Source organism: Streptomyces sp. DvalAA-43 (assembly GCF_900091725.1).
In the GTDB taxonomy this organism is placed as follows: Bacteria; Actinomycetota; Actinomycetes; order Streptomycetales; family Streptomycetaceae; genus Streptomyces; species Streptomyces pulveraceus.
The window spans coordinates 54262-111932 of sequence record NZ_FMBW01000001.1 but is presented as its reverse complement, the minus strand read 5'-3'; the positions used below and the strand labels follow the sequence as shown (position 1 = coordinate 111932).

The following is a 57671-nucleotide window of genomic DNA, read 5'->3' as shown; positions in this document are numbered from 1 at the left end:
AGGACGATCGCGGCACGCCGGTCCGCGTCCCAGACCTCCCGCTCCTGGGCCTCTTCGAGCCGTCGGCCGTATGTGTCGAGCAGCTCGGCGTAACCGGGGGAGTCCTGCGGGAAGTGGGCGAGCCGCTCGGTGAGGCGTTCGAGCTCGGCCAGGTCGTCGCGGGCCTCGCGCAGCGCCTCGTCCAGCACGTCGGCGATCGTCGACGCGCCGTCGAACGGCAGCTCCTGGTGCAGGAAGCCCAGATCGGCCGGGCGCGTGACGGTCCCGGCATCGGGTTGGTCCACTCCGGCGAGCAGCCGCAGCAGCGTCGACTTGCCGACGCCGTTCTCCCCGATCAGCCCGATGCGGTGGCCGGGGGAGGCGGTGAGGGAGACGCCGTCGAGGATCCGCTCGGTCCCCAGGGTGCGGACGACGTCGTGGGCGAGCAGGGCGGGTCGAGACATGGTGGTCCACCTGATGTGATCGGTGTGCGGCCCGCCGGGTGGTGACCACCTCGGGCGCGGGCCCGGTCGGCACATCGGCGGCTCACACCTCCGGCGCCCCCGTCTCCGTCAGCCCGCCGTCGGCCAGCCGCAGCCACCGGTCCACGCCGATCCGGGCGAGAAAACGCTCGTCGTGGCTGACCACCACGAATGCTCCCCGGTACGAGCCCAGCGCGCTCTCCAGCTGGCCCGTGCCGACCAGGTCGAGGTTGTTCGTCGGCTCGTCCAGGAGCAGCAGCTGCGGAGCCGGTTCGGCGCACAGCACACAGGCCAGGGTGGCGCGCAGCCGCTCGCCGCCGGACAGCACCCCGACGGGGAGATGGGCCCGGGGGCCCCGGAAGAGGAAGCGGGCGAGCAGGTTCATCCGCTCCGCCTCCGGCCGGTGCGGCGCGAACGCGGTGAGGTTCTCGGCGACGGTACGGTCCGTGTCCAGCAGGTCCAGCCGTTGCGAGAGGTAGGCGATCCGGCCGTCGGCCCGCTTGATCTGCCCGCCGTCCAGGCCGAGTCCGCCGTTGAGCAGCCGCAGGAGTGTGGTCTTGCCGGAACCGTTGGGGCCGGTCAGCGCGATGCGTTCGGGGCCCCGGACGGTGAGGTCGACGCCGGGTTCGGCGAACAGGGCCCGGCCGCCGTGGCGGACCTGTAGGCGTTCGCCGAGAACGAGTGTGCGCCCGGCGGGCACATCGGTGTCGGGCAGGTCCAGGGTGAGGCGCTGATCGTCGCGCAGGGCGCGCCCCGCCTCGTCCAGCCGGGCCCTGGCCTCGCCGACGCGGGAGGCGTGCAGCTGCCCCGACCGGCCCGCGGACTCCTGGGCGCCCCGCTTCATGTTCCCGGCGAAGATGCGCGGCAGGCCCGCGCTCTTGAGGTTGCGGGCGGCATTGCTCGCGCGGCGCTCGGCGCGTTCGCGGGCCTGCTGCATCTCCCGCTTCTCCCGCTTCAACTCCTGCTCGGCGTTGCGGATGTTCTTCTCGGCGACCTCTTGTTCGGCCTGCACGGCCTCTTCGTACGCGGTGAAGTTGCCTCCGTGGAAACGCAGTTCGCCGCGTTCGAGTTCGGCGATGCGCTCCATGCGGTCGAGCAGCGCCCGGTCGTGGCTGACCAGCAGGAGGCAGCCGCCGAAGTCCTCCAGTACGTCGTAGAGCTTGTGCCGGGCGTCGAGGTCGAGGTTGTTGGTGGGTTCGTCGAGGAGCAGTACGTCGGGCCGCTTCAGCAGCTGGGCCGCCAGGCCGAGCGAGACGATCTGGCCGCCGCTGAGCGTGCTCAGGCTCCGGTCGAGGGTGAGGTCGACGAGGCCGAGCCGGTCCAGCTGGGCCCGGGTGCGTTCCTCGATGTCCCAGTCGTCCCCGATGGCCGTGAAGTGCTCCTCGCTCACGTCGCCGGACTCCACGGCGTCCAGGGCCCGGACCACCGCGTCGATGCCCAGGACCTCGGCCACCGTGAGATCACCGGTCAGGGGGAGGTCCTGCGGGAGATGGCCGAGGGTGCCGCTCACGGACACGGACCCGGTGCCGGGCCGCAGCTCGCCGGCGATCAGCTTGAGCAGGGTGCTCTTGCCGGAGCCGTTGGGCGCGACCAGGCCCGTCCGGCCGCCGCCCAGGGCGAAGGACAGATTCTCGAAGACCGGGGTGTCGTCGGGCCAGGCGAAGGACAGCTGGGAACAGATGACGGAGGCGTCGGACATGGGGAGACCTCGAATGCGATACGGGCAGGCAGAGACTGGTGCCCGGGACATGGAAGAAGGGGACGACTGAACGGCCACGACGGCGATGCTCCTGGGCATCGGCCGGTGGCCTGACAGGTCGGGGTCTCACCCCGAGATGTCGTCGTCACCCACCATGTCTGGTCTCCTCGAACGCGGGATCGGCTCGCTGAACGCCGGATCGGCACGCTGCGCGATCGGTGTTCTCGCGAGCCTAACAGCCCCCGGGATCCTACAGACCGAGGTCGGCGGCCAGGCAGGAGTAGGACATCCACGAGCCCTCCGGGTCGTAGGTGTCCCTTGCGGGCTCCCGCGGCGAGGCGGGCTTCAGCTCGACCATGTCCCGGTAGGGGACGCGCTCGGGCAGCTTCCCGAACCGCTCGTGCCGGGCCGCCGCGGCGCTGTCCGTGGTGTTCTCGCTGCTCGCCGCGTTCGCGGTGCTCACGCTGTTCGCCGTGTGCTCGGCGCCCACTGCGTCTGCGGTGTTCCTGGTGCCCGTGGTGTTCACGGTCGACCTCCGCTCGATCGGTCATCGCTTGCGGATCGCGCCGGAGCGCTGGGCTGCTATGAGCGTCACACCCTTGGCATCACCTGTCAAGCCGGTGACGTTGCTTGTGCGGCGTCGGGCGGGACGCGTCGTGCGTTCCGTCAGAGGCGGTCGGCGTCGACGACGGCTCGGGCGAAGGCGGTGGGCGCCTCCTGCGGCAGGTTGTGGCCGATGTCCTTCAGGGTGCGGTGGACGTAGGCGCCCGCGAACCTGTCGCGGTACGACGATCCGTCGCCCGGCGCGGTGAAGGGGTCGCGCTCGGCGTCGAGGGTGATGGTGGGCACCTCGATGACCGGCCGTGCGGCGAGCAGCCGCTCGTAACGGTCGTAACGCCGCTCGCCGTCGGCGAGGCTCAGCCGCCAGCGGTAGTTGTGGATCACGATGTCGGCGTAGTCGGGGTTCGTGAAGGAGGCGGCCGTGCGCTCGAAGGTGGCGTCGTCGAAGTCCCAGGTCGGGGAGACGGTGTCCCAGACCAGCCTGTTCAGGTCGTGCCGCTTGGCCGGGTCCTCCATGGCCCGTCGGCCCCGCTCCGTGGTGAAGTAGTACTGGTACCACCAGGCGTGCTCGGCCGCGGGCGACAGCGGTTCCAGGTTGGCCGCGAGGTTCGTGACGAGGTAACCGCCCACCGACACCAGGGCCTTGCAGCGCTCCGGCCAGAGCGCCGCGATGATGTCGGCGGTTCGCGCGCCCCAGTCGAATCCGGCGAGTACCGCCCTTTCGATCTTGAGGGCATCCATCAGGGCGATGATGTCGAGGGCGACCGCCGACTGCTGGGCGTTGCGGAAGGTGCGGGCCGAGCGGAAGCGCGTCGTGCCGTGGCCGCGGAGGTGGGGGACGATCACGCGGTAGCCCTGGGCCGCCAGCAGCGGAGCGACGTCGACGAAGCTGTGGATGTCGTAGGGCCAGCCGTGCAGACAGATGACCACGGGGCCGTGGGCGGGGCCCGCCTCTGCGTAACCGACGTCCAACAGGCCGGCCCTGACCTGCTCCAGGGAGGCGACGGGCGTGTGTGCGGCCGGTGTCCCGGTCCTGCTTCGCGCGGGGGCGGCGGACGCGGTCGAGGGGGCCGCCAGGCCCGTCAGGGAGGCGGCGGCCGTGCCGGTGCCCAGGCCCAGTGCCTTGTTGAACGTACGCCTGTTGACCATGTGAAGCCCTCCGTGTGTGTCGATGTGCGCGGCGGTGCGCGGATCGATGTACGGGTCGGTGGACAGAGCGATGTATGGGTCGATGTACGGACTGATGGACGGGTCCGACTGCGCACGACTGTCCCATGCGATGCGTCACCGGTCAAACAGGTGACGTCAGTGATTCATGCATATAGTGTCCGGCTCGTGCCTTTGGCGAACTCGATGGAGGAGAACCGGACATGACGGCCCCGTACCCGCCGATCGACCCCTACGACCACGGCATGCTCGATACCGGCGACGGAAACCTCATCTACTGGGAGACCTGCGGAAACCCCGAAGGCAAGCCCGCTCTCGTCGTCCACGGCGGCCCCGGTTCGGGCTGCTCGACGGGCCCGCGCAAGTCCTTCGACCCGGAGCGCTACCGGATCATCCTCTTCGACCAGCGCGGCTGCGGCCGGAGCACACCCCACGCCGCCGACCCCACCACCGACATGGCGCTCAACACCACCGAGCATCTGATCGCCGACATGGAGCTGCTGCGCGAACACCTCGGCGTCGACCGGTGGTTGCTGTTCGGCGGCTCCTGGGGCTCCACACTCAGCCTCGCCTACGCCGAGCGGCACCCGGAGCGGGTGTCGGAGATCGTGCTCGCCTCGGTCACCAGCACCCGTCGCCACGAGATCGACTGGCTCTACCGGGGCTCGGGCCGGTTCTTCCCGGAGGCGTGGCAGCGGTTCCGGGACGGTGTTCCCGAGGCGGACCGGGACGGCGACCTCCTCGCGGCGTACGCGCGCCTCATGGAACACCCAGACCCGGATGTACGGTCCAAGGCCGCGACCGACTGGTGTGCCTGGGAGGACGCGGTCCTCTCAGCCGAGCCGAACGGCGTGCCCCACCCGTACGGCGGCAGGCCGCCCCGGGCCATGCTGGCGCTGGTACGGATCTGCTCGCACTACTTCTCCCACGCGGCCTGGCTGGAGGAGGGGCAGCTGATCCGTGACGCGGGACGCCTGGCGGGCATCCCCGGTGTCCTGATCCACGGCCGCCTCGACATCAGCGGACCGCTCGACACGGCCTGGGAACTCGCCCATGCCTGGCCCGGCGCGGAACTCGTGGTCATCGAGGACGCGGGACACAAGGGGAGCGCCGCCATGAGCGAGGCGGTGTACGCGGCGTTCGACCGCTTCGCGGAGCGGTAGGCCCCCGGGGCCCTGCCCGCAGCTCGACCGCCGCCGGGTACCCGCCGGTGATGACCTGCCCGTCGAGTGGGACGACGTACCGCCTCATGGGGGCCACCGGAACAGGGAACAGCCGGCCCCGGTCGGGGCCGGCTGCTATCGGCGGCGCGTCAGGAGCGGCAGGTCACCTTCATCTGGGCGGCGGCGTGGTGCGCCTTCTCCCACCCCTTGGACCAGTCGTCGCCCCGGTCGAGCAGCTTGACCCCGATCGTGGAGCCCTTCATGGGGAAGGTGCCCGCGTCGACCCACTGACCGCGGTGGGCGGTCTGGTTGAGCGTGAAGCTGCTGTACATGGACGAGGCGTCGTTGGCGTTCACCAGCACGTGGTACTTCGTGGGGTGGCCGCCCACGTACTGCACGGAGCCGTTGTTCGGGACGTATACGGAGATCTGGCAGGTACGGGCCCGGCTACCGGGCTTCCACCACCACTTGACGCGGTTCTGCATGTCGGTCGTGGTGCTGCCGGACATCGGGATGGAGGCGTAGCTCCCGTTGCAGCCGTTGCCCGTCCAGCCGCCGGACGACGGGGTGTACCAGCCGGCGCTGCCGTCGGTGAAGAAGTGGTCCTGCTGGTAGCCGCCGCCCGCCGGGGTGGGGCAGCCGCGACCGGCCACGCCCGTGTAGACCACGTTCGACTGCGGGGTGGTCTTCGCGGGGGTGCCGCCCCCGGTTCCGGTCGATGTGCTGCCGGTTCCGGTCTTGGTGGTGGTGTTCTTCCGGTTGGTGGTCGTGTTCCCGGTCGTGGTCTTCTTGCCGTCGGTGGACTTCTGATCCGGGTCGTCGTTGGTCCCGGTGTCGCCGCCTCCTCCGGTGCTGCCGCCCGCGGTGCCCCCGCCCTCGTTGAGTGGCTGGGACCCGTCGGGGCCGTCGGCCGAGGGGCCGCCGCCCTTGCCGTCCTCGCCGCGGGGCGGCTGCTTGCCGGAGCCCGTACGGGGCGAGGGGGCGGCGGACGCGAACACGCCGGGCATGTCGCCCTTGCCGGAGCCGAGCACCGTGCCGGGGGCCTCGCCGTTGCCGGCGTTGCGCCGGCCGTCGTCGCCGCCGCCGGTGTGGACCAGGAACGGGACGGTCACCAGCAGCACGCCCGCGATGGCCGCACCCGCGAGGAGCGCCTTGTTCGGGCGGCCCACCTTCTCGGGGGCGTCGGCCGTGGTGGTCGCCGTGCCCGTGGCTATGGAGGCGGCTTCCTCTTCGGCGGTGGCGGTGGCGGTGGTTGTTGCGGTGGCGCCCTCGCCTTCGGCGGTGGCGGGGGTGGTCGCGGCTTCGCCCTCGGCCTTGGCCTCGGCCGTCGCCGGGGAACTCGGTCCCTGGCCCTCTGCTTCTGCCGCCTGCTTCTCGTTCTTCTTCTCGGCGGACTCCTCCGAAGGCGTGGACGGCTTGGCCTCGCCCGTCGTGCCGCCGACCTTCGTGGAAGCGGTGGAAGCGGTGGAAGCGGCGGGGGTGGCGGGAGCGGTCCGGGTCGAGGTCCCGCCGGTGGCCTCCGCGGTGGCGTGGACCTCCGACTCGGAGGTGGCCTCTGTCTCTTCGTTCTTGGACGTGGTCATGGAGTCCTCTGGATGACGGAACTGGTGGGGACGGTGAGGCGTGAACCGGTGGAACTGGTCGCCAGGGTGGAACCGGTGGGACGGAGCACGTCGATCACCTGACGTGCGTTCAGCGAGATACGTGCGGGGCCTGCCGGATTGACCGACAGACGGTCTTCGTCGGGCGCGAGGCCCCGTACCAGGTCGGCGACGGAGACCCGGTCGTGCGCCAGCGCGCCCTCGAACGGCTGGTGGGGTACGGCGGTGAAGACCGGCACCGCGGGCGCGCCGTCCGCCCCGATGACGCTCAACGGGCCGCCGTCCGGCCCCCGGAGCACCATGACCTCTGCCCCGGCCAACGCCTCCACGGCATCGTCCAGGGATCCGTATCCGGTGACGGCCAACTGTACGGCGGCGTCGACGGGATCGGTGGGTTCGGGCCAGCCCAGTGCGAGTGGGGACGGCCTGTAGTCGTCGTTGGCCTGCCACTCCACGACATCGCCGTCGAGCCCGGAACGCCATTCCCCGGCCACGGCCCAGGGCGGAGGCGGGGCGGCGTCGGTCCACGCGGGGTCGACGACACCGATCCAGTGGTCCGGCGCCTCGCGCGCGGCCTCCCGAATGTGGTCGGGCACGGGGGGCAGCGTCCGGTCGCCCGCCTCGTCGGTGTTCTGCATCTCTGTCCCTGTGCCTCGGTTCGTGTCCGTCATGGCGTCGTGTCGGACGTCCACGTCGCGGGTTCCTAGTCCTCGTGTCTGAGGATTGCTGCGTACCGTTCGTTCCTGCGCAGGTACGTCACCGCATCCTGAGACGCGTACTGGTTGCGCGCCAGTACCCGCAGTATCTGATCGTCGGTCAGGCCCAATTCGCCCAGGGTCGCGGATCTCCCGAGCAGCGCCAGTTCTGCCATCGCGCCGTCGATCCCAGTGACCTGGCTCAGCTGTGCACTGTGCACTCGGAAGTTACGCACGCCGTGAGTATCGAGGACCCAGCCCAGGAACTCGGGTGAGGTGGGGAGGGGAACCGACGGGTTGTTGTGGCCCGCAGGCGGGGGAGGAGCCGGGGCCATGGGCTGGTCGGGCTCGTTCGGCTCGTCGGGCCCATCCGGCACCTCTGGCTGCTCCTGCTCCCGCTCCTGCTCCTGCTCCTGCTCCTGGTTTTCTTCCTGTTCCTGTTCCCGTGTCTGTTCTTGCTCTTCTTCCCACCTTTGTTCTCGTGCTTGGTTGCGTGCTTGTTTTTGTTTTTGTTTCCGTGCTTCTGCTCGTTTGTGTTTGCGTGCTTGTTTCTGTGCGTGCTCCTGGTTTTGTTCCTTTTCTCTTTCCTGTTCTTGTTTCCTTCTCCGCTTCTCCGCCTTCTTTTGCTTCTCGTTCTGCTTCCGTGCTTGCTCTCGCGCCTGTTCCCGCTTCTGCTTCTCCTGCTTCTGCGCCCGCTTGCGCTCGGTGTCGTTGTGCTGGCCGTCGCGCGTGGAGGAGCTCGACTCCGGCTCGTCTCTGTCGCTCCGGTCGTCTTCCTCCAGGATCGTTTCCTGGTCCTGGTCTTGTTCCCGGTCCTGTTCCCGGTCCTGGTTCAGGTCCTGTGTCTGCTCCGCTTCTGCTTCCTGCTCCTGGTTTTCTTCCTGCTCGTGTTCCCGTGTCTGTTCTTGCTCTTCTTCCCACCTTTGTTCTCGTGCTTGGTTGCGTGCTTGTTTTTGTTTTTGTTTCCGTGCTTCTGCTCGTTTGTGTTTGCGTGCTTGTTTCTGTGCGTGCTCCTGGTTTTGTTCCTTTTCTCTTTCCTGTTCTTGTTTCCTTCTCCGCTTCTCCGCCTTTTCTTGCTCTTCCTTCTGCTTCCGTGCTTGCTCTCGCGCCTGTTCCCGCTCCTGCTTTTCCTTCTGTGCCCGCTTGCGTTCCGCTTCCTGTTCGGCTTCGCGCTTGCGCCTTGCCTCTCGTTCGGCTTGGCGTTCGGCTTCGCGCTTGCGTATGGCTTCGCGTTCGGCTTGGCGTTCCGCTTCTCGTTCGGCTTGGCGTTCGGCTTCGCGCTTGCGTATGGCTTCGCGTTCGGCTTCGCGTTCCGCTTCGCGCCTGTGCCTCGCCTCTCGTTCCGCTTCGCGGTCCTGATCCTGGTTCTGGTTTTGGTCCTGCTCCTGGACCTGGACCTGGTCCTGCACCTGGGGCCTGGGCGCCAATGCCGCCTGGTAGTGGCGGTCCTTGAGGTACAGCACTACGTGGCCGGTGGACGGAGTGGTGGACGGCGGGGCGAATTCCTGGAACGTGCCGTCGTCCCGGACCACGGTCACCGTGACGTCGAAGGTCCTGGCGGCGAGCGCGGGCAGCAGGTCCGCGGCTCCGTGGTCCCAGCCGGTGTCGTTGGGCGAGTCGCCGGCGCGCCGTAGTTGGGTGAGCGCCAGGGCTCTGCGCTCGTTGGTCCTCAGCTCGCCGTACAAGGGCAAGGTGCGGGCGGCATCCGCGAACTCGCGGGCCTCGGGGGAGCCTTCGGCGTACGTGGGGCCGCCGTCGGCCAGTTCCTGAGGGGTGAACGTGTCGAGGAGATCCGGCGTCGTGAAGTCCAGCAGGTCGCCCGAGTCGTCCGTCAGGGTCCCCGTCATCCGGTCGAGCAGGGTGGTGAGGGGCGTATCGGTGTCGGCCGGGTCACCGGTCGGGCCCGGCAATGGGGTGCCCGTGTGCCGGAGGCCCGCCGTCAGCGCGTGGAAGAAGGCGTCGCCGTCCTCGGGCACGTCCCGCAGTGTGTAGGTGTCACCGGACGGGGAGACGATCGTCTTCGGGTCACCGGCGGTGTCCGTCCCCGTGGCCGGGGTGAACGCCGTGCCCGTGTACTTGGGAACAACCGCCTTCGCCTTGGCGGGGGCCGTGAAGGTCACCGGGGGCGGCGGGGGGCCGTCGGGGCGGGGGCTCTGGTGGTACCAGCGGGTGAGCCGGTCCGCCGCCGCACGTACCCGGCGGAACTCCCGCATCGCATCATGAGCACTGGTCCTCTTCGTTTCGAGCTCATCCAGCTGGCTGAGATCGGGCGCATTGGTTCCCACCGATTCGGTGAGGCTGCGCCTGAGCTTCCAGTACGCCTTGTCCGCGTCCACCCACGCCTTGCTCGCCGCCGCCACCGCGGTCCAGGCACCGGTCACCTCGGTCGGGAAGGTCGTGTCGTCGATCAGCCCCAGCTCGCGGGCCACGTCCTCCCGTACCCAGGTCAGGACATTGGTCTGGTACTCAACCGCTTGGGACGTGCTTCCGGGCCCGAACATGCCCGCGACCTTGCCCCGGGCGATCGTCGCCTCGCCGAGCCAGTCCGTGGGGATCGAGAACAGGATCGCCCGGCCGGTCTTGGGCTTGATGTTCTTCTGGGTTCCGTCGGCCGAGGTGGCCTTGAGGGTCTCCGTCTCGCCGGTGTTCCCCCCGCTGCCCGCCGGAGAGGGGGCGATGGAGCCCACCGACGGTGCGGCCGTGCCGATGGTGGCATTGATGGTCGTGCTCTGCGCGCCGGTCTCCGCGCTCGTGGTGTCCGCGCTCGTGGTCTGCCGCTCGGGGCTCTCCATCGTGGCCTCCGCGGCCACGCTCAGCAGTACCGCTTCCCCCAGCCGGGGCTTGGAGAACAACCGGTAGCTGCCCTGGGTGTCCATGACGAGGGCGTCATCGTGCAGCGCGGCGGCCAGATAGCCGCTGTCCGTCGCGGTGTTGGCGAAGAAGGCCGCCGTCTGTGTGCTCGACAGCCCGTCGGAGAGAGCCTGCCCCGAGGCCCCGCCCTGGGGTGCGGGACCACTCTTCCGGGCTGCTGCCACGACCTGCGTCAACGCCTGGCCGGTGAGGCGGGTGTTATTGGCGGAACGCGGCAGGTGCGGGAGCTTGGCGTTGTAGGCCTTGGCCATGGCGAGCTGGGCGGCGTTCAGCGCCGTATCGGCCTGGGTGATCCGACGCGGCATGAATCCGTTGGCCGGCATGGTGAACGCCTGGGGCACGCCCTGTTGCCGCCACGCGGTGATCTCCGCGTCCGTGAGCTGTCCGGGACGCCGGACCGTGACCGTGGGGGGCGGGCTCACACGCTGCGCCGGACTGACAACGGTATTCCGCTGGGGCCGTGTTTCCTGGATCTCCTGGATCTCGGAAATCTGCTGCGAGGCCGATGCGGAGGCCTGGTTCTCGGCCGGGGCGTCATCGATGTCCGGCACGGCCAGGCTCAGCGGCAGCTGCTCCCGCAGGGTGCCGACCGAGGAGTTCCCCGATGAGAGCTCCGTTCCGTCGGAGTTCACCAGGACCATGCGGAGCTCGTACTGGACGAGGAAGTCGGCGTGGGGCTCGTTGGGGTAGAACGTGTAGTTCTTCAGGCGGGCCGTCGACGTGGTGGCGGCTCTCTGCTGGGTGGCGGAGATGGACTCGGAGAGTGCCGGGCCCGCGTTGGGAACCTTCGGGTTCCCGGTCCGTAGCGCTTCGGTGATCGAGAAACCCGCCGCCCGCGAACGGGCCTTGCTGATGGCCACGTCGACGGTCTCGGTCATGCCGAGGGTCTCCTGGAACGTGACGCTGTGGTCGATCCCGTCGAATTCCGTTTCCGTCTGGATGAGTTCGATGCGCACCGTGGCCCGCTGCGAGCCGATGTGCACCTCGCCGAGGCTGCTCCAGGCGGTGCGGGTCACCGCGGTGACGCCACCCCCGGTGGCGGACATCTGCTGCCGCAGGGCGAGCAGCGCACGCGGCGTCACCATGTCGAGGATGTGGTCCCGTCCGGCGTCGTCCACCCCCCTCGACTTGAGGAGCTTGGCGAAGTCCTGCGCTGCCTTGGCGGAGTCCAGGGAGTTGACCGGGAACGAACCGAACGGCGTGTCCCTCAGCCAGGGCGCCGGGGACCAGGAGTCCTCCTGGTAGCGAGGCGCCGGGGGAAGCGTGGCGCCGACCAGGCCGATTCGGTGCGCGGTCTTCTCCGGCACATGGCCGAGCCAGCCGCCCGGCAGGGACAGCTGGAATCCCGCGAAGTGCGACTGCAGCGCCGGCAGCACGACGCGCAACGGACCGGCCAGCCCGTTGGCACGGGTCGAGAACCCGACCTCATGCTTGATATCGGCGCTGACCAGGTACTTCGGGCTCTCGTCGTCCCGGTCGTTGTCCACCGCCACCGTGTTCGTCACCGTCGCCGTCCGGCCGTCGCTCCACGTCCCGTTCAGGACCAGGCCGTACGTGCCGACGGGGGAGGGCCGGCCGTCGTGGCTGCGCGCGTAGGCGAACCCGAGGTTCAGCTTGGCCACCGTGACCGAGGTCGTCGCGTGGTTGACCTGGGTCTCGGCACCGAGCGTCTGCTCCGTCTCCACCGAGACGGGCTTCGACTGCACGAGCGCGTTCTGCAAGCTGACCCGGTGGGTGAGCCGGCCCATCCGGTTGACGTACGGGCCGGCGCCGAACAACTCGACCATGCGCATGCCGGAGTTGCTGATCGACTGGTCCAGGAACGAGGCGATGACCTGCGGCTGGAACTGGCGCATCACCGCGTCGTGCGGCGTGGACCCGTACAGAGTGAACTGCCAGGCGTCGCCGGAGCCCTGCTGGAGGGTCGTCTGGACCCGCTGGGTCAGTTCGGAGCTGCCGGCGACGCCGATGACCTGGTGCGGCAGGTTCCCGAACGGATGCTGCGACTTCGGAGGCGTCGTGAGCTCCATGCCGTCCGCGGGCCCGTCCGTGGCGCGGCCCTTGCCCTTGGTGTCCGAGGTCGTCGGCTCCGGTGAGCCGTCCAGCAGGGCCTGAACCTCCCGGGTGGTCAGTGGCGATACGGCGAGGGCGGTGGTCGACGGCTTCGGCGGGCTCGTCGGGATGTGCTCGTCGGGCACGTTGAGCAGGATCCGCCCGGTCATCGCCGGCCGGGTCGCCGCGCCGCCGATCAGATCGACCTCCGTGTTGCGCCCGACGGAATATCCCGTGCCGAGCACACCGAGGACCCGCAGCGGCTGGCGGAAGCGCCAGAACCCGCCGCTGGTGACGCTCACGTCCAGCTGGTAACTGAACACATGGGACGGCCCCGACGTGGCGTGCAGGGGCTCGTAGGCGACCGTGGCGCCGGAACCGGTCTTGCGGTTCTTCTGCCAGGCGTACCGGCCCGCAGGGGAGATCACGCCGCTGTTGAGCGGCTGCCCGAAGGCGTCGGCGGCGTTCTGACGTGCCGAGACTCCGACGTCGATGCCGAACTCCCTGGTGTGGGACACCGTGCCCGAACTGTCCAGCCGCTGATTCGCGTGCGTACTGCTCCGCAGGATCAGTTCGTTGCGGGTGCCCTCGTAGCGGCGTCCGGTCAGGGCGCCCTTGACCAGGATCGTCCGGTACTTCCGCTTGGTGCCCGTGGTGTCGACGAGCCGGATGCGTACGCCGTCGGAGACGAACGATTCCAGCTGTCCCGCCATGCTGTGATGGCTGAGGGCGTCCATGAGGGTGATCGTGTTCAGCAGAGCCGCGCTGAAGTGGTTGTTGCCCCGCCACCCCTTCGTCTTGTCCGTGGGCCCCGTGAAGTCCGCGAGGGGGGCGACGATGCCGGGGTGCCGCTCGGCGACGGCCGCGATCACGTTGTCCGTCAGTTCCGTGAGGAACGCATTGGCGGGCGGGGACGTGGGCGGCGGGGTGGTGGGCGGGGTCGTGGACGAACCGGCCGCATTGTCGGTGGTGTTCGGGGATGTACTCGGGGGCGCGCTGGGGCCGTCGCCGGGGAGGAATGCCTCCACCCGGGCCATGCCGAGCAGGGTCGGATGGTTCTCGGGCAGGTAGACCGGAGCCGTCGGTTCGCCCGGCTGCGTGGTCGCGGGCGCGGTGACGGCGTTGCTGGCGTTCGCGGCAGCGGTGACCTCGTTGCTCCCCCCGGCCGCGGGAGAACTCTCGGGAGCGGGGTGTGTGGTTCGGGAGGTTGGCGCGGTTCGGGTACGCAGCGTCGATCCGTCGTCCCAGCCGGCCAGGCGGCGTGCCTCCGCACGGGTCATCCGGTCGACCGCCCAGATGGTGTGCGGGGTGGCATGTTCTTGTCCGGTTTTGCGGACGTGGACCGTCTTCTGCACCAGATAGAGCTCGGTGCGGACCTTCTTGGCACGCCCCACCGTCTTGCGACTGCCCGCGCCGCCGAAGCCGGTGGTCCGGGTGGAGCGGTTGCCGCCCTGGGCGAAGAAGGCCGCCTGTACGCGTGGCTGTGCCGCGCTCGTCGCGTATTGGGCGAAGGAGAAGCTGGGACCCACGGTGATCTGGACGTCCTGGCTGTATGCCGTCGACGTACTCCGGTCGTTCTTGATGACCCGCTGAATGGCGTCCCGCATCTCCACCGCGCTCGTCCCCGAGATACGGGTGGCCCTTCCGGGCACGACCTTGTCCACGACCAGCAGACCGGCGGGTGTGCCGGATTCCGTGAACAGGGGCTGACTGGTGACCGGCCCGTGCGCCATCCGGTCCGCGAGCCGGATGAAGTTCTCCGAGCTGAGGAACCGGGTGATCTCGGCGTGCATCGTCGAGCCGACCACCGCTCCGGTCTCGCCGACCGCCCACGCGTGGATGTCCGACACCGGCCCGACTCCCTCGGTGTGCACCATGCGGTAGTCGCTGTGCTCGCCGAGCGCCATCACTTCCGGTGCGTGCTCCGCCGTGGGAATGACGGTCAGGTTGTCCGGGAGGCGGAGCAGCAGGCCGTCCTTCACACCGAACGTGAGCGGCGCGGGCTGCCCCGCCTCCTGGTGGGTGTCCGGCATGCCGAGCCGCCTGGCGATCCGGTTCACGGCGGTGGGCTTCTTGGGCGCCGGGTCCGTCAGCTCGACCGTGTACATCACATCGCCCAGGTAGAGATGTGATTCGTCGCCGTGACGACTCTCCACCTGGCTCAGGGTCTGGTCCTGGAGGTTGAAGTCGACGGACTTCGTGAAGCCCAGGGTGAGGCCCACGCGTCCGAACGGCTTGATGGGACCGCTGGGCGGCCCCAGAGGAACCGAGAGGCCGAACTGCCGTGCGGAGCTGACCGTCTGGGACTTTCCGGAGGTGATCTGGGAGCGATGGATCTGGTCCACCTTCACCGGGTCGAGCGTGATCGGATCGCCGGTCGCGTTGGTGAGCATCGACCAGGGAGCCTGCGGCCGTTGGGAGACCCGCAGTTGGCGGATGCGTCCCGAGGTGTCCTTGAACGGGGCCGAGACCCAGCCGTCCCCGTGGAACACATGGGGTGACGTCCTGAGTGCCTGTTCCAGTTCGGCGAGGGGGTTGTTCTCGGCACGGGCGGCGTTCCGGGCGGGAACGGGCAACGCCGACGAGTCGATGTGCGCCAGTATGTTCTCGACGCCGCGTTGGGTCACTTCGCTCTGACCGTAGGTGAAGGCCGAATCGCCGTTCTCGCCGTCTCCTGTGATGTACGCGGGCAGTCGCAGGTCGCCGGGGAACTGCTGGATCGCGCCCGCAGCCGGAGCCGGCGTCATGGCGGTGTCGACGGTGGCCGGGCGCTGGGTGTCGAGCTGCGCCGCCACGAGCTGGACCACCGCTTCGGTCTCCACGGCGTCCGTGGTGTTCGTGGCGTCTGTGGTGTTCGTAGTGTTCGTGGTGTTCGTAGTGTTCGCGGTGTTTGTAGTGTTCGCGGTGTTCGTGATGCCTGCGGTGGATGTCGATGGCTGTGCCTGGGACGACTCGCCCGCTTCCTGCGTGACGTCTCGGGAGGGGGACCGGGCGTCGTCCTGATGCGCACCGGCATCCGGCCCGACCCCGCTCCCGCCGGACGCTGTGCCTACCCGGCTGAACAGATCCGCGTACCGCTCCAGGCCGGGCCGGTCGGTCCCCGACAGCTCATCGGTGATCCGGCGCAGCAGATCGGGCGTCATCCGTCCGTCGCGGTACGGTGCCCAGACGGAGTCGTCCCCGCCGAAGCGCTCGTTGTCCAGTGAACCGAGTGCGGCCAGCAGATCGTGGTGGCCGGGGGACTGCTCGATCTGTGGGCCGAAGGTGCCGCGCAGAGTGCGGACGAGTTGGAGCGTACGTGTGGTGGCCCACGGCCCCGGGGTGTCCTCGGAGACCGGGGAGCCGGTGGCGGTCGAGGAGCCTGCGGTGTCCGGAGTGCCCTCGGTGTCCGCCGGGGGGTGCAGACCCGCCGCGCGTGCGAGCACGGTGAGCTCGGCCCCGGACGGCTCGGGGGCGTACGACACCCACTGGCCGGGATTCTCCGCACTGTCACGGAAGAGCACCGGGCGTATCTGCTGCGCGGAGTCGATCGCCGTACCCGCGGTCGTGGTGGGTGCGTACACCGTCCGGCCCGTCAGGTTGGCCACGTGCTGGGCGACGGAGAGTCCGCCGTGCGTGGGCGCGGCGCCGGTGGCGCAGGCGTACAGCACGATGGGGCGGTCCTTCGGACCGAGGTCGGCGGAGTGTTCCAGATAGCGGCCGAGCTCCCGGCCGCTGATCACGATCTCGGTGCCGTCGTTCTTCGTCAGCTTCACCCGGGTGGGGGTGCCGTGTGCCGCGAAGAAGGACACCTTCTGGTCGTGCCAGGGCAGTTGGCGAGGCTTGCGGTAGAGGGACTGTTCGCTGTGGTGGTGGTCCTGGTACGTCGGTGAGGTGACGACCGTGCTGAAACGCTGGCCCCGCTGCGACCAGTCGGACGGGCTGTACGAGGCGAGGAACGACGAGTCGGACGAGTTGTCCGTGATCGTGTGCCGGACGATGTCGTCCGAGTCGGTCGTGGGGTCGTCGGTCGAGCGGGCGGATCTGAGAACGAGCCGGGGAGGCGTCCCGGAGGAACCGGCGGCGACGGGCGGATGCGCGTTCGTGATCGGTGCGTCGTTCTGGGCCGTCTCGGTTTCGGCGTCGTTGACCGGTTCCGGCCTCGGTTCCGGCGTTCGCTCCTGCTCCTTCTTCTTCGGTTCCGGTTCCGTCTCCGGCTTGCGTACGGGGCCGGTGGCCGACGTGAACGCGGGTGCCGGCTCTACTTCGGGGGCGAGGTCCGATGCGGGTACGGGCGTGGGTTCCCGGCTCTCGGTCCTCGTTCGACCGTCGTCGGTGGGGAGCGTCGAACGGCTGGAGGTCGGCGGGCGGTTCGCCGGGTCGGGGCGGCTGGACACGGCAACGGGGGGTGTCGTCGGTCGGCGGTCGACCGGGGCGTGGGACTCGTAGGATTCCTCGACGGTCTCCAGATCGGTGACCTCGGTGACGGAATCGGCGTCCGGCCTGCTGTACCGGTAGCGACGTGAGGTGTCCCGGGCGGAGGGGCCGAGTACGACCGCCTGGTCGGCCCCCATGAAGTTCAGGAACCGGGTCGCCGCGTCACCGTCGTGGTCGAGCCGGTCGCCCGCCGCGACCAGGACGAGCCCTTGAGCCCCCGACTCGCCGGATGCCCGGCGGTCGGCCGTCGGGATGTCGGGGTCGAACGTCCGCGATTCCCAGGTGACACGCGCGCTGAGCTCGTCGCTCAGCAGTGGCTCAAGCTTCTTCCGGACGTCGGCGGGGACGATCGCGGTGATGGGTCCCTTGTAGCCCAGTCCATCGAGAGACCCCATCAGCAGCGTGGCGGCGGCCTGATGGTCGATGTCGGCCGCGCCGTCGACGAAGATCGTGACGCCGCCCTTGTTGTCGGTCAGCTGCTTCGACAGCTCTCGGCGGAGGGCGGTCTCCTGCGGCGGCGGGGTGGCTCCCGGGCGGTGGTTCGCCATGTCGGTGGGGGGAGTGGCCTGCGGTGTGGCGGGGGATTCCGGGGCGGACGGCAACTGCCCGGTGTCGGAGGAGCCGTCCTCCGTGAGCAATCCAGTGCTGGGTTCGGTGTCGTCGTCGGGGCTGCGCGAGTCGTTCGACCCGTTCGACCCGTTCGACCCGTTCGACTCGCCCGTTTCGTCGGCCTTCGTCTCCGCAGTCGTGTCCGTGTTCGTGTCCGCGCCCGTGTCTGTGTCCGTCTGCGGGGGCGTGGCCTCGGAATCCTGCTGCGTCTGCTGCGTCTGCGGTGTCCGCTCGTCCCGCGAGGGTGCGGCGTCGTCGTTCTGCTGCTGGTCACCGCGTGAGGTGTCGTGGGTGTCGCCGCTGGGAGCCGTGTGGACCTGGTCGTCCTTGCTGGAGGTGTTGACGGACTCCTTGGTGGGCGGCCCGTCGGAGTCCGACGGGTTCGTCGAACCCGAGGGCGGCGTCTTGGACGTCGGCCCCGTGTGCCCGTTCTCCCCCGGCTGGTCGGTCTGCTCGTTCTGCCCGGTCTCCTCCGTATGTCCCGGCTGGTCGGTCGATTCCGTCCGGCCCGGGGCATCGGTGTCGTTCGTCGGGTTGCTGCCCTTCCTGCTTCCCGAGCCTCCGCCGGCGCCCGTTCCCGACCCGCTTCCGGTGCCTGCTCCCGGACTCGTCGCGGTCGTGTTCCCGGTGCTCGTCCCCGTACCGGAGTCCGTCCCGCCCCCGGAGTCCGACCCCGTGCCGTTCCCGTCGTTCCGGCTCGACGTCGGTATGTTCTTGAAGTTGTTCTGCACCCAGTTTCCGGGCTTGGCCGCGCCGCTGCTGAGCACCGACTCGGCCTTGCCGCTGATTCCGGAACCGAGGAAGGTGTCCCAGCTCGTCGACCACTTCCCCGTCATGAGGCCACCGGCCACGATCTCCGCGACGGCTTCCGAACCACCCGAGACCAGGAAGTCCTTCGTGTCCTTCACCCCGGTCTTGACCAGGTTCTTCACGGAGAACTTCGGCGGAGGAACCTTGCCGGTCACGTCCTTGGTGAGGTTCTTGGTCGGATTCGGGCCCTTGAAGTTCTTCAGGAACTTGCCCATGCCGGACGAGAACACGCCGTGGAACAGGCCCGCGAACGCGCCGAAGACACCGTCCTGGGCGATGGCCTTCCAGTCGAACCCCTTCGGCCGGCGCCCGTCGGGCCCCGCCGCCATCATGGCGAGGCGGACCGCGAAGTTCATGAACGCCTCTTCGAACGCCTCGCTCAGGCTCGGCATCAGATGCGTACGCTTCAGCAGCGTGTCCAGGGCGGTGAGCACCACCACCCGGCTGCGGCCCTTCGCCACCGCGGCGTCGCTCGCCGTGGTCCCCGCGGTGAAGAACGACATGACGAAGATGACCAGCAGCTCGATCATCAGCCGGATCAGCTCGGCGATGATCTGCCACTTGGACTCGGTGATGTTCATCGACGTCTCGGTGCGCCCGTCACCGATGGTCTTCAGCTGGTCGGAGAACTCCCGGAGATGGTTGGTACCCCCGTTGTCGATGAAGAGCCTCATCGACTGCAGGTAGTTCGCGCCCACCTGCGGCGGCAGCGACCTGCTGATCCCGACGACCGACCCCTCGATCTCACTGGACAGGTCCGTGAGGCGACCGGAGAGCCGGTGGTACGGCCTGCGGCTGGCGTACGCCAGATCCTCGTCCGCCTGCAACAGTCGTTCACCGATGAGGACGAACAGCAGGTTGTTCAGCTCGGGCGTCGCCTTGATGGACATGGGGCCGTGCTCTCTGCCGTCAGCGCTTGCCGCTGTTGTTGGTTCTGATCCGGTGATCCTGGATGGAGTCCAGGATGTTGCTCTGGTTGGAGAGGATCGAGGTCAGGTTGACCGACGTTCCGTGGGAGATCCCGCTCACCGCTTCGGACAGCGCGATCGAGGTGTCGGTGCAGCTCTCCCGCTCCTTCTGCTCCTGGGGGATGACCTCCAGGGCGAAGCTGTCGTCCTGGCCCGGCCAGTCGCGCGTCGCACGGACGTCGGCGACGAAGTCGTCCACCATCGACCCGAACGACGAGCTGATCGAGAACATCTGGCGCAGTCCGGCCTGGATACGGGCCGGCTCGGCGAAATACTCGTCGCTCATGGGGTGTTCAGCGCTCCTCGTCCTCGTCTATCTCGTCACGCAGGCGGTGCCCCGAGCCCTGCCGGGCCAGGTCGTCCGGATCCTGGAGTACCTCCGGGCCGAAGATCTTCGCCCAGTCGACGTCCACGCCGGTGAGTTCGGGCACGGCGGTGCTCGGCCGGGTGAACGGCTCGAAGGTCTGCATCACATGCCGGGCCATCTCCATGCGCGCACGCCCGAACGCCTCCAGCACGGACCCGGACAGCTCACCGGGCGACATGGTCCGGTACTTCTCCGCCAGGAACCGCAGGGCGGTCAGCTCGCCCTGGGGACCCACGGTGACCTCCACCGACCGGTCGGCCGACCGGATGGTGCGGGTGGCCTGCCGCAGTTCGGCCTCGGCCTTCGCCACGCCCTTCTCGGTGGCCTCCAGCTCCGCCATCGCCGTGGCGAGCCGGGCCTCCACGGACCGGGCGTACGGCGATGTCTCGCCGCGCCCCGAATTCTCCGACGACTCGTTCACCGCGCCGCTCACCGTCCGACCACCGTGGGTGTGCCGCCCTCTTCCGCGCCCCACACGTCCTCGTCCTCGGCCACCCAGTGCACCCGGTCGCGCTCACCGCTGCTGCCGGTCGCCTGCCCGCCCTGGGTGGCGCCCGCGACGCCGCCGGCTGCGGCTGTGGAGCTGGTGGCAGTGCGGGTCCTGCGGGCGCTGCGCTCCTCCTCGGCACCGCGTCGGCCACTGGTACGGGACGATCCGCCCCGGGCGCCGGTGCCGTTCTCCGCCAGGACGTTGCGGACGCGTTCGCCCGACGAACCGCCGGCCTGCCCGCCACCCCCCATGCCGCCGCCCATCCCGCCCATGCCCATCCCGCCCATGCCCATCCCGCCCATGCCCATGCCACCCATGCCCATGCCGCCCATGCTGCCCGCGGGGTTGAGCGGGGTGGAGCCGTCCTGGTCGGATCCCGTGCCCGTGCCCGGCCCCGTGCCCAGCTCGGTGGTGGGAGGCGGGGCTGCCGCGGTGCCGGGCGGTGCCCCGAGCGTTCCGCCCGGGTGGAAGGTGTTGTCGTACTCCTCGTAGTCGCTTCCGCCGGACCGGTGCCGACCGCCACCGGAGGACGAGGAGTTGTTCAGCGAGTGGGAGTTCCCGCCGAGGGAATTGAGATCGTGATGGAGATCCCGGTTGAGGTCGCGCAGGCTCCTGTCGAGATCGCGATTCAGATCCCGGGTCAGATCATGATTCAGGTTGTGGTTGAGGTCCTGGTGGGTCGGCGGCGGGGTGAAGTGGGTCTTGGGGTTGGGGGGCCACTGGAATTCGTTCTTGGGGTTGAGATCGCTGACCGTCTCCTTGCCGTTCTTGTCGATGTTGGTGACCTTGCCGGTCTCCGGATCGACGATCTGCTTGCTGCCGTCCTTGTGCGTGGTGGTGAGCGTGCCGTCCTTGTTCAGCTTGGTGACACTGCCGTCCGGGTTGGTCACGCTCTGGCCCGGGTTGAGGTCGTGGACCGTGGGCTTGCCGTCCTTCGGAGTGACGGTGTACTTCCCGGTCTTCGGGTCGTACGTCGCCCTGTCACCGTTGGGGAACGTCATGACCGGGTTGCGGTCCTTGTTGAGCTGGACGGTGGTGCCGTCGGGCGCGGTGACCGAAGGGTTGGGGGTGTTGGGTCCGGGGAACAGCGGGTTCAACGGGCCCGTATGCGTCGTGTCGCCGTTGCCCGGAGTCTTGTCCCCGTTGCCGGGATTGAGGTCGTTGACCAGGTCCTTGCCGGTCTTGTCGTCGAGACCGGGGCCCCCACCGGGGTTGAGGTCCGTCGTCCGGGGATTGTTGAGCAGGTCCTTCAGTCCGTCCGGCCCGCCACCGAAGTCGTTGAGGGACTTGCTGACGTTGTTCCCCATGTCATTGATGCCCTTGTTGAGGTCATCCAGGGCCGAGTTGAGATCCCTGTTGTTCTTGTCCGTCTCCTCCTTGGCCTTGTCGGTCTTCTCCTTGGTGTAGAACTCCGTCAGCGACCCGGTGTTCTTGGTGGTGAGCGGCGTCTGGAACGGTGTGGTGGCGTCGATCCAGGCATTGTTGAGGTCGGACAGCACCTTCTGCGCCGTGCCGTTCAGGCCGAGCTGGAGCCCCTCGATGTCCGGGTGCGGCGTATCGATGAACTCGTTCCACTGCCGTACGGCCTCCTCGCCCACCTTGGCCCAGTTCTGGATGTCGGTGAGGTCGCCGTAGCCCGGGTGGGCTTCCTGGAAACCCTCCTTGGTGGAGTACGTCGTGGTGGAGTTGGGGTTGACGGCGTTGCCCTGGATGGTCGTCGACGTGATGAACGGGATGTTGTGCTCCGTCAACCAGGTCAGGATGTCGTTCAGGACCTTGATCAGGAAGTAGTGCGGGTCGTGCTCGTTGCGCCCCATCCACGCGTTCCACGCCGTCTGCAGGGACGTCCCCTGGGTCAGCAGCGTCTGCTGTGCGGCCATCAGCTGTTTGGAGTGATTGGACTTCGGAGTGAACGCGGGGTCCCCGACGGCGTCGAACGTGCCGCCCGCGCCCAGCTGCTGCTTGTAGTTGTCGTAGTTTCCATTGAGCTGATGGACCAGCTGCCAGAAGATTCCCGCCGCCTGGCCCTTCCAGGAGGACTGCTCGCTTCCCAGCGACTTCTCCCACCCCGCGAGGACCTCCGTCTGGTCCACGAAGAACTGGGCGGCCCGGTCGAAGGCCTGGGCGGTGTGCTGGAAGGAATTGAGATCCACCACATTGGCGTCCGGGACCGAGGCGCCGTTGAAGGAGGCCCCCTGCGTGGTCTTCGCGCCTATCAGAGCAGCCAGGGCCGCCCCCGGCCCTCCCATGTACTGGCCCAGGGGGCCGATGTCGAAGTCGTCGCCGTACGCACCCTTGTACTTGCCGCCGGACAGGGACTCATTGGCCTCCAGCCCCCGGCTGCGCCCGTTCTCCGACATGAAGGAGCCGATGAAGACCAGCCGGGCGTGGTACATCGACACCCGGCCGTCCTTGTTGCTGTAGAAGTACAGGTCGTAGTCCTGGCCCGAACTCTTCAGCGACCCCTGCTTCGCCGCGTCCACCACCGACTGGACACCGATCTTGTCCAGGCTCATCCGGAAGAGCGGGCTCTTCTCCTTGCTGCTCAGGCCGGTGAACAGGCCCTTCCGGCTGGGCATCGGATAGCCGGTGAGCTTGGTGACGGCCTGCCCCCAGTAGTCGTCGGCGTCGTAGTTCTGTGAAGTCGGGGTCGACATGCGGAACGCTCCGGGGGCGAGGAAGAGGTGCGGGGCGGGGCGGACGGAGAGGAGTCTGTACGGAGACGGGTCGGCCCGGACCGCCGGGGGCGGTCCGGGCAGATCGCCGGAGAGGGACCGCCCCCCGTGGGGGGCGGCCGGGGCCAGAGGCTGCCGGAGTTCGCCCGACTGCCTCTCAGGTGGTCGTGGTGGTCGGGCTCAGGTCCTTGTCCACGTCCGAGAAGATGTCGAGCAGCGCGGCACCGTCGATCGATTCGAGGCTCTTGCCCTGGGTGCTGAGCAGTTTCTCGATGGTCGTCAGCAGGTCGCTCTTGATGTGCTTGAAGAGCGTCTGCTGACTCTCGAAGATCGCGTCGACCGAACCCGCCGCCGTCTTGACCGCCTTCACCAGGGACTGGCCGTGCACACTGTCGTCCGTCCCCAGCAGTCCGATGGCCAGCGCCGGGTCCTGCTGGAGCGTGGTGGGCGAGGTGCGCCCGTCGAGGATGCTCTTGAGCGCCTTGAGGCCGTTGGGGTCGTCCAGGCGGATCTTGTCCAGCGCCGTCTGGAATTCCGTGACGTCGTTCTCGGCGAACGACTTGAGGCTCTTGCCGTCGAGGTGGGTCAGATCGGCCATCGGGTGCCCTCGCTCAGCGGCCGATGGCGATCTCGGACCACATCTGTGACAGCGAGTTCTCGCTGTACTTGTAGTTGCCCGAGATGTCGTTCAGCAGGGCCGCGTGCGAGTTGAGCAGCGTCTCCATGTTCTTCACCGCCTGGTCCCAGGCGGCCTGCTTCTGACGGTAGGTGTCGGCGTCGGAGCCGTACCACGTCTTGCGCAGCTCGGCGAGCTCCGCCTCCAGGGACGAGAGGGTCCGGGCGATCGCCTGGGTCTGGCGGACCATGTCGTCGCCGGCGTTGTTCATGTGGCCGTAATCGACCAGGATGTAACCGTCTGTCAGGTTGTCGGGCATCGGGAGACCTCGCTTCACTGCCTGGGAACGATGCCCCGCCGCGGTGGCGGCGAGGGGTGCCGGACGGCCGGCGGGATGGACGGCGGGGCGACGCCGTCCGGGGCGGCCCTACGCCATGAGGTCGTCGAACGCCTTCTGCGAGGCGCTGTACGCCTGGTTGATCGCGTCGTTGGACGATCCCTGCGTCTTGCCGTGCTCCACCAGGCTCGTGTTGAGCTTGTCGACCATGTCCTCCAGGTTACGGAGGATGATGTTGACCTGGTCGTCCCACTGCTTCAGCAGGGCGCCGTACTGGCCGCCGTCGCTGCCCTGGTAGCCCTTGCTCAGGTTGTTGCGGGTGTTGTCGACGTCCTGGCGGGACTTGAGGATTCCGCTGTAGGCGGCCTCAAGGGCCTGAATGCCGTTCCGGGTCGAGCTCTCGCTCGACTGCTGGAGGTTGCCGCCCGGTCCCGCCTGAGCGCCTGCGTCTGCCACGGTGTCTCCCATGCTCAACTGCTGGATGGCCGTGATCCTATGATCAGATCGACGGTGTCCTCAATGACCCGTGGCGGCATCTGAGCTTTTCCTGAGGATTACTCAACTTCCTTTACCGGAAGGCAATGTTCTGTTGCCTTGATGGCCCTCCGCTTTTTCCTCTCCTCGCGGGCACGAGGGCGCCGTCGTGCCCACGCCGCGTCCCGCCGCGGCCGCCTCCGGGCTCAGGTCGGGGCCGGACGGCAGCATGGCCAGGATCGGCGACGGAAGCGCCTGGGCGGCCGCGCCGTCGTACCCCAGCGCCTTCTGCGCCGCCTGGGACAGAAGCCGGTACTTCACCCCGTTGTCGGCGACGAAATAGGTGGTGGAGCCGACATCGGTACCACCCGCGCCGAGCGCCTTGACCAGTGCGCCGTGCCCTGGGCGCACCGTCGTCGCGTCGACCGGCAGACAGGCCGCGGCGATGTTCTCCGGCGAGGCGGCGGAGGCCGGCGGGAGCGCGGTGAGCGGAACCAGCGCACCGGTCACCCGGGTACCGTCCCCGCGGTCCGGCCGCACCCGGGCACAGGCGGCCCAGCCCGCCGGTACGGGTTCGGCGCGCGGCGGCTTCGCGGGCAGGACGGCCGGAACCGGCTCGCTGCCGTCCGTGCCGGGCGCCAGTCGGGCCTTCACCTCGGCCGCACCGACCACCGCCGCGACGGGCGCCGCACCCCCGTACGCCGCGTCACGGGTGGCCGCGTCACCGAGCGCCAGCGCCGCCCCGGTCTCCGTCAACGGGACCAGGCCCTCCTTGCGCAGCAGGTAGTACTGGCGCGCCGCCCCCGGCGTGCGGGACTGGAACACCTGCCCCAGCTTCGACGGCCGTCCGCCCAACGACGGTCCCGCGCCACCACGGCCGGGCACGGCGGGCGGCACCAGATCCGGGCCCTGCACCAACGCGTCCAGGAACGCGGCGGACACCGGCCGGGGCGTCACCGACCCGTACCCCAGCGACACCGCGGCGTTCCCGCCCCGGTCCAGCCGCAGCCGGCTGCCCTGCCAGACCAGGTACCGCGTCCGGTCCGGCCCCGACACCACCAGGGCCTGCCCGGCGCCCAGCCCGCGCCCCTCGACCGGCGCACCGGCCACCAGCGCGGTGAACGCGCCCGTCGGGTTCCGGGAGCCACCGGAGTCCTCCGTACCGGCCTCCGACGCCAGCACCGAGCACACCTGCCACGGGTCGCTCTCCAGGTCCTCCGGGCCCGGGACGGAGTCCGGCGCGCCCGGTATCCCGACGGGGGCGCCGACCGGAGTGCCCTTCAGCGACGCCGTACCCACGTCCTCGGACTTCAGCTTCCCCTCGCCGACCAGCAGCGCGGAGGCGTAGTTGCGCACCGGGCGCAGCCGGCCCGCCACGTACACGTAACGGGCCCCCGTGTCCCGGTTGACCACCAGGGTTCCCGAGGCCCGCCACGCGTCGTTGCCGCCCGGGGACATGAAGCCGTACACCAGTGAGCCGGCGGCCACCAGCGCGGTGATCACCACACCGATCAGCACGCCGCGGGTCGTCCGCCCCAGTGGGCTCTCCGGGGCGTCCGGGTCGGCGAGCAGCATCCCCGAGGTCAGCCGGCCCATCACGAAGGTGTGCGCCTGGACTTGGTCACGCTTGGACTGCATGTCGCATACCTTCCGGGTCAGCCGTTGATCGCCCGGAGCGCGGCGAAGACGCCGAGCACCCAGAGCGCGAGCGGCAGCAGACTGATCGCCAGTGCCGAGTGCAGCAGTTCGGCCGCGCGGCCCCAGTACGGCACCAGACGGCGCCCCGGCACCGTCCAGGACACGATGGCCAGCAACGCGGTGCACGCCACGAGCCCCGCCACCAGCAGTGGCCGCTCGGCGGGGGCCAGCGTCGCCGCCAGCGCCAGGACCAGCAGCGCCGCTCCCCACACACCGGGCAGCAGCAGCGCGAGGCGCTGCGGAACGTTGACCATGCCGCGCCCGTGCAGCAGCAGAAGCAGCGAGAGCACCGAGGCGGTGAGCGTCTCCGGCAGGTTCGGGTGGTCGGCCAGGACCAGGAGACTGGCCGCGCAGACGGTGCCCGCGGCCCCGTACAGCGCGGTCATCCAGCCGCTCGCCAGCTCGGTGCGGGTCGTCACGTCGCCACCCGCGTAGGGCTCGATGCCCTCCTGCAACTGCTGCGAGTTGGTCGGCAGCGAGGGCATCCGCATGCCCGCGAGCTTGAATGCCAGGGCCGGGACGAAACCGCCCAGCATCACGGCCAGCGCGGCGAGCACCGTCGCCGCGCCGTCCATCGTCAGACCGGCGGGCCCGGCGAGCGCCCCGCCCAGCGCGACGGCACACCAGAACACCGCCGTCGCCAGGAAGAACGGCACGGACACGGCCGCGAGGGCGAGCCCCAGCACGGCACCACCCGCCCCGGCGGCCCCCGCCGCCAGCAGCCGGGCACCCAGCACCTGGTGCATGTCCGGGCCGCTCAGGTCGCCGCCCGGCAGCAGCCAGCCGGCCAGGGACAGATAGGGGCTCGCCATCGAGCCGAGGACCGCGGCGGCGGCCGCGTCGCCCACCGCACGGCTCGCCGAAGCGGCCCCGGCGAGCAACAGCGCGCCCACCGCGCCCGCTCCGACGGCGCGCACGCCGACCGGCCCGCCGGGCCAGGCCAGCAGCGCCAGTCCGGCCAGCAGGGTCAGGACGCACAGCACGCGCAGCAACCGCCTGCTGGAGTCGGCGGTCCAGCCGTGCAGCCTGTCGCGCACCACACTGGCGATGCCGTCGACCAGGTCGTCCAGCCGTACTTCGGGCAGGGCGTCGGTGTGCGGGCGCAGGTAGAGGACCTCGCCGTCCTTGAGGTCGAGGGCCTCCAGGGATCCTTCGTCGTCCAGGACCGGGCCGCCCAGCCGTTGCAGCACCCAGCCGCTGTGGTCGAGGCCGTTCTCCTCCAGCTCCTCACCCGCGTAACGCAGCACGGTGGGAAGGAGATCGGCCACCGGCACATCGGCGGGCACCGCAAGGTCGATGGTCTTTTCGGGGGCACGTATGGTGAGGCGGCACAGGCCCGCCACGGAGCTGTCGGTCAAGGTCAGGGCTCGCGTTCTCGTGGGGACGTGTCGGATGCGACATGGACGCGCTTGGCGAATCGGATGCAGACTACTGATCATCATCCGGAACGTCGTCAACGGACCTCTTCCGAGTCTCTGTTGGTCCACAAGTGCCCGGGTTGTGCACATGTCGGCACCCCTGTCGCACCCATGCCGGCCCGGTCCACCCCCCGTCACGGCGGTCGGTCCCTGCCGTCCGCGGCTGCCGTCGCCGTCGTCGAAGGAGTCTGTTCGTTGAGTGTGGTCCTCTTCCGCCGCCCAGCCCGCCGTCGCGGCCCCGACATGCCCGAAGGTGAGCTGATCCTCCAGGAGCCACCGACCCTGCCGGAGACGGTTCCCGACTCCTCGGCGATCTGGACCTATCTGCCGATGGCCATGATGTCGGTGTCCATGATGCTGATGTTCATGCGTCCGGGCGGCGGCAGCAGCGTCTTCACCTACCTGGCGCTCGGCATGATGGTCACCGCCTCGGCCGCCATGCTCATCGGCCAGATGATGCGCAAGGGCGGCGAGCGCAAGCAGCGGCTGCGCGGAGAGCGCCGCGACTACCTGCGCTACCTCTCCCAGATCCGGCGCAGCGTCCACGAGGCGGTCAGCGACCAGCAGGAGGCCCTCGCCTGGCGGCACCCCGAACCCAAGGTGCTGCGCACCATGGTGCGCTCCACCCGGCTCTGGGAACGCCGCGTCACCGACGACGACTTCGCCGAGATACGGATAGCCGTCGGCGATCAGCAGCTCGCGCTGCGCCTCAGCCCGACGGCGACCAAGCCGGTCGAGGACCTCGAACCGCTCTGCGCCCACGCGCTGCGCCGGTTCATCAAGGCGTACGGGGTCGTTCCCGAGCAGCCCACCGGGCTCTACCTGCGCTCCTGGACCAGGATCCTGTTCCGCGGCGACGACCGGGCCGTACGGGACTCCGTCCGCGCGATCCTGTCCCAGCTCGCCTTCTTCCACCCGCCGGAGGAACTCTGGATCGCCCTGTGCGTCGCCGACGAACGGCGCGCCGCGTGGGAGTGGGTGAAGTGGCTCCCGCACAGCCAGCACGCCCAGGAACAGGACGGCGCGGGCCCCTCCCGTCTGGTCGCCTCCACCTTCCGTGACCTGGAAGCACTGCTCGGCGCCGAATTCTCCGAGCGGCCCCCCTTCGACCCCGAGGCCGTGCCCGGCCGCGACGAACCGTTCACCGTGATCGTCGTCGACGGCACCACCGTGCCCGCCGGCCACCGCCTGGACGGCCCCGGCCTGCGCAATGCCGTCGTGCTCGACCTGTCCGGCGCCCTCAGCTGGCGTCCCGGCCGCACCACCCTGCGCCTCGACGTCCAGCCCGACAGCCTCAACCTCGTCCGCACCGACCGCAGCCGCAAGGAGCAGACCACCCTCCTCGGCCGCCCCGACGCCATGGGCCCCGGCGCCGCCGAGGCACTGGCCCGGCTGCTCGCCCCGTACCGGATGAGCCTGTCCTCGGACGCCGCCCAGCCGCTGGACACCGACGTCGAACTCACCACCCTGCTCGGCATCCCGGACCTGTACCGGCACGACCCGGCCACCCTCTGGGAACGCTCCACCGGCGCGGCCCGGCTGCGCGTACCGGTCGCGGTCGGGGCCGACGGAATCCCCGTGGAACTGGACATCAAGGAGTCCGCGCAGGGCGGCATGGGCCCGCACGGCATGCTGATCGGCGCCACCGGATCCGGCAAGAGCGAGCTGCTGCGCACCCTGGTGCTCGGCCTCGCCCTCACGAACTCCTCGGAAACACTCAACTTCATCCTGGTGGACTTCAAGGGCGGCGCCACCTTCCTCGGCCTCGACGAACTCCCGCACACCTCCGCGGTGATCACCAACCTGGCCGACGAGGTCGCTCTCGTGGAGCGCATGCAGGACGCCCTGCACGGTGAACTCGTGCGCCGCCAGGAACTGCTGCGCAGCGCCGGGAACCACACCTCCGCGCTGGAGTACGAGAAGGCACGGGCGGCCGGCGCCGACCTCGAACCGCTGCCCAGCCTCTTCGTCGTCGTCGACGAGTTCAGTGAACTCCTCTCCGCGCACCGTGAATTCATGGACCTCTTCGTGATGATCGGCCGCCTCGGCCGTTCACTCGGTGTCCATCTGCTGCTCGCCTCCCAGCGCCTGGACGAGGGGCGCATGCACCAGCTGGAGAGCCACCTCTCCTACCGGGTGGGGCTGCGCACCTTCTCCGCCATGGAGTCACGCGGTGTGCTCGGCGTCCCCGACGCCTACCAACTGCCCTCCCAGCCCGGCAGCGGCTTCCTCAAGAGCGGCGTCGACGCGCTGACCCGGTTCCGGGCGGCGTACGTGTCCGGCCCGTACCGCAAGCGCCGCGGCGCCGCGGTCCAGGCCAGGGTCGCCAGCCAGGTGATGCCCTGGACGACCGACTGGGTCGTCCCCCGGGCCCCCGCCCGCACCTCCGAACCCGAGCCCGTCGCGGCGGCCGACGAGGCGGACACCGGCGACACACTGCTCTCCGTCGCCCTGGACCGGCTGCGCGGCTCCGGACCCGCCGCCCACGAGGTGTGGCTGCCGCCGCTGGACCTGCCGCCCGCCCTCGATGTGCTGCTCCCCCTGCTGGAGCCCGATCCGGACCGCGGCCTCACCCCGGTCGGGACCTCGGGGCCGGGCCGGCTCAAGGTGCCCCTCGGGCTGGTGGACATGCCGTTCGAGCAGCGCCGCGACCCGCTGATGGTGGATCTCTCCGCCTCGGGCGGCCACGTCGCCGTCGCGGGCGGTTCGCAGAGCGGCAAGTCGACCATCGTACGGACCCTGATCAGCGCACTCGCCCTCACCCACACCCCGCGCGAAGTGCAGTTCTACTGCCTGGACTTCGGCGGCGGCGCGCTCTCCGCACTGTCCCGGCTGCCGCACGTCGGCGGTGTCGCGGGACGGCTCGACACCGAACGGATCAGCCGTACGGTGGCCGAGGTCACCGCCGTGCTCAACGAGCGCGAGCAGTTCTTCCAGGACAGCGGCGTCGACTCGATGGCCTCCTACCGGCGCCGCCGCGCCGCCGGGGAGTTCCCCGACGAACCCCACGGAGACGTCTTCCTCGTCGTCGACGGCTGGGCCACGGTCAAGCAGGACTTCGACACACTGATCCCCACCTTCCACCAGATCGCCTCCCGCGGCCTCAACTACGGCGTCCACCTCGTCGTCACCACCGCCCGCTGGATCGAGCTCCCCGCCCAGGTCCGCGACCAGTCGCTGACCCGCATCGAGCTCAAGCTCGGCGACCCGATGGACTCGATGATCGACATCCGCAAGGCCGCCACCGTGCCGCGCGGCGCCGGGCGCGGACTGACCGTGGAGGGCAAGCTCCACTTCCTGACCGCGCTGCCCCGCATCGACGGGAGCGACGACGCGGACGACCTCGCCGAGGGCGTCGCCGACATGGTCGCCCGGATCGCCGAACACTGGCAGGGACCGCCGGCCCCGCCGGTCCGGATGCTCCCGCACCGCCTCCCGGCCGGTGAACTCCCCGCGCCGGAGCGCACCGAGGGACTGCGCGTCCCGATCGGCCTGGACGAGGAGACCCTCTCGCCCGTCTGGCACGACTTCGGCCGCACCCCGCACCTGATCGGCATCGGCGACAGCGAGAGCGGCAAGACCAACCTGCTGCGCCTGCTGGTCCGCTCCATCACCGCGAAGTACACCGCGGCCGAGGCCCGCATCCTGGTGGTGGACTACCGCCGCGAACTGGTCGACGCCGTCCCCGAGGAGTACCGCCTCGGACATGTCGTCGCGATCGACTCGCTGCGCGAACTGGTCGGCGGCGCGGCCCGCGCCATCAAGACCCGCCTCCCCGGCCCGGACATCGCACCGTCCCGGATGCGGCAGTGCGACTGGTGGACGGGCCCCCGGCTGTTCGTCCTGGTCGACGACTACGACATGGTCAGCGGCACCGGCTCCTACGACCACCCCTTCGCCCCGCTCCTGGACCACCTCGCGCTCGGTTACGAGGTCGGCCTGCACGTGGTGGCGGTACGGTCGGCCACCGGTGCCGGACGCGGCCTCAACGACCAGTTGCTGCGCCGCCTGGACGAGGTCAACACGCCCGGCATGCTGCTGTCCTGCCCGCCCTCGGAGGGTTATGTGTTCGGCAATGTGAAGCCGCGCAACCTGCCGCCGGGCCGGGCCCAGTACATCGTCCGGCGCAAGGCCACCCTCGTGCAGACCGCACTGGCCCGGGAGGACGAGGCGCCGCCCGTGAACTGAGGGACGTGCGAAGGGCCCCGGGAATCCGCAGTGGAATCCCGGGGCCCTTCGCCGTTTTCCGTCACCACGCTCAGTGACCCGGCGTACTCGCCGCCCGGCGGCGGTCCGCGGGCCGCCAGCCGCGCGACCGGCCACGGGGCGCGATCAGCGCCGCCCACGCGACCAGCAGCGCGAGGGAGCCGCCCGCCACCGCGATCCACAACGCCCGGCGGGTGGCGCCCTCGCTGCCGTTGCCCGGGGGCAGCACCAGGGAATCGTCCCGCGCCGCCCGCGGGTGCGCCGCCGGATCCTGTACGGAGGTGACGGCGGCGTACGGGTCCAGCCCCGGCACGTCCGCCGGGTAGGCGGTACGGATCAGCCGCCGCGCCGTTTCGGCGGCCGACAGCTCCGGGTGCGCGGACCGCACCAGCGCGGCCGCGCCCGCCGCGTACCCGGCGGCGAACGAGGCCCCCGAACCGATGAAGTGGCCCGTCCCGCGCGGTGCGATGCCCACGACCCCGTCGCCCGGGGCGGCGAGGTCCGCGCCGTGCGTGGTGGGGGCGCCGGCCGGTCGGGTGCCCCGGGAGTCCACGTCGACGACGGAGAGGACGCCGGGCGCCGACGCGGGCCAGTAGTCACGCGGCGGCTCGGGCTCCCCGCCCGCGGAGACACGCACCGGGTCCGGGGTCGCGGCGGCCACGATCAGCGCGTCGTGGGAGGCCGCGTACGTCACGGCCGAGTCCAGCCCGGCCGAGGAGGCGGCCAGCGCGGGGGAGACCTGGATGACCTTCGCCCCCGCGTCGGTGGCCGCCCGGATCCCGTCGGCGACCGAGGCCGCGGTCGCCGCGCCCCGCTCGTCCGTGCCGCGGACCGCGACGATCCGCGACTCCTGGGCGACCCCCGCGACGCGCACCTTGTCGGCGCGGGCCGCCGCGATCAGCCCGGCGACGAACGTGCCGTGGCCGACACAGTCCGTCCCGGCGCCACCGACCGCCGAGACCCGGCCCGCGAGCGCCGGGGCCCGGTCCGAGACCCCGGTGTCCACCACCGCGACCTTCACCCCCTTGCCCGCACCGAACTCCCAGGTGCGGGCGAGCTGGAGGTTCTGCTGCTCCCACGGCACCGCCGTGGCCCGCGCCGCCGACCCGCCGGTGCACGGATCACCGGCTTCGAGACGCACCGGCACCACCGGCAGCTTGACCTTCTCGCCGTCGGCCGCGGCGGGACCGGCGAGCGGCAGGACCAGGGCCGTGGCGAGGACGGCCGCGGCCGGAACACGTCCGGTGCGGCGGTACGGGCCCGGGTGTCCGGGCCGGGCGGTCATCATTCGGGCACCGCCTGCGGACGGATGACATCCTCCGGGAGCAGCAGCCGCAGATCGTCCAGACCGGGCGCCGCCATGGCGCTCACCCGGCCCGCCTGGCGCGTCATCATGCCCTCCAGCACCTGCCGGGCCAGCCGCGCGTTGCCGAACGAACGGTCCCTGGGCAGTGCGTCGAAGTACTCCCGCATGACCGCGCCCGCCCCCGGACCGCACTCGTACCCGGAGGTGGCCGCGTGCTGGCGCACGATGGTGACCAGCTCGTCCGAGGAGTAGTCGGCGAACTCCACCCGCCTGGAGAAGCGGGAGGAGAGACCGGGGTTGGACGCCAGGAAGCGCTCCATCTCACCGGTGTAGCCGGCGACGATCACCACCACCTCGTCACGGTGGTCCTCCATCAGCTTCAGCAGGGTGTCCACCGCCTCGCGCCCGAAGTCACTGCTGCCCGAGGACCCTTCCGGCGTCAGCGTGTACGCCTCGTCGACGAACAGCACCCCGCCCCTGGCCCGGTCGAACACCTCCCGGGTGAGCTGGGCGGTGTGTCCGACGTACCGGCCGACCAGGTCGGCCCGCGCCACCTCGATGAGCTGGCCGCGAGGCAGCACACCGAGCGACTTCAGCAGCTCGCCGTAGAGCCGGGCGACCGTGGTCTTGCCGGTGCCGGGCGGTCCGGTGAAGACCAGATGGTGGCTGATCCGCGGCGCGGGCAGCCCGGCCGCCTCCCGCTTCTTCGCGGTGGCCAGCAGATTGACCAGGTCGGTGACGTCACGCTTGACGGCGGCCAGGCCCACCATGTCCCCGAGCCGGGTCAGCGGGTCGCTCTCCGACCCGTCGGCCGCCTTGCCGGAGGCCGCGGCGGCGGCCTCCTCGCCGACGTCCTCGGGGAGCAGCCGGGTGAGGTCCTGCTCGTTGGCGTCGGGGAGGGTGGCCAGCCGGTAGGCCTGACGGTCCACCATCTCCTCGAACACCTGCCGGGCGGCGCGGCCGTTGCCGAAGCCGGCGTCCCTGGGCATCCGCTCGAAGTGCGTGGCGAGCGCGGTGAGCGTCGACTCGTCGAGCTCGTAGCGGTGATGGGCGCACATGCTCTCGATGATCGCGACCAGCTCGGGGACCGCGTAGTTCTCGAACTCGACCGTGCGGGAGAAACGGGAGGCGAGACCCGGGTTGGAGCCCAGGAAGTCGCGCATCTCGTCGGCGTACCCGGCGGCGACCACGACGATGTCGTCCCGGTGGTCCTCCATCAGCTTCAGAAGCGTGTCGACGGCCTCGCGGCCGAAGTCGGCGCCCGAGCCCCGCCCGTCGGAGAGCAGGCTGTACGCCTCGTCGATGAACAGCACCCCGCCCAGCGCCCGCTTGAACGTCTCGGTGGTCTTGATGGCGGTGCCACCGACGATCTGCGCCACCAGGTCCGCGCGCGAGACCTCCACCAGGTGGCCGGAGGGCAGTGCGCCCAGTTCGGCGAGGATCGCCCCGTAGAGCCGGGCGACCGTGGTCTTGCCGGTGCCGGGCGGCCCGGAGAAGACCAGGTGCCGGCTCATCGGCGGGGCCGGCAGGCCGAGGCGGGCGCGTCGTTGGGCGAGCTGGATCAGGTTGACCAGCGTCCGTACCTGGTGCTTGACGTTGTCCAGGCCGATCAGCGCGTCGAGTTCGGCGAGCGGGCCGTCCTCGCGGGCCGCTCCGGCACCGCCCCCGGTGGCGCCCGTACCGGCCGGGTCGGTGCCCTCGGCCTCGCCGAGCCCCCAGGCGTCCCGCTTGCCGTTGCCCGTACTGGTCAGTTGCTCGACCGCCAGCCGGTCGCCCGCCTGGGCCTGCATCAGACCGCTGCCCTCGTTGTCCCGTGCGGTGCAGTTGACCACCGACACGGCGGCCGTGGTCTCCACCCGGAAGCCGTCCCGGCCGGAGCCGCTGACCTCGCAGGCGGTGAAGGCGCCCCGGCCGCCCTGGGCCAGCAGCACGCCGTGTTCGGTGGCGGCGGTGATCCGCAGCCGGGTCGCGGTCAGTTCGCCGCCGTCCTCCACCAGGACACCGGAGTCGGTGGCCTCCTGGACGTCGCAGTCCCGGATGGTGACGCTGCCGCCCGTGGCCACGGACATCCCGTGCGTGGCACCGCGCACGGCGCCCCCGCCGACGTAGACGTTGCCGTTGTCGGCGACCCTGATGCCGTCCTCGCCGGGGCGGTCGATCTCGCAGTCCTCCAGGCGGCCCCGGCCGTCCTTGACGACCTCCACGCCGTTCCCCTTGGCGTCGCCGATCCTGGCCCTGCGCACCAGCGGGTTGGCACCGCTGCGGATGCGCAGGCCCGCGCCGCCCGCGTCGAGGACTTCGAGCCGGTCCAGTTCGGCGACCGACTCCTCCTCCAGCAGCACACCCGTCCGCACGCTGTCCCGCACGGTCAGCCCGATCAGCACCGGGGACGCCGAACCCCGCACATGCAGCGCGGCCTCCTCGGCCGAATCCAGCCAGCAGTCCTCGAAGGTGCCCCTGGCCCGGTCCGAGACGAGCAGCCCGGGGCCCTTCGTACGGGCGGTACGGCACCGGCGCAGCAGCGGATCGGTGCCGTCGGACAGGACGATGCCCGGTCCGCTCGTGCCGGTCACCCGGAGGTCCTCCAGCACCGTGCGGGCCGACGAGGAGAGATGGATGCCGACACTGGTGTCGTGGACCACGGTCCGCAGGATCTGCGTGGTGCTCTGCTCCTCCAGCGCGATGGACGGCTTGTCGGTGGAGGAGATGTCGCACTCCTCCACGGAGCCCTGCCCCTCGCCGTTGGCGAGCACCCCGTTGGCGCGGGCGTCCCGGATGGTGCAGCCCCGCAGCGTGATCCGGCCGCGCTCGCCGATCACCACACCGGAGGTGCCCAGGTGCTCGACGGTGCAGGACTCGGCGGAGCTCTCCACCGCCGAGGTCACCACCAGGCCCGCGCCGCGCGGATTGCTCACCCGGCAGTCCCGCAGGGCCACCGAACCGGAGCCGCGGGCCAGCAGCGCGGTCCATGACGCGCCGGTGATGTCGCAGCCGTCCATCGCGATCTGGCCGCGCGAGGCGTCCACCACCGGCAGTTCCTCGTCGCGGCCGCGCAGCACGAGGTCGGTGAGCATCACGGCCTCCGCCTGGAGCACCACGGCGCTGCCGTGCGGCGGGCATATCTCGACGCTGCCGCGCGACTGCTCGGCGACGACGGTGACGGGGACGGTGATGACCAGACTCTCGGCGTAGGTGCCGGAACGGACACTGATCACGGCGCCGTTGCGCGCTCTGGCCAGCGCTTCCCCGATCGTTCGAAAGCTGTCGGGCCGCTCGGGACAGACCGTTAGAACCTGGCGTGACAAGCGGAATCCTCCTCCTTGGGGCCACACCGCGATCCTGGGAACACATTGTCGGAGCGGGTGCGGCACCATCATGCCGGAGTGAGCGGCGGGACCTTCGGCCGGAGCGGGAACGCAGCGTGAACCACGGTCCGTTGCCCTCTGCACGGATCACCGCATCACGGATGAAACGGGACGGAAGACTGCTCGGCCCGGCTCTCGGGGACGACGCCCGAACCCGCCGACGCCTGAACCCGCGACGCCCAGGACCGCCCGGTCGCCGTCATGGAGGCGGCGCCCCGCTCTTCCGGTTAGACGCACGCGTATGGAGTTGAGCGTTGTGGCTATGGTTCGTCTCACCGGGCCGCAGTTGACTGAGGGACATGACGAACACACAGAACATCCAGCGGAACGACCGGCGGACCGGAACGAGGACGACCCTGGTGATCGGCGGCACCGGAAAGACCGGGCGCCGGGTGGCGGAGCGGCTCACCGCGCAGGGGCTGCCGGTGCGGGTCGGGTCCCGCAGCGGCGAACCGCCCTTCATGTGGGAGGACCCGGACACCTGGGAGGCGGCGATCGAGGGCGTCGGAGCCGTCTACGTCACCTACTACCCCGACCTCGGGTTCCCGGGCGCCGCCGAAGCCGTCGGGGCCTTCTCCGAGCTCGCCGTGAAGAAGGGCGCGCGCCGTCTGGTGCTGCTCTCCGGACGCGGTGAGCAGGGCGCGGTCGTCAGCGAGAACAGGCTCAAGGAGTCGGGCGCCGACTGGACCGTCGTACGGGCCAGCTGGTTCAACCAGAACTTCGACGAGAGCTTCTTCCTGGAGCCCGTCCTCTCCGGCGAACTCGTGCTGCCGACGGCCGACGCCGTGGAGCCGTTCGTGGACGCAGACGACATCGCGGACGTCGTCGTCGCGGCCCTCACCGACGACAGGCACATCGGCAGGACCTACGAGCTGTCCGGGCCCCGGTCGCTCAGCTTCCGGGAGGTGGCCGCCGAGCTGTCGAAGGCCACCGGCCGGGAGATCGCATACGTTCCGATCACCCTCGACGACTACCGGGGGTTCCTGCGGGAGAACGGGCTGCCGGTCGAGTTCGCCGAGCTGTTCGGCCTGATCCTCGACGGGCGCAACGCCCGTGTCGTCAACGGTGTGGAGGAGGTCCTCGGCCGCAAGCCGCGCGACTTCTCCGACTACGCGAAGGACGCCGCCGCCACCGGCGTCTGGAACGTCTGACAGCGCCCGGCGGCGCCGGGCAACCAGCATGCGGGGGAGTCCGAGGGAGTCCGAGGGAGTCCCGGGGGCGTCCGGGGGGCGTCCGAGAGTGTCTGTCTGACAGTGTCTGGTGCGGATGCGAGCCGGCGTCCGCGCTCCCAAACCGAACGGGGACCCTCACATGGACGTGCTCACCGGGCTCCTGGACGGGCCCAAGGCGCGCGGCGCCTTCCTGCTCAAGTCCGTCTTCAACCCGCCCTGGTCGCTCCGCGTCGAGGACCGCGCCCCGATCTCCCTGGCCACCATGGTCCACGGCGACGCCTGGGTGATGCCCGACGGCGGCGTCCCGGTCCGCATCGGCCCCGGCGACGTGGCCGTGCTGCGCGGCCCCGACCCCTACACGGTCGCCGACGCGCGGGACACCCCCGTCCAGGTCACCGTGGGCCCGGACCAGCGCTGCAGCACCGGCGGCGGCGAGGACGTCACCGACAGCATGGCCCTGGGGGTGCGCACCTGGGGGGACCCGATCGGCCAGGGCTCGTCCGTCATGCTCAGCGGCACCTACCAGGCGCCCGGCGAGATCGGCCGCCGTCTGCTGGGTGCCCTGCCCGCCCTCCTGGTGCGGCCCGCCGCCCTCGACGACAGCCCGCTCGTACCCCTGCTGGCCGAGGAGATCGACCGCGACGAGCCGGGTCAGGAACTGGTCCTCGACCGCCTTCTCGACCTGCTCTTCGTCAGTGTGCTGCGCACCTGGCTCGCCGAGCCGGACGCCGGTGCGCCGGCCTGGTACCGCGCCCGGTCCGACTCCACGGTCGGGCCCGCACTGCGCCTTCTGCACGAACATCCGGCCCAGGGGTGGACGGTGGAGTCGCTGGCCCGCAAGGTCGGTGTCTCCCGGGCGGGCCTGGCCCGCCGCTTCGCCGAGGTCGTGGGGGAGCCACCGATGACCTATCTGGCCGGCCTGCGCATCGCCCTGGCCGCCGACCTGCTGCGCGAACCGGACGCCACGGTGGCCACGGTGGCGCACCAGGTCGGCTACAGCAGTGCGTTCGCGCTGAGTTCGGCCTTCAAGAGGGTGCGGGGCGTCAGCCCGCAGGAGTACCGCAGGAGCGGTGCCTCGCGGATCGTCCTGCCCGAGCCGACACCGTCCCGGACGGTGGTGCTGGGCGGCTGACGGTCCGGGCCGTTCGCGTCATGTCCGGTCGGACGGCCGGGCGTTGCGGCCACCCCTGTTCTCCGTGCGCGCGCCCCGCGCGAACGACCGAATTCCACAGTGAGGACGCTCCGATGACCATGGATTCCCCGCACCTGCCACGCGCGCTGCACGCGCCGTCGCCCCGGCCGGGCGGAGTCGTGGGCATTCTGCTGGTGATGTCCGTGATCGCCGTCGGTCTGATGGCCGGTCTGTTCTTCGCCTTCGACGTGTCGGTCATGCCCGGCCTGGCCCGTACCGGCGACCGGGTGTACGCGGAGGCCATGCAGAACTTCAACCAGGTGATGGACGGCAGCGGCCTGTTCGCGCTGATCTTTCTCGGCGCGCTCGCCGTGACGGTGGCCGTCGCCGTCGTCGAGTACCGAGGGGGACGCCGCACGGTCGCCCTGTGGGCGGGGGTCGCCGCCGCGCTCTACGCGGTGGCGCTGCTGGTCACGTTCTTCGTCAACATCCCGCTGAACAACGAGCTCGCCGCGATCGGTGACCCGGCGAAGGCCGGGGACCTGTCGGTCGTCGACAGGTTCAAGGGGCTCTGGGAGACGACCAACATCATGCGGACCCTGCTGTGCACCGCCGCCCTGGGCTGCCTGGCGCACTGCCTGAAACTGTACGGCCGCAGCACGCCGGCGACCTGACCCGGGGACGGGAGACGCCGGGGGACGCCAGGGGGACGTCACGGGGTGTCCGCGCCTGATGCCTGCACCGCACACACGAGAGCCCCCACCGGTGCGCGGTGCGGGGCTCTCGGTCCGGGCGGTGCCACGGTCGCTACGAGTCCGTGGAGTCGAGGGCTATGGCCCCGGCGGGGCAGAGGCCGACGGCCAGCCGGGCGGCGGCCCGGTGCTCGGGGGCCGGCGTGGGGTGCAGAAGCACCACCAGGCCTTCCTCGTCGTCCTGGTCGAAGACCTCGGGGGCGGTCAGGGCGCACATACCGGCGCCGGCGCAGCGGTCACGGTCGACGTCGAGACGCAGCGGATCCTGTGGGTCGCTCATGGGGCTACTCCTTGTCCCAGGTGACGGGCAGACTGATCACACCGTAGATGTTGGAGCGGTCGCGCATGGGCACTTCTCGCGGCGGCACCGCGAGGCGCAGGGTGGGGAAGCGGGCGAAGAGCGCCGGGAGGGCGACGGTCATCTCGACCCGGGCGAGCTGCTGGCCCAGGCACTGGTGGGCGCCGTGGCCGAAGGCCAGATGCCCGGTGGCCCGGCGGTGGATGTCGAGCCGGTCGGGCTCGGGGAACCTGTGCGGGTCACGGTTGGCGGCCTGTACGGACACGGTCACCGTCTCACCCGCCCTGATGAGTTCGCCCTCCACCTCGACGTCCTCCAGCGCCGAACGCAACAGCGGGTCGGCCACGCTGAGGTAGCGCAGCAGCTCCTCCACGGTCTGCCCGGCGAGGCCCGGATCGGCGCGCAGGGCGTCGAGCTGGTCGGGGTTGCTGAACAGGGCGAAGGCACCGAGGCCGAGCATGTTCATGGTGGTGTCGAGCCCGGCGGCGAGGAGCAGCCCGCCGATTCCGGCCAGCTCCTCGTCGGTGAGGTCGGCGGAGGTCAGATCGCTGAGCAGGTCGTCGGTGGGCTCGGCGCGCTTGGCGAGGACCAGCTCTTCCAGGTACTGGAGCAGCGCCGTGTATGCCTCGCCCTTCGGCCCCTCACCCACCGTCTGGTCGAAGAGGATCGCCACGTGGCTCTGGAACCGGTCCCGCTCGGCGTACGGCACACCGAGCAGCTCGCAGATCATGAGCGCGGGCACGGGCCGGGCGAATGCCTCCACCAGGTCGACCGTGGGCCCGGCCTGCTCCATGGCGTCCAGGCACTCGGAGGTCAACTGCTCGGCACGCTCGGTGAGTCGGCGCATCCTGCGGACGGTGAACCTGCCCGTGAGCAGGCGCCGGTAGCGGGTGTGCTCGGGGGCGTCGAGGCCGATGATGTCGCCGACCGGCGCCGGAGGCAGCTCCCCCGACATGCCCGCCATCGGCACCGGCAGGTGCAGGAGTTCGTAGCGTGAGCTGAAACGCGGGTCGGCCAGGACCGCACGGGCCGCGGCATGGCCGGTGACCAGCCGGCCCACGTGCCCGTCGGCGTAGCGCAGGCGGCGCATCGGTGTGTCGCTCAGGGCGGTGAGCCCGGCGGGCGGGTCGAAGGGGCAGCCGGTGCGCCGGTCGGTGGGCAGGGTGGGCGGTGCGTCGGTGGTGGTGCCGTCAGCGGTGGTGGCTGCGGCCGTCGGGTCGTACGACATGGGGGCCTTCCGTGACCGTGGTGACAGTGGGGCGGGGTGCAGCGGGTAAGAATCGGTGAAGTGGCGCGGCAGGGCCGGGAGTTACTACTTGGCGCCCGGCCCTGGAGGTGCGGATACCACTTGGTGCCTGGCCTTGAGGAGCGGGAGCTACCCCTTGGCGCCGGCCTTGAAGGTGCGGCGTGCCCATACGTAGCCGACCAGGGCGAGCCCCACGCACCAGGCGAGGGCGATGACCGCGCTGGAGCCGATCTCGGTGCCGAGCCACAGACCGCGCAGGGTCTCGATGATCGGGGTGAAGGGCTGGTACTCGGCGAACCAGCGCAGGCCGGTGGGCATGGAGTCCGTCGGCACGATGGCGCTGCCGAGGAACGGCAGGAACGTCAGCGGCATCGGGATGTTGCTGGCGCTCTCCACGGTCTTGGCGACCAGACCGATGCCCGCGCAGACCCAGGTGAGCGCGAAGGTGAGCAGGGCGAGCAGGCCCACGGCGGCGAGCCACTCGACGGGCGTCGCGTTGGGGCGGAAACCCATCAGGAGGGCGACGCCGATGACGAGCGCGATGCTGGTCATGGTCTGGATGACGCTGCCCACGACATGGCCGGTGAGGAACGAGGCCTGGGAGATCGGCATCGTACGGAAGCGGTTGACGATGCCCTCGGTCTTGTCGACGCACACGCTGATCGCGGTGGTCAGGGCGCCGGAGGTGGCGGCCATCAGGATGATGCCGGGTGCCAGGTAGTCGATGTATTCGCCGCTGCCGGTGGGCAGTTGGCTGATGCCGGTGCCCAGGGCGGTGCCGAAGGCGTAGTTGAACAGCAGCAGCATCATGAGGGGCATGATGACGACGGTGAGCGTCAGGGACGGGTAGCGCAGGGCCTTCTTGAGGTTGCGCCGCAGCATCGTCCTGGAGTCCCTGGCGGCAAAGGACATGGTGGCCATCAGATGTTCTCCTTGGACGATGCGGCGGTGTCGGCGGTGTCGGTGGTGTCGGCGGTTCCGGCGGGGCGGGGCTGACCGGTGAGGGTCAGGAAGACGTCGTCGAGGTCGGGGGTGTGCACGGTGAGCGACTCGGCCCGGACGTCGGTGGTCTCCAGGGTGTCGAGGACGGCCCGCAGGTTGGGGAGGGAACCGTCGCTGGGGATCCGCAGGGTGAGGGATTCCTCGTCGCGCGCGGCGATGCCGAAGATGTTCGCGGCGGCGTCCAGATTCCGGGTGTCGGCGAACCGCACCCGGATGTGGCCGCCGGGGATGCGCTGCTTCAGCTCGTCGGCGGTGCCCTCGGCGATCAGCCTGCCGTGGTCCAGTACGGCTATGCGGTCGGCGAGCTGGTCGGCCTCGTCGAGGTACTGGGTGGTCAGGAAGATGGTCACGCCGTCGTCGGCGACGAGGCCCCGGATGATGTCCCACATGGTGCGCCGGCTGCGCGGGTCGAGTCCGGTGGTGGGCTCGTCGAGGAAGATGACCCGCGGATCGCCGATCAGGGTCATCGCCAGGTCCAGCTTGCGCCGCATGCCACCGGAGAACGTGGCGGTGGTCTTGCCCGCCACCTCGGAGAGCTCGAAGCGGCGCAGCAGTTCGGCGGCCCGCCGTTTGCCCTCGCGCCGGTCGAGGTGGTGCAGATCCGCCATGAGGAGCAGGTTCTCCTCGGCGGTCAGCAGGGCGTCGACGGCCGAGAACTGGCCGGTGACGCCGATCGAGGAGCGCACCGCGTCGGCGGCCCGGGTCAGATCGTGGCCCGCGACCCGGGCCTCGCCCGCGTCGGCGGCGATGAGCGTGGAGAGGATCTCCACCGTGGTGGTCTTGCCGGCGCCGTTGGGCCCGAGCAGGGCGAAGACGGTGCCTTCGGCGATGTCCAGGTCGATGCCGTCGAGCACGAGCTTGTCGCCGTAGGACTTGCGCAGTCCGGTGGCGGTGATCGCCGACGCCGTCGCGTTCGCGGTGACCGGCGTGGATGTCCCGGCAGCAGTCATGCCGTTTTCCTTTCGGGGCTGGGGAGTTCCGGGGTTGGGGATTCGGGTGTACGCGGGGTCAGGCACGGCGGATGACGATGTCGCCGACCGAGGTCCGGGCGTGCACCTCGGCGGTCTCGTCGGAGTCCGCGGGGCCGGCGGAGGAGTCGAGCGAACTGCGTACCGTGCCGTACTTGGCGTTCAGGTCGAGCCAGGCCGCGGTGCCCTGGTGGATGCCCACTTCGAGGTCGCCGACGGAGGTGCGCAGGGTGATGCGGCCACGGGTCACGTCGCCGACGTGGATGCGGCCGTTGGAGGACATCGCGTCGACCCCGGCGTGGGCGACGCCGATCTCGATCCGGCCGTTGGCGGACTTGGCGGTGACGCTGCCGTGTGCGATGCCCACGGAGAGGTCGCCGTTGGCCGCGTTGGTCTTCAGGTCTCCGGTGACCTCGCCGATCTCGGTCGCGCCGTTGCCGTTCTTGACGGTCGCCGCACCGGAGACCGTGCCGATGTCGATCCGGCCCGCGCCGACGGCCTCGACGTCCCCGGTCGAGCGGGTCAGGCGGATGTCGCCGTGGTCGGTCCTGAGGTCGGCGCCCGCCGCCTCGTCCACCTGGAGGTCGCCGAGCGAGGTCTTGAGCGTGACCTCCCCGAGGGGTCCTTCGCAGAGGAAGTTGCCCATGGCCGAGGTGCCCCGGACATCCGATCCCGCGGGCAGTTCGACGCTCACCTCGATGGCGCCCGGCTTGCCGAACAGGGACCGCTTCTTGGGGGTCCTGACCGTGAGCCGGCCGCCCGAGCAGGTGACCTGGGTCTGCTGTACGGCACGTACGTCGTTGTCGTCGGAACCGTTGCGCGGCAGCACCTCCACGACCGTGTCGGTGCGCTTGCCCGCGGTGATGCGGGCGGTGCCGACCTCCAGCTCGAAGGTGGCGGAGATCGGTTCGGGGGTGTCGAAAGAAGGCATGGCTGTCCCGTTCTCTTGGCTCGGGTGGGTGATCCCGCTGGTGAGGCGGGTGATGAATGACGTCGGCCGGATCGGGGATCCGCCGGTGAAAGAGGTGTGGTCCGGGCAGGACCTGCTACGGCTACGTGCTAGCGGACCCAGCCGGTGAAGCCCCGGCCGCCCGAGTCCTTGCCGCGGCCCGGCGGGTTCACGCGCTCCCCGCCGTCAAGGGCGTTGGACACGGCCCGCACCAGCCAGGCGTTGACCGACAGGCCCTCCGCCGCCGCGGCGTTCTCGGCGCGGCCCTTGAGGTGCGCGGGGAGGCGGAAGTTGATTCGTGCCATCGCGCCGTCGTCGGAGTCCGCGAGCGGCGGTGGCGGCGCGGCCGCGGTGGCGGGAGCCGCGACCGGGGCCTGCGTCTCCTGGAACGGCTCGGGTGCGGGCGCCGGCGTCACCACGAACTCGGGGTCGAGCCCGCGCAGCCGCACATCGACCGAACCGGGCGCCAGCTCCCGGGTGACCTCGCCCATGGCGGCGGACAGAGCGTTGAGCAGGGTGAGCCGGGTGGCGGATTCCAAGGGGGCGGTGAGCCGCTCGGCCAGGGCGCGGGCTTCGTCACCGCCGGCGTCCGCTGCGACGGCGAGTTCGTGTCGGAGGTTGTCGACGTAGGGCGTGAGGTCCATGACGCCATGATGGCACATTAATGGCGCCATGGCGAGCCATCTTGGCTCCATCGTGGCGCATGCGTCTCTGACCTGGGGTTTCTTTGGCGTTGTGGAGTGGCTTGGTGCCGTTCGGGTGGGGGTCTGGCTCGCAGTGGTGCCATGGTGTCGTCACGGTGGCGCCATGGCGCCACGGTGGTGGTGCCAGATGGGGCGGACGTGGTGTCCGAGCCGTTCGGCCTTGCTCCGGGAACGCGGCGACGGCGGCGGTTTCCCCGCCGCCGCCCGCCTTCGCCGCCGTCGCTGCCCACGCCGGGCTCACCCGGAATGCCCGCATACCCCTCGTGCGCGACCTCCTCGGCCCCGTGCCCGGCCGACTTGGCGGAGGCCCGCACCCGGCGCACCAGATCGGCCGGCAGGTCCGCCGACGAGCCCGCCCACGCGGTCAGGAACGTTTCGAGGGCGGCGTGCGCGGCGGACGGCTCCAGCGTCTCGGCGAGGAACCGCTGATGAGCCCCGAACTCCTTGGCGGGCATGGCCCCGCCCGTCGCGAACGGCAGTGCGTTGGCCCGGCGGTACCCGGGGTCCACCGGTAGTCCGTGCTCGGCCTCGGCGGCCCATGCCGCCGCGTAGGCCCGGCCGCCGGGCCGGCTCCCGCAGCCGATCGACCGGTGGCCCACGGTGTCCCAGAACCACGGGAGGTGCGCCGGCGGAAGCTGTCGGGCCCGCACCGCCATCGTGTCGAGGAACCGGCGGGCTTGGACCGGGAACGGCCGAGCTCGGTACGCATGTCCTCGATCAGCTCGCGCGCGGTCCCGGCCGCGTCCGGGTCGTGGACGGCGACCCAGTCCGCGTAGGTGCGCGATCCGTGCGGACCTGAGGCGGGCACCAGTGATTCCAGCGAGACGATCATGCCTCGGATGGTGGCACACGCCTCTGACGGTGCCCGTCCGGCCGCCGGGACGGCCGTCCGTCCGTCAGCCGCCCCCGTGCGACGCCCACTTGGTGTCACCGCAGGAGGTGCGGAACGGAACACCGGGTTCCCTGTCAGATCGCCCGTGGGCCGTACGGACGCTCCGTCTCAGATCGCCCGTGGACCGTACAGACGCTCCGCCCGCGCGGCATGCCGTCCTCGGCCCTCGCGCCACCGCACCCCGGCGTACACGGCGGGCAGCAGCACGATCCAGACCACCATCAGGACGAGCCACCCCCGGCCCTCATGACCCCGGCCCGACGAGGCGAAGGCGCCCGCCACACCCGCCGGAATCGCTGCGAGGGCCGCCCACAGCGCGCACATGCCGAAGAACCAGATGCCGCGGGGCGATCCGTACGTGGCCACCTCCCGGGCGCGGGCGAGCAGTACGACTCCCAGGTAGAGGAGGTAGCTGCCGGACACCAGGCAGACCGCGGCCAGCCCCGTCTGCCATTCGGGATCGCTCTCGGGGCTGTCGGTGGAGTGCTGCCGCAGGCCGTCGCGGTCGAGGGCGGTGGCGTAGTCGCGCCACAGGGTGACGGTGACCTCGTCCCCCGGCCTCAGCCGCTCGAACAGCGGCTCGTCCGACCCCATTTCCATCTCGCGCGGGACGTCGGGAGGGCCGTCGAGCCGCACCTCGTACGTCGGGTTCCTGCCGCCGGTCCGCTCCGTGCCGCGGACCGTGGCGGTCTCCGACCGGAGGCAGTCGGTCCGCGCCGTCCGCTCCGTGCACGGCTCGGCCGAGCGGAAGTTCTGGACCGTACCGACGCTCTCGGGTACCGACGCCGCGAAGCCGCCCGCCGCGACCAGCAGGACCAGGGTGCCGAGCAGCGCTCCGGCCCCCCACACCCGGCACCATCGTGCCCGACGGCGGACGGCGGCGGCCCCGCCCGCCCGCCTTCGCGGGGACCGGGCGGGGGAAGGTGCCAGGCGCTTCCCTTTTGGGCGCCCACGTGGCGGTATCGCGGAATTCATCCCACAAGACTATGAGCCGGGCATACGTGAGCCGCAGGCGCACCCGCCCGCCGCGGACGCGTGCTCGGCGGACGACACGGGTCACCGGGCCCGGTGGGGCGGCGGACGGTCCGGAACCCCGGGCATCACGTCGATCCGCCACGGCACCGGAAACCCCGCAGGGCGGGCCCGCCGTCGCACCCTCAGCCCGCGCCGACGCCCCGCTCCAGGGCGTCGAAGAGCCGATCGGCGAGCGCGCGCAGGTCGCCGTGGACGGCCTCCGCCGTCTCGCCCGCGGACGTGCGCCGTGCCGCTTCCCGGAAGAGGGTGTCGCGGATGGTCTGGACCGTCGCCGCCGTGTAGCGGGTCTCCGGGTCGTACGGGGGGCGGCCCGCGGCCAGGGCCAGGGTCTCGGCCAGCGCGGTGGTCGCCTCCTCGTTCATCTCGCGCCAGCGGGAGCTCAGCGCCGGGCTGTCCAGCACCACTTGCAGGAAGCGGCCCATGCCGTCGACCAGGCCGCTCAGCGGATGCCGTTCGTCGATGAGCCGCAGGCTCATACGGCGCAGGGCGGCCAGCGGCGGCTCGTCCTGTTCGCGGTCGCGGACCGCCGCGGTGAGCAGCTCGGTGATCTCCGGGCCGCGGTCCAGGAAGAGATTCTCCTTGCGCGGGAAATGGTTGAAGACCGTCATCGTCGACACATCGGCGGTCTCGGCGATCTCGGCCACCGTGACGCCCTCGAAGCCGCGTTCCAGGAAGAGCCTCGTCGCGACGCCCGAGATGTGGTTCCGCAGTTCCCGCTTCTTGCGTTCCCGTCGTCCTGGTGGAGGTGTTTCGGTCTGTCCGTCTGCCATGAGCCCACAGTAGGAGAAAGATGGATTCTACTCAAAAGTTGTAGTCACTAAAAGTTTTGTCGCATACTCCTTTCCATGACAACTCATCGCACCTGCAAGGAGTTCGACGCCGACGTACTGATCGCGGGGGCGGGGCCGACCGGCCTGATGCTCGCCCACGAGCTGAGCATCGTCGGGGTCTCCTGCGTGGTCGTGGAGCGCCATACGGAGATCGACCCGACGGTCAAGGCCGGGGCGATCGGACCGCTCGCCTCGGAGGCGCTGCGCCGCAGGGGACTGGGCCCCGCCCTGGAGAGGGCCTCGCTGCAGGCTCTGGCCCAGGTGCTCGGCAACTTCCGTACCAAGGCGCCCGAACTCGACGCGAGGATGCGGGCCCTGGAGGAGACCGGCGCCTCACCCGCCGAGGTCGCCGCGGTGATGAACAAGGAGTCGCCCGTCGGCGGCAAGGGGCACTTCGCCGGTATCTGGCGCATCGACGCGTCCAAGCGCGAGGAGAGCGAGCGGGCCACGACGCTGATCGGGCAGCAGGCGCTGGAAGCCCTCCTGGGGGAAGCGCTGGAAGGCGCCCCGGAGGTCCGGATCGCCCGCGGCCGCACCGTCACCGGGGTCGTCCAGGACGCCGAGGGCGTCGATGTCGAGACCGACGGGCCCGGAGGACCGGGGACACTGCGGGGACGCTGGCTGGTGGGCTGCGACGGCGGGCGCAGCCTCGTGCGCAAGCTCAGCGGCTTCGCGTTCCCCGGCACGGAACCGACCATGACGGGACATCAGGTGGTCGCCGAGTACGCCGACTCCGATGCGCTGCTCCCGCACGGCTGGCGCCGCACCGGGAACGGCATGATGGCCTACGGGCCGACACCCGGTCGGCTCTTCCTGGCGCGGTTCGACGGGCCGCCCGCCGACCGCGACGCACCGGTCACCCTCGACGAGGTCCAGGCGGCCGCGCGCCATGTCACGGGTACGGACGTCGTGGTCACGGCCGTGAGCTCGGCCACGCGTTTCACCGACCACGCCCGCCAGGCGACCGCGTACCGCAGCGGCCGCGTGCTCTTGGCGGGAGACGCGGCACATGTGCATTCGCCGTTCGGCGGGCAGGGCCTCAACCTCGGACTGATGGACGCGGTCAACCTGGGCTGGAAGCTGGCGTCCGTCATCGCCGACCGCGCCCCCGACGGGCTGCTCGACACGTACACCACCGAGCGCCACCCCGTCGGCGCCCGCGTCCTGGCCAACACCCGTGCCCAGGTGGCCCTGATGCGGCCGGGCCCGCACGTGGGCGCCCTGCGCGACCTCGTGGGAGAACTGCTGGACGAGGTGGACGAGGCCAACGCGTTCTTCGGGCGCATGCTGGGCGGCCTCGACACGCGGCACGAGATGCCGTACGCGACCGGCGTCCCGGAGGAAGCGATGCCGCTGCTGGGGCGCCCGGTCCCGGACCTCCGTCTCGCCGACGGCTCCTCGCTGTCGGACCGCATGACGACCGGCCGCGGGATCCTCCTCGCGCCCGATGCGGGGCCGGCCGCCGCCTGGGCGCACCGGGTCGACCTGGTGACGGCGGGCCCGGCGGCACAGGAGGCGCACCGTGGCATCGCGGCCCTGCTGGTACGCCCGGACGGCATCGTCGCCTGGTCCGCCGGGGCGGTCGGCGAACCGGACCACACGCTCCTGGAGAAGGCGCTGACCACCTGGTTCGGCGCGGGCCGCTGACCGGCTGAGCAGGGCCGGGGACGGGCGGCGGAGCGATCAGCCACCGCCGTCGGTCCTGGCCCCGGCCCTGTTTCAGGCGGTCCTGGCGGGTCCCCCGGCCGGGCCCGCGTGGGCGGCGGTGCCAGGAGCCCCGCCGCCCCGGCACCGCTTCAGGGGCGTGCCGAGGGTGCGGGAGGGCGTCAGGACTCCCCGCGCTCGACCGGGCCGATGAGGGTACCGGCGGCCACGGTCAGCTTGCCGTCGGCGAAGGACGTGCCGGGGATCTCGCCGTCCGGGGCCCGCAGCGTGAACGACGCCTCCTGCGCGGCGATGCCGTGGGCGTTGTTGGGGACCTGGATGTCGAAGTGGACCGGGTGTCCCGGACCGAAGGTCACCACGGTCGTCTGGTCGCCGTAGCGGCCGGGGGTGATCCCGACGTCCGAACCGTGGTTCGAGAACCGCACGTCGATCGGCGAACCGGCCAGCTTGCACGACTCGTACCCGCGCGGAGCCGTCAGCGTCACGCGGTAGTGGCTGTGCCCGCTGCTGGCGGGCCCCTCGGTGATCTTCGCGAGGTGGTTGGCGGGTCGGCAGGCCGAGGGGGCGGAGCCGCCGGCCGCCGCGGGCGAAGCCTGTGCGGCACCCGCACCGACGACCCCCGTGATCAGCGCGGTGGTGGCTACGGCGACGGCGAACTTTCGGGTCATGCGCATCCTGAACACTCCTTGTTCCGCTCAAAGGTTCTGCTCAATGGTTCTGCGGGTGCTTCCCACCGCCGCGGCGGCGCCCCTGGAGGCGCGCCGCCGCGGCGACGTACCTCAGAGGACCGTTACGTGGAAGACCGGCGAGGCCGTGGTGCCGCTGACCATGCGCAGGTCGTTCTTGCCCTTCAGCCCGAGCTCGACGCCGAGCGAGTACGAGCCGTCCCGCAGGGTGTTCGTGGAGGCGGGCAGGCTGACCCACTTGTCGTGCTGCTTCTGCTGGAGGGTCACCTTGCTGCCCGCCTTGAGACCGGTGGTCCGGCCCGTGACGCGGAACAGCTGCCAGGCACGGACGGAGGACACCGACGCCTTGGCCGTGATGCTTGCCTTGACGGGTACGGCCTGCTGTGCGACGGCCGGGGACGCGGTGTGCGCGGCCGGGGTGGCCGCCATCGCGGTGCCCGTGAGAGCGAGGGAGGCCGCGCCGAGGACACCGACGACGGCCATGCGCAGGGAGCGCCGATTCGAGATCATCACAGATCTGCCCCTTTCGATCGTGAGAACAACCTTTCGCACCAAAGGACACCTACATGTCGATTGGTGCACTCACTGGGAACGACGACACAACGGACGCCGACGTTCATCGGGGCTTTGTCACTGTCTTGCAACAGCCGTGCGGGGCCGGGGAGATGGGGTCCGAACGGACGTGCGGCGAACCGGTCGCGCATCCTCGAATGCGCAGGCCGAGGTCCGGTTGTCCGGGGAGGTCCGGCTGTCCGGAGGCTCCGGCTATCCGGGGACTTCCGTGCGCTCCCACCATTCGTAGACGGGCAGCTTCCCCTCGGCCGTTTCCTGGTGGCGTGCCGTGGCCCTGAAATGTTCGTACCCGCCACGGAACGGGACCTTGATGTCGGGCCCGGGTTCGGTGAGGGGGACGATCCGGTCGGGGAGATCGCCGGGGCCGCCTTCGAGGACTGCTCTGGATGCGTCGGTCATGGCGAGAGTTTCTCCGGGCGGTGGCCCGGCTCCTCCATGACGCGCCGAAGGGTTCACCACCGCCCGCCACGCCCCACTCCGACGGCGTGCATGGTAACTTTCCAACAAGTTGAACAGTATCTCTCCGGGAGGCGGACGGGTGTTGCAGATCCAGATCGGCCCCGAGCGCGCGGCACACCCGGACGACCGTCTGATGCGGACCACCCTGGGGTGGCGCCGGGGCATGAGCGAGGACGAGGCGTGGGAAGCCGGCCGGGGCATCTGGAAGTTCAACGCCGACCGGGCCCTGTCGCAGGACGAGGTGCAGATCATCAACACCGAAGGCACGGTCCTCGCGGTCGCGAGGATCATCGGGATCTCCAAGCACGGTGACCGTTACGCTCTCGAAGGCGAACTCCTTCGTGACGACCCGCGCGTCGGCCGTTTGACCAGCAGCCCGCATCTGTCCCGTAACCCCGTCACGTACATCTGACGGGCCCCATGACCCTCCATGACACCGCCATCGCCGCGAAGGGAGCGCTCCGGTGAGTGACTTCGACGCCATCGACGCGCTGCTCGCGGCCGTCGGCCCGCAGGCCGAGCTTCCGCCGCCGGACGTCCGCCGGGAGCTGAGGGAGCGGGCCAGGCTCTCCAAGGCGCAGGTGGCCCGCACGCTCGGCGTGAGCCCCAGCACGGTCGGCGGGTGGGAGAACGGCCGCGACCCGGCGGACGAGATCCGCACGAAGTACGCGTATCTGCTGGACGGACTGGCCGCCAAGTTCACCAGCGAGCCGGAGCAGGAAGCGGAGCCCGAGGAGGCTGCGGAGCCCGAGGAGCCCATCGGGCCCGATGGCTCCCCGCCGTCGCCGGTTTCCGGGGAGTACGAGGCCGGGGACGACGTGGAGTCGCTCACCGCCCCCGAGCCGTGCGTGTTGTGCGGATCACCGGCCCGTCACCGGGTGGCGGGCTTCGCCCAGCACCTGGACCCGGCCGACTGCCGACCCGCCACCGCTGCCACTACCGACGCTGACACCGGCACGCAGCCCACCGGCACGGGCACGCAGCCCACCGCCCCCTCATCCGACCCCCGGGCTCCCAAGTCCCCGACCCCCCGGCCCCGGCCCTCCCGGGGCCCGGCCAAGCGCGCGTTCCAGGAGCACTCCGGGCCGGGCGACCTGATCGGCCGGACGGTCCGGGCGGCCCTCGCCGAGCACCAGGGCGATGTCGACGCGTCCCTCGCGGCGCTGCTGAAGCGGGCGATCCCGGACGCGATGCGGCTGCTGGACGAGACCCGCAAGGGAGCGCGGTACGACATCGTCGCGCACCCGTGGATCCCGGACATCCTGCGCAAGCAGACCTCCAAGGGCGCGGACCGGATCTGGGAGGCGCGTCCGAAGTGGACCCGTCACGAACTGCCGCCCGGCCGCCACGAGGTGACCGCACTCGACATCAACGGTGCCTACCTCTCCGCCCTGAAGACCCACCTCCCGCTCGGCCAGCTGGAACACACCACCGGCTTCGCCCACGACCGCCGCCGCGCCGGTGTCCACCTGATCACCCCGCCCCAGTGGGAACACGGGGCGGTGCTGCCCAACCCGATCGGCAACCGGGACGAGCCCGGCCCGCTCTGGGTCACCGAACCGACCCTGCGCCTCCTGCTGCGTCTCTCCGGCCCGAAGCACGCCCTGTGCGCACCCCCGGAGATCCATGAGTCCTACACGTCCGGTGCGACGGAGAACCTGCTGGAGAAGTTCCGGGTCGCCCTCAAGGACGCCCGGGACACGGCGATCGCCGAGGACGACGAGGTGACGCTGGAGTATGTGAAGGCGATGTACTCGAAGTTCGTCTCCACGATGGGGGAGTCGAACTACAACCGGGAGCTCTACCGCCCGGACTGGATGCACATCATCCGCAGCCAGGCGTTCGCCAACCTCTGGATGAAAGCCCTCAAGGCCCACGACGAGGGCCTCACCGTCGTACGTGCGATGGGAACCGACGAGCTCCACGTCATCGGCGACTGGCACCGTGTCTTTCCCGAGGGCCGCGGCGTGACCGAGGTCAAGACGAAGGACACCTACACTGCGGGCAGCGAGGAAACCGGGCACAGCGGCGACACCGAGGACATGGCGGGGGAGGACGAGTAGATGCCCGAGAGGACCCTCGACTTCGGGAAGTTCGGCGCCCGGGGTATCAAGGGCAGCGACGCCGTCGCACGCAAGCTCGACGAGTTGTCGGGCGGCATCGTCACCCCGGTGACCGTGAAGCGTGGTCTGATGGCGCGCCTGCACTACCTGACCAGGACGGAACACAGCCGCAGGGCGGCCAGGGACGCCGGGCTGACGGTGACCGACCGTACGCTGAAGGCATGGCTGGACGAGAAGCGCCGGCCGTCCCACGCCAACCTGGCACGCATCGACGCCGCCTACCGCCAGGTGCGCCGCCACAACGTCGCCCGCCATCTCCTGCGCCGCCTGAACGCCGACGGCGGGACGCGGGTGGAGATCCATCCGCTGAACCAGTCGCAGGTGCCGCGCCCGCTCCAGCGGATGGTGGAGTACCGCACGATGAACGTCCGCCGCTGGGACCGCATCGTCGACGCCTGGGAATCCGGCGACCAGCAGGGGCTGGACGACGCCTGGGGGGACACGATCGTCGACCTGGGCTCGCAGTGGGGCCAGTACGAGTACGTCACCAACATCGGCTTCGCCGCGTAGAACTGTTGCCGGTTCTCAAGAACCGCGCCTCCTTCTCAGCGCCACCTGCTCACCGCTCGCCGAGCATGGACACGGGCGGCCGCAGGGTGCCTTCCGACTCCTCGACGAGCCGGGCCGCCGCCAGCAGCCTGTCCTCCCGGTGGTGCGGGGCGACGAGCTGGACGGAGCACGGCAGGCCGTCGGGGGCGAGGCCGGCGGGGACGGTGATCGCGGGGTGCCCGGTGTCATTGAAGATCGAAGTGAAGGCGATCGGCAGGGTGCCCTCCCGGATCGCCCTGAGCGTGTCGGGCCCCTCGGCGGGCCAGGCGGTGGTCGGCACGGTCGGCAGGAGCAGCAGGTCGTACCGTTCGAAGAGCTCCAGGAGACGGAGGCCGACCTGCTGGCCGCCGCGCGCCGTCTCCTCGACCGCGACGGGGTCCTCGCCGGCATCAATCTTCGGGAGGTCGCGGCCGAGGCGGGCGTCAACCACGGCCAGATCTACCAGTACTTCGGCTCCAGGCAGTCCTTGCTCCGGGCCGCCGCCGCCGACTTGGTGGAGCGTCGGGCGGCGGAGAACGACGGTCACTGGGAGCTGCCGTTCCGCGAGCGTCGGCAGGCCATGTTCCGCTACCGAGTCGAGGAACCCGAACTGGTGCGGCTGGAAACCCTGTTGGCCCTTGACGGCGACGACGGATTCAGCCCGCTGCCGCGCTTCGAGCGGACCCGCCAGAGCCTGGAGCGGGACCTGGACAACGGCGCACTCCCCGAGGGCGCCGACGCGGTGGCCGCGCACGTGATGACGGCGGCGGCGCAGATGGGGTACGCGATCTTCCGCGAGGCATATGCCCGGGACACGGGCATCCCCCTGCCCGAGCTCGACGAGCGGGCGGCCCAGGCGTACGCCCGCATGGTCGCGGGACTCACGCTCGCCTCGACCGGGGAAACCCCCGTCGAGGAGACACGGGCGGAAAGGCCGTCTGTCGAGGAGCCGCCCACCGGAGACTGATCGGTCGGCCCCGGCACTCGGACCCGGGACAGTCCCCGGGCGGGCCCCTCGGCGTCACGCGGCACCCGGAGTCCCGGCAGGGGCAGGACGGCGTCACGCCTCGCCGACCGAAGCGCCTGACGAGCCGTACTCCCGTTGCGACCTCCGCACCGAGAACCGTGGGAGAAGGCACGCGCCTGAGACCGACCAACGGTCCAACGCGCTGGGACACGTGCGAACCGGCTCGTCGAGCGAGCATCAGCTGACGCTGCCGACGAGAACCTGCACGCGACCGCTCCGCCGCCGAGGAGAGAGCCGGGCGGAGTGGTCGCGTTCGCCCTGGTCAGCCCACGGGGACCAGGGTGAGGTAGGCCATGCCGAGCACTCCGCGGTAGCCCCGCAGCCAGCTCGACCGGTGCCGGTCGACGCGCTCGCGCGTCTCCTGCGCCAGCGGGTGATCCGGGTGAGCGGCCAGCCACTCCTCCGCGTCGGCCTGATAGCCGGACTCGAAGTCCTCCCACTCGTCGCCGTCGGCCGTCTCGATCCAGACCGGCCGGAACCCGGCGGACACCGCGACATCCACGAGTCCGCCCAGGTCATGGAACTCGTCGGCACGGGCGTCCGGCCACATCGCGGCCAGTTCGGCGGAGGTGGGGGAGCGCTGCCAGAAGCCCTCGGCGAGGAGAACACGCCCTCCGGGCGCGACGATCCGGCGCAGCGCACGCAGGGCGCCGGCACTGTGCTCGGGCGGTTCCGCGTCGCTGAGGGCGTGACTGGCCCCGAGACACAGGACGAGGTCGGCGGACCCGTGCGGCGCCCCCTCGGCGGACCCCTCGACGAACTCCACGCGTCCGGCCAGCCCACGGGCCTCGGCATTCGCGCGCCCCCGGGCGATGTCCTCGCCGTTGAGATCGATCCCGGTCCCCGTCGCCCCCGGCACCGCGTCGAGGACGCGGAGCATCAGCTCCCCCCAGCCGCAACCGATGTCCAGAACCCGTGCCGGGACGGCCCGGCCGAGTCGGTCGACGATCCGCGCGGCCCGCGCCTCGGAAAGGGGGCCGTGGAAGGTGAGCTGGGTCAGACGGGGCGGAAGATCGGCTTCGGTCATACGACGCACGCTAACGCCGACGGCCCAGCCACGGACACCGAGTTTCGGTCCGGCCGCGCCGGACAGCATCGGACCGTACCGACACGTTCACCCCGTGAGGCCTCTGCGGACGGCCCCGGCCCTCGCCCGGCGGCGGTACCTTCGGAACGAACACACCCCGAGGCTGCGAACGACCCATGAGGAGCCGGGACATGCCCGGTCGCCCGAGCGCGCGTCGACGTCGTAGGCCCGTGACCGGCCTGTCATCGCGTGCTGCCTTCGACATGCGGCACAGCGAGCCTTCCCCCACCCGAACCGTCGGCGTATCCGACGCGCGCCGGGTGGCGGGCCCTGTCCTGGCCTCATCCACAGGCATCAGCCGTGGATCGAGGTTTAGTCTCATGGCAGTTGATGTTCCTCGGCTTCGGAAGGAAGACCTATGGCAGCCGTGCACGTGACCGTGTGGGATGACCGCGATGGGGTCGGAGGAGGCCGGGCCACGACAGCTTCGGGGGCCCCGGTGACCCCGGCGGCCGCTGCTGCGCCCGCCCTCTTCATCCACAACATCTTCGCCTGGGGCAGCGATTCCATGTACGGGTTTGCCGGGCAGCGGCCCCTCGCGGACAGCCGGCGGCTCCTCATGATGGATCGCCGGGGCTACGGCGACAGCCCGGACACCGCGCGCAGCGACTTCGACGTCGACGCCGAGGACATCGTGGAGGTGCTCGGCGAAGGGGCCTCCGCCGTGGGGCCCGGCGGCGCCCACCTCGTGGGGCACGGGAACGGCGCCGTCGCCGCGCTCATCGCCGCCACGCGCCGACCCGACCTCGTCCGCTCCCTTGCCCTCATCCAGCCCTCCGCCTTCACCGCCGCCGCGCACCATCCAGTCGTCGCCGACCTCCTCGACCGGGTGCGCGACGGTGCCCCGGGCATCCCGGACGGCGTCACGCCGGAGCAGTATCTACGTGCGTCCACCGAGGGGTTGGGGATGACCATGCCCGAGCCAACGTCGCGCCGGCTCCGTGCCGTTGCCACATCCATGAGGGAGCGGCCCATCTGGGAGGCGGAGATCCCACTGGAGGTGGTCCGGGGTGCCGCCCTGCCGATTCTGGTGATCTGCGGAACCTGGGAGAGCGCGCCGGCCATGTACCGCGAGCACGTGGGGCTGCCTCTCATGGCCGTGGCCGAGTCCCTCGCGGACTCCCTCGGGGGCCGCCTCCTGCGGGTGCCCGGTTACTACCCGCACACCCAGGAGCCCGCCGCCGTCAACGCCGCCCTGCGGGAGTTCTGGGGCTGACCCGGTTCCGCACCGGCTGCCGGCCCCGCACTTGCGTGATCGGATTCGGGTCGTCGAACGCAGCCGGGACCGCCGTCGGCGTATGGGAAACCCGCATCTCGGAAGTGCCGTGCCGACTGCGTGTGCCGGAAGCGTGAAGAACTCCCGTCACCGCCGGTCACAAGGCACTCCTCTACTTTCCCGAACGTCATCCACGGGCATTGGTCGGTGGATCGCGGCTTGGGCAACCCGAGGGGTCCATGTGCCGTCCGCTTCCTCTTCCTCTGCTCCTCCTTCCTCCGCGTCCGATTCCGGGTGCCCTGCCCCGTCAGGCCTGTGGCGGGACGGTGACTTCCGTCGGCTCTGGGTGGGCCAGACGGCCTCCCAACTCGGCGAACACGCAGGCCTGGTGATCCTTCCGCTGATCGCCGTACTGGCCCTCGACGCCGACGCCGACGCCGGCCGACTCGGTGTCCTGTGTGCGGTGGGGCAGACGCCGGTGCTGCTCGTGGTCGCCTTCGCCGTCGGGACCCTGTCCGTGTTCTTCGACGTGGCCTACCAGACCTCTCTCGTACGGCTGGCGGGACGCGATCAGCTGGTACGCGGCAACAGCGCGCTCGAAGACAGCCGGTGCTCGTGTCCGCGGCGGTGCTCGGCGACGGCGTGATGCTGTGCCTGCCCGTACCGCACGGTCCGACCGCGGTGACGGTCCCCTCGCTCATGGCGGTCAACTTCGTCTTCGGGGCCTTCGGCCAACTGGTGAACGTCACGGTCATGGCCGTCCGGCAGGCCGTCACCCCGGACGGGACGCAGGGCCGGGTGGCCGCGAGGATCAACTTCGCCGGGATGGGACTGGCCCCGGTCGGCTCGCTGCTCGGCGGCTTCCTCGCACAGGAGCGGGCGCTGCGCACCGCCCTCCTGGTGACGGCCTGGGCATGACGCTGTCCCCCGCCCTGATGGCGCTCTCCCCGCCGGCCCGCCTGGTACGGGTACTTCCCACTCCGCAGGACGCACCGCCCCACCTGCCGGAGCCCCGCACCCGACACCGTTCATGACATCGCAGCGCCCCGGCACGGGGGAGTGACCGGGGCGCTGCTGTCCGTGTGCCGGCGGTGGTACGCGTGCGGGGCTTCGGGTCTTCCCCGTGTGACGTGGCCGGCGCGACCGCGCTGCCGGGTACGGCAGTTGGTCTGCCCATAGCTTCGGCCTCACCGCTGTTGTTCCACTGACGTCCGGCTGATGTGCCGCTGACGTCCTCTCCACCGCCCCCTGCTGACGCCCTCTCCGTGGGCGCTCGGTTACGCCCCGGTCAGGGCACCAGGA

Annotated in this window: 41 protein-coding genes and 1 pseudogene (1 of these 42 running past the window's edge); 12 read left to right on the top strand and 30 right to left on the bottom strand. The window is 70.7% G+C overall.

What is annotated here, in order from left to right:
• From GA0115234_RS00500 to GA0115234_RS00485, 4 genes are all read right to left on the bottom strand, one after another.
• Positions 1-443: the 5' end (the start) of an ABC-F family ATP-binding cassette domain-containing protein gene (locus GA0115234_RS00500; RefSeq protein WP_093538824.1), read on the bottom strand. 1213 nt of this gene lie to the left of the window's left edge; the window shows 443 of its 1656 coding nt (coding positions 1-443); the start codon lies at positions 441-443; its stop codon lies beyond the left edge, outside the window.
• A gap of 82 nt (positions 444-525) precedes the next feature.
• Positions 526-2160, bottom strand: coding sequence for an ABC-F family ATP-binding cassette domain-containing protein (locus GA0115234_RS00495; protein ID WP_093538823.1), 1635 nt, complete (start codon positions 2158-2160; stop codon positions 526-528).
• 250 nt (positions 2161-2410) lie between these two features.
• Complete coding sequence (locus GA0115234_RS00490) at positions 2411-2686, bottom strand: hypothetical protein (RefSeq protein ID WP_202553235.1); 276 nt, start codon at positions 2684-2686, stop codon at positions 2411-2413.
• 140 nt (positions 2687-2826) lie between these two features.
• On the bottom strand, positions 2827-3870 hold the full coding sequence (locus tag GA0115234_RS00485) for an alpha/beta fold hydrolase (RefSeq protein WP_093538822.1): 1044 nt from the start codon (positions 3868-3870) through the stop codon (positions 2827-2829).
• A gap of 221 nt (positions 3871-4091) precedes the next feature.
• Between GA0115234_RS00485 and pip the strand changes: the two genes are divergently transcribed.
• On the top strand, positions 4092-5051 hold the full coding sequence (gene pip / locus GA0115234_RS00480) for a prolyl aminopeptidase (RefSeq protein ID WP_093538821.1): 960 nt from the start codon (positions 4092-4094) through the stop codon (positions 5049-5051).
• Between the two features lie 149 nt (positions 5052-5200).
• Here the strand turns inward: pip and GA0115234_RS00475 are convergent, their stop codons facing one another.
• The 11 genes from GA0115234_RS00475 to eccD form a co-directional block, all read right to left on the bottom strand.
• Positions 5201-6634 carry a hypothetical protein gene (locus GA0115234_RS00475; RefSeq protein ID WP_093538820.1) on the bottom strand — a complete coding sequence of 478 codons (1434 nt, stop codon included), beginning with the start codon at positions 6632-6634 and terminating at the stop codon, positions 5201-5203.
• Positions 6631-7290: a type VII secretion system-associated protein gene (locus GA0115234_RS00470; RefSeq protein ID WP_093538819.1), complete on the bottom strand. Its 660-nt coding sequence runs from the start codon at positions 7288-7290 to the stop codon at positions 6631-6633. Before GA0115234_RS00470 ends, GA0115234_RS00475 begins: the two co-directional genes overlap by 4 nt.
• A 65-nt stretch (positions 7291-7355) precedes the next feature.
• Positions 7356-18995 carry a hypothetical protein gene (locus GA0115234_RS00465; protein WP_093538818.1) on the bottom strand — a complete coding sequence of 3880 codons (11640 nt, stop codon included), beginning with the start codon at positions 18993-18995 and terminating at the stop codon, positions 7356-7358.
• A gap of 19 nt (positions 18996-19014) precedes the next feature.
• Positions 19015-19359, bottom strand: a complete 345-nt coding sequence (locus GA0115234_RS00460) for a hypothetical protein (RefSeq protein ID WP_093538817.1) — start codon at positions 19357-19359, stop codon at positions 19015-19017.
• A gap of 7 nt (positions 19360-19366) precedes the next feature.
• Positions 19367-19780 carry a YbaB/EbfC family nucleoid-associated protein gene (locus GA0115234_RS00455; RefSeq protein WP_093538860.1) on the bottom strand — a complete coding sequence of 138 codons (414 nt, stop codon included), beginning with the start codon at positions 19778-19780 and terminating at the stop codon, positions 19367-19369.
• 89 nt (positions 19781-19869) lie between these two features.
• A complete protein-coding gene (locus tag GA0115234_RS00450) occupies positions 19870-22587 on the bottom strand; it encodes an AAWKG family protein (protein ID WP_093538816.1) in 2718 nt (905 codons plus the stop codon).
• A 175-nt stretch (positions 22588-22762) separates the two neighbouring features.
• Positions 22763-23203, bottom strand: a complete 441-nt coding sequence (locus GA0115234_RS00445) for a type VII secretion system-associated protein (RefSeq protein ID WP_093538815.1) — start codon at positions 23201-23203, stop codon at positions 22763-22765.
• Between the two features lie 13 nt (positions 23204-23216).
• Positions 23217-23540 carry a WXG100 family type VII secretion target gene (locus GA0115234_RS00440; RefSeq protein ID WP_093538814.1) on the bottom strand — a complete coding sequence of 108 codons (324 nt, stop codon included), beginning with the start codon at positions 23538-23540 and terminating at the stop codon, positions 23217-23219.
• A 108-nt stretch (positions 23541-23648) separates the two neighbouring features.
• Positions 23649-24014, bottom strand: coding sequence for a hypothetical protein (locus tag GA0115234_RS00435; protein WP_256088502.1), 366 nt, complete (start codon positions 24012-24014; stop codon positions 23649-23651).
• Positions 24015-24116: 102 nt separating this feature from the next.
• A complete protein-coding gene (gene eccB / locus GA0115234_RS00430; RefSeq protein ID WP_093538812.1) occupies positions 24117-25670 on the bottom strand; it encodes a type VII secretion protein EccB in 1554 nt (517 codons plus the stop codon).
• A 17-nt stretch (positions 25671-25687) separates the two neighbouring features.
• A complete protein-coding gene (gene eccD, locus GA0115234_RS00425) occupies positions 25688-27088 on the bottom strand; it encodes a type VII secretion integral membrane protein EccD (protein WP_093538811.1) in 1401 nt (466 codons plus the stop codon).
• A 303-nt stretch (positions 27089-27391) separates the two neighbouring features.
• Here eccD and eccCa point away from each other — a divergent pair, with 303 nt between their 5' ends.
• On the top strand, positions 27392-31336 hold the full coding sequence (gene eccCa, locus GA0115234_RS00420; protein ID WP_093538859.1) for a type VII secretion protein EccCa: 3945 nt from the start codon (positions 27392-27394) through the stop codon (positions 31334-31336).
• A gap of 70 nt (positions 31337-31406) precedes the next feature.
• On the opposite strand, the gene GA0115234_RS00415 is transcribed toward eccCa, so the two are convergent.
• Positions 31407-32639: a S8 family serine peptidase gene (locus GA0115234_RS00415; protein ID WP_093538810.1), complete on the bottom strand. Its 1233-nt coding sequence runs from the start codon at positions 32637-32639 to the stop codon at positions 31407-31409.
• Positions 32639-35965 carry a right-handed parallel beta-helix repeat-containing protein gene (locus GA0115234_RS00410; protein ID WP_237540952.1) on the bottom strand — a complete coding sequence of 1109 codons (3327 nt, stop codon included), beginning with the start codon at positions 35963-35965 and terminating at the stop codon, positions 32639-32641. The genes GA0115234_RS00415 and GA0115234_RS00410 overlap by 1 nt, the downstream gene beginning before the upstream one ends.
• A gap of 359 nt (positions 35966-36324) precedes the next feature.
• Here GA0115234_RS00410 and GA0115234_RS00405 point away from each other — a divergent pair, with 359 nt between their 5' ends.
• From GA0115234_RS00405 to GA0115234_RS00395, 3 genes are all read left to right on the top strand, one after another.
• Complete coding sequence (locus GA0115234_RS00405) at positions 36325-37176, top strand: NmrA family NAD(P)-binding protein (RefSeq protein WP_176729027.1); 852 nt, start codon at positions 36325-36327, stop codon at positions 37174-37176.
• 160 nt (positions 37177-37336) lie between these two features.
• A complete protein-coding gene (locus GA0115234_RS00400; RefSeq protein WP_093538809.1) occupies positions 37337-38329 on the top strand; it encodes an AraC family transcriptional regulator in 993 nt (330 codons plus the stop codon).
• A gap of 113 nt (positions 38330-38442) precedes the next feature.
• Positions 38443-39003 carry an anthrone oxygenase family protein gene (locus GA0115234_RS00395; RefSeq protein ID WP_093538808.1) on the top strand — a complete coding sequence of 187 codons (561 nt, stop codon included), beginning with the start codon at positions 38443-38445 and terminating at the stop codon, positions 39001-39003.
• A 133-nt stretch (positions 39004-39136) separates the two neighbouring features.
• Here GA0115234_RS00395 and GA0115234_RS00390 read toward each other — a convergent pair whose 3' ends face one another.
• From GA0115234_RS00390 to GA0115234_RS00350, 8 genes are all read right to left on the bottom strand, one after another.
• A complete protein-coding gene (locus GA0115234_RS00390) occupies positions 39137-39361 on the bottom strand; it encodes a ferredoxin (RefSeq protein WP_093538807.1) in 225 nt (74 codons plus the stop codon).
• A 4-nt stretch (positions 39362-39365) separates the two neighbouring features.
• On the bottom strand, positions 39366-40607 hold the full coding sequence (locus tag GA0115234_RS00385) for a cytochrome P450 (protein WP_093538806.1): 1242 nt from the start codon (positions 40605-40607) through the stop codon (positions 39366-39368).
• A gap of 147 nt (positions 40608-40754) precedes the next feature.
• A complete protein-coding gene (locus GA0115234_RS00380) occupies positions 40755-41546 on the bottom strand; it encodes an ABC transporter permease (protein WP_093538805.1) in 792 nt (263 codons plus the stop codon).
• Positions 41546-42577: an ATP-binding cassette domain-containing protein gene (locus GA0115234_RS00375; protein WP_093538804.1), complete on the bottom strand. Its 1032-nt coding sequence runs from the start codon at positions 42575-42577 to the stop codon at positions 41546-41548. Before GA0115234_RS00375 ends, GA0115234_RS00380 begins: the two co-directional genes overlap by 1 nt.
• 58 nt (positions 42578-42635) lie before the next feature.
• A complete protein-coding gene (locus GA0115234_RS00370) occupies positions 42636-43526 on the bottom strand; it encodes a DUF4097 family beta strand repeat-containing protein (RefSeq protein ID WP_093538803.1) in 891 nt (296 codons plus the stop codon).
• 128 nt (positions 43527-43654) lie between these two features.
• The gene (locus tag GA0115234_RS00365) at positions 43655-44188 is read right to left on the bottom strand and encodes a hypothetical protein (protein ID WP_093538856.1); all 534 of its coding nucleotides are present in this window, start codon (positions 44186-44188) and stop codon (positions 43655-43657) included.
• A gap of 1060 nt (positions 44189-45248) precedes the next feature.
• Complete coding sequence (locus tag GA0115234_RS00355; protein WP_093538802.1) at positions 45249-45989, bottom strand: hypothetical protein; 741 nt, start codon at positions 45987-45989, stop codon at positions 45249-45251.
• 308 nt (positions 45990-46297) lie between these two features.
• The gene (locus GA0115234_RS00350) at positions 46298-46945 is read right to left on the bottom strand and encodes a TetR/AcrR family transcriptional regulator (RefSeq protein ID WP_093538801.1); all 648 of its coding nucleotides are present in this window, start codon (positions 46943-46945) and stop codon (positions 46298-46300) included.
• Between the two features lie 75 nt (positions 46946-47020).
• Here GA0115234_RS00350 and GA0115234_RS00345 point away from each other — a divergent pair, with 75 nt between their 5' ends.
• Complete coding sequence (locus GA0115234_RS00345) at positions 47021-48652, top strand: FAD-dependent monooxygenase (RefSeq protein ID WP_093538800.1); 1632 nt, start codon at positions 47021-47023, stop codon at positions 48650-48652.
• A 179-nt stretch (positions 48653-48831) separates the two neighbouring features.
• Here GA0115234_RS00345 and GA0115234_RS00340 read toward each other — a convergent pair whose 3' ends face one another.
• From GA0115234_RS00340 to GA0115234_RS00330, 3 genes are all read right to left on the bottom strand, one after another.
• Positions 48832-49344 carry a DUF4232 domain-containing protein gene (locus GA0115234_RS00340; protein WP_093538799.1) on the bottom strand — a complete coding sequence of 171 codons (513 nt, stop codon included), beginning with the start codon at positions 49342-49344 and terminating at the stop codon, positions 48832-48834.
• Positions 49345-49449: 105 nt separating this feature from the next.
• The gene (locus GA0115234_RS00335; RefSeq protein WP_176729026.1) at positions 49450-49866 is read right to left on the bottom strand and encodes a hypothetical protein; all 417 of its coding nucleotides are present in this window, start codon (positions 49864-49866) and stop codon (positions 49450-49452) included.
• Between the two features lie 255 nt (positions 49867-50121).
• A complete protein-coding gene (locus tag GA0115234_RS00330; protein ID WP_093538797.1) occupies positions 50122-50328 on the bottom strand; it encodes a DUF5988 family protein in 207 nt (68 codons plus the stop codon).
• 139 nt (positions 50329-50467) lie between these two features.
• On the opposite strand from GA0115234_RS00330, the gene GA0115234_RS00325 reads away from it, so the two are divergent.
• Genes GA0115234_RS00325 through GA0115234_RS00315 form a run of 3 tightly spaced genes read left to right on the top strand, consistent with a single transcriptional unit; the run spans position 50468 to position 53021 of the window.
• Positions 50468-50800 carry a hypothetical protein gene (locus GA0115234_RS00325; RefSeq protein WP_093538796.1) on the top strand — a complete coding sequence of 111 codons (333 nt, stop codon included), beginning with the start codon at positions 50468-50470 and terminating at the stop codon, positions 50798-50800.
• 52 nt (positions 50801-50852) lie between these two features.
• Positions 50853-52451, top strand: a complete 1599-nt coding sequence (locus tag GA0115234_RS00320; RefSeq protein ID WP_093538795.1) for a helix-turn-helix domain-containing protein — start codon at positions 50853-50855, stop codon at positions 52449-52451.
• On the top strand, positions 52452-53021 hold the full coding sequence (locus tag GA0115234_RS00315) for a transcriptional regulator (protein ID WP_093538794.1): 570 nt from the start codon (positions 52452-52454) through the stop codon (positions 53019-53021).
• 49 nt (positions 53022-53070) lie between these two features.
• On the opposite strand, the gene GA0115234_RS42065 is transcribed toward GA0115234_RS00315, so the two are convergent.
• Positions 53071-53490: an amidase family protein gene (locus GA0115234_RS42065; RefSeq protein WP_256088498.1), complete on the bottom strand. Its 420-nt coding sequence runs from the start codon at positions 53488-53490 to the stop codon at positions 53071-53073.
• Between GA0115234_RS42065 and GA0115234_RS42060 the strand changes: the two genes are divergently transcribed.
• Positions 53398-54006, top strand: a complete 609-nt coding sequence (locus GA0115234_RS42060) for a TetR/AcrR family transcriptional regulator (protein WP_093538854.1) — start codon at positions 53398-53400, stop codon at positions 54004-54006. The genes GA0115234_RS42065 and GA0115234_RS42060 overlap by 93 nt on opposite strands.
• A gap of 322 nt (positions 54007-54328) precedes the next feature.
• On the opposite strand, the gene GA0115234_RS00300 is transcribed toward GA0115234_RS42060, so the two are convergent.
• Entirely contained in the window at positions 54329-55093 is a 765-nt protein-coding gene (locus GA0115234_RS00300; RefSeq protein ID WP_093538793.1) for an SAM-dependent methyltransferase, read from the bottom strand.
• Positions 55094-55511: 418 nt separating this feature from the next.
• Here GA0115234_RS00300 and GA0115234_RS00295 point away from each other — a divergent pair, with 418 nt between their 5' ends.
• On the top strand, positions 55512-56369 hold the full coding sequence (locus GA0115234_RS00295; RefSeq protein ID WP_093538792.1) for an alpha/beta fold hydrolase: 858 nt from the start codon (positions 55512-55514) through the stop codon (positions 56367-56369).
• Between the two features lie 241 nt (positions 56370-56610).
• Positions 56611-57403, top strand: a pseudogene (locus tag GA0115234_RS00290) (hypothetical protein).
• Positions 57404-57671 lie beyond the last annotated feature (268 nt).

Excerpts from the sequence above, each read along its gene's own strand:
- GA0115234_RS00495 (WP_093538823.1), bottom strand. The coding sequence starts at position 2,160 with ATGTCCGACGCCTCCGTCATCTGTTCCCAGCTGTCCTTCGCCTGGCCC.
- GA0115234_RS00380 (WP_093538805.1), bottom strand. The coding sequence starts at position 41,546 with ATGGCCACCATGTCCTTTGCCGCCAGGGACTCCAGGACGATGCTGCGG.
- GA0115234_RS00485 (WP_093538822.1), bottom strand. The coding sequence starts at position 3,870 with ATGGTCAACAGGCGTACGTTCAACAAGGCACTGGGCCTGGGCACCGGC.
- GA0115234_RS00455 (WP_093538860.1), bottom strand. The coding sequence starts at position 19,780 with ATGGCGGAGCTGGAGGCCACCGAGAAGGGCGTGGCGAAGGCCGAGGCC.
- GA0115234_RS00370 (WP_093538803.1), bottom strand. The coding sequence starts at position 43,526 with ATGCCTTCTTTCGACACCCCCGAACCGATCTCCGCCACCTTCGAGCTG.
- GA0115234_RS00335 (WP_176729026.1), bottom strand. The coding sequence starts at position 49,866 with ATGATCTCGAATCGGCGCTCCCTGCGCATGGCCGTCGTCGGTGTCCTC.
- GA0115234_RS00295 (WP_093538792.1), top strand. The coding sequence starts at position 55,512 with ATGGCAGCCGTGCACGTGACCGTGTGGGATGACCGCGATGGGGTCGGA.
- GA0115234_RS00400 (WP_093538809.1), top strand. The coding sequence starts at position 37,337 with ATGGACGTGCTCACCGGGCTCCTGGACGGGCCCAAGGCGCGCGGCGCC.
- GA0115234_RS00300 (WP_093538793.1), bottom strand. The coding sequence starts at position 55,093 with ATGACCGAAGCCGATCTTCCGCCCCGTCTGACCCAGCTCACCTTCCAC.
- eccB (WP_093538812.1), bottom strand. The coding sequence starts at position 25,670 with ATGCAGTCCAAGCGTGACCAAGTCCAGGCGCACACCTTCGTGATGGGC.
- GA0115234_RS00390 (WP_093538807.1), bottom strand. The coding sequence starts at position 39,361 with ATGAGCGACCCACAGGATCCGCTGCGTCTCGACGTCGACCGTGACCGC.
- GA0115234_RS00405 (WP_176729027.1), top strand. The coding sequence starts at position 36,325 with ATGACGAACACACAGAACATCCAGCGGAACGACCGGCGGACCGGAACG.
- GA0115234_RS00465 (WP_093538818.1), bottom strand. The coding sequence starts at position 18,995 with ATGTCCATCAAGGCGACGCCCGAGCTGAACAACCTGCTGTTCGTCCTC.
- GA0115234_RS00415 (WP_093538810.1), bottom strand. The coding sequence starts at position 32,639 with ATGACCGCCCGGCCCGGACACCCGGGCCCGTACCGCCGCACCGGACGT.
- GA0115234_RS00475 (WP_093538820.1), bottom strand. The coding sequence starts at position 6,634 with ATGACCACGTCCAAGAACGAAGAGACAGAGGCCACCTCCGAGTCGGAG.
- GA0115234_RS00385 (WP_093538806.1), bottom strand. The coding sequence starts at position 40,607 with ATGTCGTACGACCCGACGGCCGCAGCCACCACCGCTGACGGCACCACC.
- GA0115234_RS00365 (WP_093538856.1), bottom strand. The coding sequence starts at position 44,188 with ATGGACCTCACGCCCTACGTCGACAACCTCCGACACGAACTCGCCGTC.
- GA0115234_RS00460 (WP_093538817.1), bottom strand. The coding sequence starts at position 19,359 with ATGAGCGACGAGTATTTCGCCGAGCCGGCCCGTATCCAGGCCGGACTG.
- eccCa (WP_093538859.1), top strand. The coding sequence starts at position 27,392 with ATGCCCGAAGGTGAGCTGATCCTCCAGGAGCCACCGACCCTGCCGGAG.
- GA0115234_RS00470 (WP_093538819.1), bottom strand. The coding sequence starts at position 7,290 with ATGCAGAACACCGACGAGGCGGGCGACCGGACGCTGCCCCCCGTGCCC.
- GA0115234_RS00345 (WP_093538800.1), top strand. The coding sequence starts at position 47,021 with ATGACAACTCATCGCACCTGCAAGGAGTTCGACGCCGACGTACTGATC.
- GA0115234_RS00395 (WP_093538808.1), top strand. The coding sequence starts at position 38,443 with ATGACCATGGATTCCCCGCACCTGCCACGCGCGCTGCACGCGCCGTCG.
- GA0115234_RS00450 (WP_093538816.1), bottom strand. The coding sequence starts at position 22,587 with ATGTCGACCCCGACTTCACAGAACTACGACGCCGACGACTACTGGGGG.
- GA0115234_RS00340 (WP_093538799.1), bottom strand. The coding sequence starts at position 49,344 with ATGCGCATGACCCGAAAGTTCGCCGTCGCCGTAGCCACCACCGCGCTG.
- GA0115234_RS00440 (WP_093538814.1), bottom strand. The coding sequence starts at position 23,540 with ATGCCCGACAACCTGACAGACGGTTACATCCTGGTCGATTACGGCCAC.
- GA0115234_RS00445 (WP_093538815.1), bottom strand. The coding sequence starts at position 23,203 with ATGGCCGATCTGACCCACCTCGACGGCAAGAGCCTCAAGTCGTTCGCC.
- GA0115234_RS00330 (WP_093538797.1), bottom strand. The coding sequence starts at position 50,328 with ATGACCGACGCATCCAGAGCAGTCCTCGAAGGCGGCCCCGGCGATCTC.
- GA0115234_RS00350 (WP_093538801.1), bottom strand. The coding sequence starts at position 46,945 with ATGGCAGACGGACAGACCGAAACACCTCCACCAGGACGACGGGAACGC.
- pip (WP_093538821.1), top strand. The coding sequence starts at position 4,092 with ATGACGGCCCCGTACCCGCCGATCGACCCCTACGACCACGGCATGCTC.
- GA0115234_RS00375 (WP_093538804.1), bottom strand. The coding sequence starts at position 42,577 with ATGACTGCTGCCGGGACATCCACGCCGGTCACCGCGAACGCGACGGCG.
- GA0115234_RS00315 (WP_093538794.1), top strand. The coding sequence starts at position 52,452 with ATGCCCGAGAGGACCCTCGACTTCGGGAAGTTCGGCGCCCGGGGTATC.